Source organism: Exiguobacterium sp. SH3S3 (assembly GCF_004337115.1).
Taxonomy (GTDB): domain Bacteria; phylum Bacillota; class Bacilli; order Exiguobacteriales; family Exiguobacteriaceae; genus Exiguobacterium; species Exiguobacterium aurantiacum_A.
In genome coordinates, this window is sequence record NZ_SJUU01000005.1 from 56,039 (window position 1) to 113,709 (window position 57,671).

Genomic DNA, 57,671 nt, shown 5'->3' on the forward strand with positions numbered 1-57,671 from the left:
GACGGTTGGATCGTCTCGACGTACTCTTCGATCGGGATGAGCGTTCCCGCTTCAAGCGCTTGTTCAAAATCGGATTCTCGCAACGGTCGGCTGAAAATGAAACCTTGAATGACGTGACAACCGAACTCACGGAGCCGAAGCAGGTCATCCATCATCTCGACACCCTCGACGACGACGTTCATCCCGAACTCTTCGGCGATGAGGAGCAGACTCCGGATGATGCCTTGGGCTTTTCGGCTTTGATTGACGTTATGGGCGAAGATGCGGTCGATCTTGATCGTCTGGGCACTGTACGCCTGCAAGTAAGCAAGCGACGAATAACCTTTCCCGAAGTCGTCAAACGCGATTGGGATACCGAGGTTGTTCAACCGCTCGAACGCCTGTGTGATCTGCTGGGCGTCGTCTAACAGTGACGTCTCCGAGATCTCGACTTCGAGATACGACGCCGGGACGTGGAAGCGGTCTAACATCTCTTCAAACACGCGTTCAAACCGTTCTTGATACAAGTATTTGGCCGAGACATTGATCGAGATCGGGACTCGATGTTTGAGCGACGTGATATAGCGGCACACCTCCTCGATCAACCAGTTCGTCAAGTCGAGATGGAGGTTGCTCTCCTCGGCGAGCGGAATAAATTCAGCCGGCGAGATCGAGCCCCACGTCGGGTGCGTCCAACGCATGAGCGCCTCGGCTCCGACGATTTGACCGGTCCAGGCGTTCACTTTCGGTTGATACATCAAATAAAACTCGTTGTTTTTCAGCGCACCTCGCATATCGCGCAACAGCTCGTAGCGTTTAAGTGACTCGATGTCCATTTGGGACGAATACAGTTCGAGTTTCGTCCCGAACTTTTTATCGGCCCGGTTCATGGCGACACACGCGTGCTTGATCAGTTCGCTCGCCTGTGCCCCGTCTTCAGGATAGCGGCTCACGCCGATCGAGATGCGCGCGAACAAGTCATACGCGTCAATACGGAACCGGTGCTTCGACAGCGTCCCAAACTCTTTCCCGAGCGCGAGCACTTCCGGGTCTTCCATCCGGCGTGGCAACACGATCAAGACGTTATCCGCATCGAGATGACCGAGCAAGGCGTCTTGTGGCAACAGACGAATCAATTGGTTCACCGTCGCGACACGCCACTCGTCACCGAGCTCGTAGCCGAACGTATTGTTGATTTCAGTGATGCGGTTGAACGAAAGCGAGAACAACGTGAACGGGTCGCGTTTGCGCGTGAGTTGATAGACCGATCCTGTGATCGACTCACGGTTTGGCATGTTCGTGATCGGGTCGAGCGAGGCGAGGCGCCAGATCTCTTGTTGCTGCTCTTTCAGTTGGGTGATGTCTTTGACGAGCGTCCGAAAACCGATGACGATTCCACCTTCAGAGAAAATCGGTTCCCGGTTCTCTTCGACCCACTTGACGTTCCCTTTGGCGAAGATTCTGTAGGAGAACGTCACCGGTTTTCCGCTGAGCGTCATTTCGCGTGCCTGTTTGATTTTCGGAAGGTCATCCGGCACGACGATACGCTGCCAATAGTCCGGGTGCGTATTGAATTGGTCTTCCGTATAGCCGAAGATGAGCGAGAAGCCCGGTGTCAAAAATTTGAACTGTTTCGTCTCGAAGTAACGTTCAAAAATGACCGAGTCGACGATTTCGCACAGTTGTTTCACTTTTAACCGTTCTTTCGTGAGCGCCGATTCGGCATCGACCAAGTTCGTGAGGTCAAACATCGCCCACGTCACCGATTTCCGATCTTTCGATATCCCGACGTGGACAATCAAGTCCAAATATTTTTGTTGCTTCGGATTGAACGCTTTGACTTGAGTCTCATAATCGTGCTGTTCGGGGTCATTGATAAGCGACTCGACGGCCGCCGCAAACGCTTCACGTTCATTCTCATGAATCATATTACGGAAATGCTCGCGCTCCATTCCCCCTAACTGACGTTTAGACAGCCCGAGCAGTTCACCCGTCTGCGGTGAATGATAAAATTCGCCAGACTCGAGGTCAAGTTCGATCAGGATGAGACCCGGGATGCGCTCGAACAGCGTCCGTCCCACTTTCATCCGATTGTATCGTTCGCGCAGTTCCGTCTGGGTCGTCAAGTCTTTGACGACGCCGTACAGGCCGGTGATGACCCGGCCGGTATAGAGCGGCGTATTCGTGACCGACAGATGAATGCGTCGCTTGTCCGCATTCAGCGCTTTCAGTTCATAATGGACCGTCTCCCCATGGAGCGCCCGCTGATGAAAGGCGTGAACACGTTCGCTTTCTAGTTTTGGAAGCCAGGAGGCAGGATCGACGAAACGTTCCTCTTCCCTGTTGAAGAGAAGCGACAACTTTTCGTTCGAGTCGATGAAGTTCAAATCTCGATCAAGGACGTACACCGCGTCCGGATATTGATCGAGCAATAACGGATCGATATTGATTTGCCCCTCATGCTCGGCCTGCTCAACATTTGATTCCAATACATGCTTCCAATTACGAAAGAAGCCCATGTGTACCACTCCTTCGTGTGACAAATGTCACGTTTCGATACGTGTTAACTTGATTATACAAGATTGATTAGTTGAAAACGCTTCTGCATTTTGCAAATAAGGGAAATGTACCGATTCACACACATATATTCAAAAAAATGTCATGCCTTAATGTGCTGTTAACCTACTCCTCTCCCACACGATGACGACGTAAAAAAGACCACGGATGTTGGCTCCGTGGTCTCGCGCATTATGGTTGTTTTACGACGACCGTCGCATACGATGGCACGTCGACATAGCCCGAGACGCGTTTGATCGTCTTCGTTCCTGCCTGACTGCCGTCGACAATCACGTTCCACTGTCCTGTCGGAAGTTTCACTTTGACCGTTTCTGCGTTGGCGTTATGTGTGATGAACAAGTCTTTCTTCTGGCCAGGCGCTTTGTCATCGATCAAATACGTGATGACGTTTGGCGCAGAACGATAGAACTTGACGTTCTTCTTGACGTCAGTCGCTTTCGTCATGCGAAGCCCTGGGTTTTGTTTACGCATCTCGATCAAGCCTTTCATGTACTGGACGTCCGCCTTACGGTCAGCGGCGCGTTTCCAATCCATTTGGTTGATGCGGTCTGGTGATTTGTACGAGTTGTGGTCGCCTTCTTTCGTCCGCATGAACTCTTGCCCGGCGTGGAGGAATGTCGTCCCCTGGCTCGTCAAGAGGATGCTTGACGCGAGACGATGCATCTTCGTCCGGTCCGCTTCCGCCGTCTCTTTATTCGTGAGTTCGAGCTTGTCCCAAAGCGTGTGGTTGTCGTGCGCTTCGACGTACGTGATTGCTTGCGTCGGCTCTTTCGTGAAGCCTTTGATTTCGGCATTGTAGTCGATCTCACCGACGATTCCCGTCTTGATGCGGTTCTCAAGACCGTCTTTGCCGTTGATGAAGCCGTTGTCCGTGTCGATAAAGACGCTGCCTTTCAAGCCGTCACGGATGTTGTCGTTAAAGTGAGCGACGCGGGGCATCTTGTAGGCGTTCTTTTGGTTCGCTTTCAGTGCCGGGTCGAGTGGTGTGTTGAGGTCCCAACCTTCGCCGAAGACGAGGATCGATTTATCGACTTTGTCGAGCGCTTGACGGACTTGGTTCATCGTCTCGACGTCGTGGATGCCCATGAGGTCGAAGCGGAACCCGTCCCAATGATATTCTTGCGCCCAGTAGACGACTGAATCGACGATGAGTTTTTGCATCATCTTGCGCTCAGACGCGGTGTCGTTGCCGACGCCCGTCCCGTTCGCGAAGTCGCCGCCTGCCGTGTAACGGTAGTAGTAGCCTGGTACGATCTTATGAAGGTTCGAAGCTTGCGCATCGAACATGTGGTTGTAGACGACGTCCATGACGGCACGCAAGTTGTGGTCGTGGAGACCTTGGATCATTTCTTTCATTTGCATGATTCGAACTTTTGCGTCATAAGGGTTCGTCGAGTATGAGCCTTCCGGCGCGTTATAGTTTTTCGGGTCATAGCCCCAGTTGTATGTCGCGTTCGGTTTCGTCTCGTCGACCGAGGCCGTGTTGTAGTCATACACCGGGATGAACTGGACGTGCGTCACGCCGAGGTCTTTGACGTGGTCAAGGCCTGTCTTCGTCGCCGTCTTCTTCCCGTTTTCAATCAAACGAGTACCCGGTTGAACGACACCGAGGTATTTGCCTTTATAGCGAATTCCTGAATCGTACGTGTTCGATGTGACGTCAAAGATCGAGAAGTCACGGACGTGTGTCTCGTAGATGATCGCGTCCGTTGCGTTTTGAAGCTTCGGTTTCATCGAGTTCCACCGTTTCGGTTTCGTCTCGTTCAAGTCGACGATGACCCCTTGGTCCCCGTTGACGCCGACCGCCGTCGCATACGGATCGACCGCACGGACGCTGCCTGACGCATGCTTGACGTTGTACGTGTAGCCGATGCCGTCGAGGTCGCCACGGACTTCAGCAGTCCACGTGCCGCGCTCGCCGCGTTTCATCGCAATCGTTTTCTTGATATCCTTGTCGTTCGCCGGACGGTCTTTCGGCATGTTCCACAGTTCGAGTGAAACGTCTTGAGCCGTCGGTGCCCACAAGACGAAATTTGTTTTCGACTTTTGATACGTGATGCCGAGCTTGCCGTTATACGCATACTTCGCATCGAATTCTGGTGACCGAAGTACGTCGCCCGCTTGCAGCACTTTGTCACCGAACGTCGGGTGCGACGCCGTGATGACTTGCGCCAAGTCGAGATCAGCGCTGAAGTTTAACGTGACCGATTTGTCGCCAGTCTTCTCGACCGACTCGACTGCCGCGCCATCGACCTTCAATTCACTAAGGAACTGCTCATCGATCGCGCGGTTGAGCGTTAGTTCCGCCTGACGGAACGTGTTTGCCTCGAACGAGACGATTTTTGGTGAGCGGTCGATTTCTGGCTCTGAATAGTAAATCGTCGAATCACCTTCGACGAGCCAAATCTCTTTCGCCGTGCTGAGCGCGAAGCGGTCTTCGCCGTCCTTGTCGGACCATTCGCCTTTTTTCGTAATCAGACCGATGAGTTGTTTCGCGTCCGGATTCGCAAACTTCACGTTCGCGACACCGCCGTAGGCGTCCGTCTCATCAAAGTTGATGCTTTGACCGTCGCCACCGTCCGGCCACGTCCAAACACCCCAGTCGGTGTATGTATTGTCATAGCGGAAGTAGTGGACTTTCATGTCGACTTCCGTCTTCGCCGTCTCCCCATCCGGGTTCGACGTGTAGATTTTCGAGTCGCCCGACTTGATCCACACTTCGGCGACACCGTCCTTGATCATGTCTTTCGTGATCAGGCGGTCGTTTTCCGACCCTTTATCCTTGTCCCAATTGTCCGTTCGGACGATGAGACCGATCTGTTCAGGTGAGTCGACCGGGAATTCGTAGGCCGCCACCTTTCCGTAATCGTCCTCGCCGTTAAAGGCGAAGCCTTTGTTCGGGAAGTAATCTGGGCCATTCGCCCAAAGCCATAAGTTCCAATCCATTTGATTGTCTGGCGCCTCTTGATAGTGGACGACGACTAACGTCGACTCTTTATCAAGGGCAGACGCTGACATCGGAAACATCGACAGAATCAGTGCAAACGTTAGCACAACTGCCCATACTGGTTTCCATTGTTTGTTGACCATGTGGGTCCCTCCTTGTAGCATGAATTTAGGAAAACGCTTACACAAAAATTGTAAACGTTCGCTTCCTTAATTTCAATTCTTTTCTAAATAAACTACTAACGTTTCCCATATCAAGCCACTTGTTGGTTCGAACTCATTTTCCCATCACAAAATGATTGCTTTTTTATCCTCCTCTGCCGAATATAGATATTAGAGGAGGTATTTTTAAAATGTCGATGACCAATTTAATCAATAATTTGATTGCCAACGCCAGCTTACTGCTGATCGGCCTTTATATGATCTCGCGCCTCACGAAGCTCGGGTTCACGAGCAAGCTCCCGTTAAGACGGCAAATCACGATTTCACTACTCCTCGCCGGCCTGACGATCGTGATTACGTTGCATGGTGTGCTCTGGAACGCCCAAGCCGACTTTCAGTACGGGTTTGTCCCCATCATCATTGCCGGTCTTTACTTTGGCCTCCAAGGCGTCCGGATCACGTACGTCTCGAGCATACTGCTGCTCCCGTTCATCATATCGGATACGTTGCTGTTAATCGTTTTTCTCGACTATACGGTCGCGGCCACAACCGCAGTCGTCTATATGAAACTCCGGGAGCGGATCAAACCGACACGGGACATCCGCATCGTCAACGCCATCACCCTCGGATTTATCATTTTATTCTCGCTCTTAAATTTTAGTAACTATGCCGCTCCAAGGATGTACGTCTATACGTTGGTCGCTTTCATCATAATTGGATATTCAACCGGGTTCGTCCTTCATATCGTCTATGGGGGCATCCGCAAAATGCAGCGCTCGGAACGGCAGATCACAAAATATCGAGAAGCCGCCTACACCGACGCCTTGACGGGTCTTGGCAACCGTCGTCGCTTCGAGGAAGAGATGAAGCGCGTCGACGAGGAAGTGTTCTCGAGTCCTTACGACATCACGCTGCTCTTACTCGATATCGATCATTTTAAATCGGTGAACGATACGTATGGCCATGATGCCGGCGACGCCATCTTGATCGAGCTTGGCAAACGGCTCACAGAGACGGCCCGTACCGATGACATGGTGTGTCGCCACGGTGGCGAAGAGTTCTCGGTGCTGTTGTCGGACTGCAACTTGTCGCAAGGGTTCGTCATCGCCAACCGCTACTTGCGTCAAATCGCGGAAAGTCCATTTTTGCTGCCGGACGGCAAACAGCTCAACATCACCGTCTCGATCGGCGTCACAAGTACGTCCGAACCAAAGATCGTCACGTCCGAACAACTCATCAAAAAGTCCGACCTCGGTCTGTACGTCGCCAAACGTAGCGGTCGCAACCGGGTCAGTAAATGGAATCAGCAACATGCAAATTAGACCCGACTCATGTGAGTCGGGTCTAATTGATTAGTTACCGTATTTTTTAAACAACTGATAATTCTTGTTGCCACCTGACAAGTTGTAGACGTCGGTGAAACCGAGGTTACGGAGCACGTTTTGCGCCGCGTTCCCCGTGACGCCGCCGTTGCAGTAGACGACCGTCGGCTTGTCTTTATCGAGGTCTTTTGACGCCTCGCGAAGCTTGCCGAGCGGGATGTTGACCGCACAGTCGACGCACGCCTTCTCAAACTGCGCCGCTTTCCGTGTATCGATGACCTGGATGTCCTCGTCCGCGTCGATCCGCTGCTGTAGCTCAGCCGGCGTGATGAGACGGGCCGACTTGTTCATGCTGTTCGCCAGTGCCATCCCCGTGTACATGACCGGGTCTTTCGTCGTCGAAAACGGCGGTGCGTACGCGAGGTCGAGGTGGAACAAATCATCAACTTTCGCTTTGAACGTGATCGCCGTGACGAACACGTCGATACGCTTGTCGACGCCTTCGAAGCCGACGATTTGGACGCCGAGCAGTTGACGTGTCGCCCGGTCGCCGACCGCTTTGATCGTCATGTCTTTCCCGCCCATGTAGGCCGGCTTGTCCGGTTTCGTGTTGTGGAGCACTTCGACGTCGTAGCCGAGGTCACGCGCTTCACGCTCCGAGAGACCCGTCTGCGCGACTGCGAGGCCGAACACTTTGAAGATGCCCGTCCCGAGGATGCCGCGGTGTTCGAGTTCCCCGCCCGTGAGGAGATCACCAAGTGAACGTCCCATCTTGTTCGCCGTCGAGCCGAGTGGGCGCCAAATCGGTTTACCCGTGACGAGCGAGACGCTTTCAGCGACGTCGCCGGCAGCATAGACGCTGTCCACGTTCGTCTCCATCCGTTCGTTGATGGCGATCGCACCCGTCTCACCGATCGTGACACCGATCGACTTGGCGAGTTCCGTGTTCGGACGGACACCGACCGATAGGATGACGAGGTCGGTCTCGATCGTCTTCCCGCTTTCCGTGACGACGCGTTCGACGTGACCGTCGCCGACGAGCTCTGTCACGGTCTCACCGAGCAACAGCTCGATGCCGTTCTTCTCGAGGTGGTCCTCGACGCGGCACGCCATGTCTTTGTCGAGCGGCGGCATCACTTGCGGGATGCGCTCGATGATCGTGACGTCGATGCCACGCAGTTTGAGCTGCTCGGCCATCTCAAGACCGATGAAGCCGGCCCCGATGACCGTCGCATGTTTCGGGTTCATCGCGTCGACGAAGTTGCGTGTCGCTTCCGCGTTCTGGATGTTGCGGATCGGGAAGACGTTATCTGACTTCACGCCCGGGATCGGCGGGACGATGCTCGAGGCGCCGGTCGCGAGGACGAGGACGTCATAGCTGTCCGTGAACGTCTCACCCGTCTCCAGGTTTTCGACCGTGACCGTCTTCGCGTCTTTGTCGATTGCCGTCACGTTATGACGCGTCATGACGTCGATGTTGTAGCGCTTTTTGAAGAAAGCGGCGTCGCGTGGCGTCAAGTCATCGCGTGACTCGACTTCGCCTCCGACGTAATACGGGATCCCACAACCTGAGTAGGAGATATCGTAATCGCGGTCGTAAATCGTAATTTGTGCGTCTTCGTTGTTACGACGTGCTTTCGCCGCGACTGATGTGCCGGCAGCGACTGAACCGATGATGACTAACTTCATAGAAAATCCACTCCTCAATATAGTAGTAAGCTGATATACAGGCCGAGCAACGTGATGGCAAGCGTTGGGATCGTCAAGACGATCCCGATTTTAAAGTATTGCCCCCAACCGATCTTAAGTCCTTTCGTCCGGAGCACGTGAAGCCACAGCAGCGTCGCGAGCGACCCGATCGGTGTGATCTTCGGTCCGAGGTCGGAACCGATGACGTTCGCATAGATGAGCGCTTCGCGAATCTGACCCGACGTATTCGTCAAATCGATGGCGAGCGCGTCGATCATGACGGTCGGCATGTTGTTCATGACCGACGATAAGATCGCGGCCAAGAAGCCCATCCCGAACGTAGCCGTGAACACATCGACAGAGAACCAATCGATGAAGTTGGCGAGCACTTGCGTCAGCCCCGCGTTTTGTAGACCGTAGACGACGATGTACATCCCGAGCGAGAAGAAGACGATCGCCCACGGCGCGCCTTTGACGACTTGCTCCGTCTTCACAGCAGGCGAACGGTTCGCCATGATCAGGAAGAACAGGGCGATGACACCGGCGACGAGCGAGACCGGGATGCCGATGATGTCGCTCGTGAAGTAGCCGATGACGAGCAACGCGAGGACGACCCACGACAAGCGGAACATCTTATGGTCTTTAATGACCGTGCTCGGCTCGACGAGTTTTGACAAGTCGTACTGCTTCGGGATGTCTTTCTTAAAGTACAAGTACAAGACGAGCAGACTGCCGGCGACGGCAAACACGTTGACGAACACCATCCGCGCTGCATACTCAGCAAAACCGATGCCGAAGAAGTCGGCCGAGACGATGTTGACGAGGTTCGAGACGACGAACGGCAAACTTGCCGTATCGGCGATGAAGCCCGAGGCGATGACGTACGCCAAGACGACGGCGTCCGGTAATTTAAGCGCCCGTACCATCGCGAGTACGATCGGCGTCAAGATGAGCGCCGCCCCGTCGTTCGCGAATAATGCGGCGACAAGCGCACCGAGTAGCGTGATGTAGACGAACAGTTTGACACCGCCGCCTCCGGCGATCCGAGCCATATGTAAAGCGGCCCACTCAAAGAATCCGATCTCATCCAAAATGAGCGAGATGAGAATGATGGCGATAAACGTAAACGTCGCGTTCCAAATGATGTCCCACACCGTTCCGACGTCATCAAAATTGACGACCCCGGTGATGAGGGCAATGGCCGCCATCCCCATCGCCGAGTAACCGATGCCGAGGCCTTTCGGTTGCTTGATGATGAGGAAGAGCGTCACTAAGAAAATGATACTAGCAATCCATTGCACAATGAGTTCCTCCAATAATCTCTATTTTTGTTAGCACGTTTGTTGAAGACCGCGTAAGAACAGGCTTGCGCTGTCTTCTGTCATTTCGACGTCGAGCGTGACGTTCTCGGCCATCGCTTCTGCGTCTTTCGAGACAGCGAACGTGAGGCCGTCATAGTCTTTCACGTCGTCCGTCGCTTCCGGGGCGGCGATGTGGAGACCGAGCGTCGGTCCGCAGCACCCTGCTTCCGTACAAATCCGGACTGATTTCACTTCTTCATCCTCGAGTGCTGTTTTCATAAAATCGATTGCTTCATTCGTGATGTTCATTTGACTTCCTCCTTCAATAGTTGAGATAACGCCGGATAGCCGACCGGCAAGTGTTGTTGCCAAGACAATAGCGTCGGGCGCGGATACGCGTTCACCCGTTCGAGCCAAATCGCCTCACTCGCGACTTTCGCCGTGAGCAGCTTACTTTCGACGTCGAGCGGTGTGAACGATTGGTTGACGACCCAGGCGAACGGACGGATGCCGGCCCGTTCCAAGTCGGTGACGAGCCGCTCGGCTTCATACACCGGTGTCGCTTCAGGGAGCGTCGTAATGACGACGTGTGTCTGTTTCGGGTCACGAAGCTTCGGCAACAGTTCGCGGACCGCTTCCGGGACGACACCGGTCGAACGTTCGAGCTCTCGGTGATAGCTCTCGGTCGCGTCGAGCAAGAGCAGTGTATGTCCGGTCGGTGCCGTGTCGATGACGACGAACCGGTCTTTCGCTTTGGCGACTTGACCGGCGAAAGCACGGAACACCGCGATTTCTTCCGTACACGGCGAACGCAAGTCTTCTTCAAGCATCGCGTGCTGTTCGTCGGTCATGTCCCCCGCTTCATGGAACACGTCGGCCCGATAGTTCTCGATCTCGACTTTCGGGTCGATCGCGTCGACGGTGAACGTGGCGGGCACGTCCTCACCGATTGTGAAGGCGACGTGTGCCGCCGGGTCGGTCGTCGTCAAATGGACGGCGTGGCCGCGTTCGCTCAAAGCGACGGCGAGGAGTGAGGCGAGCGTCGTCTTGCCGACCCCACCTTTGCCCATCGTCATGATGACGCTCGGACCGTCCGCTTCGATTTCATCGACGAGCGTATCGATCGAACCGTAACGGCTCGCATCATACGTCATATCCGGCACGGCGACCGCCTCCCCGTTCACCCAACGGCGTAGCGCCGGGACGCCGACCAAGTTCTCGTAGGCGTATGGGAGCGTGAACGTCTCGAGCGTGTCGACGCCTTGTGGCAAGTTGGCGAGCGCGTCTTGTTGGCGCTCGATGAACCGTCTCGTATAACGGTCCGTGCCTTCCGCCGGATCGACGACACCGTTGATGACGAGCTGCATCCGCTCGATCCCGATGGCGTGGAGCTCCATCGCGGCACGACTCGCCTCGACGAGCGTCGACGTCTCAGGACGGGCGACGAGCAACAGTGTCGTCTCATCCCCGTTCGAGAGTGTCTCGACCGCCCGTTTATATTGGTGTTGCTTGTCTGATAGACCAGCGAGCGGACCGAGGCACGAGACGCCGGTCGTGTTCGTCTCTAAAAATTCGTCCCACGCGCTCGGGAGCGTGAGCAACCGGAGCGTATGGCCGGTCGGTGCCGTGTCGAAGATGACATGGTCGTATGTGTCACGGGCCGTCTCTGACGTCAACAGCTCGGTGAACTGATCGAACGCCGCGATCTCGACCGTACAGGCACCGGACAGTTGCTCTTCCATCGACTGGATGGCGACGTCCGGGAGCACGCCGCGATACGGGCCGACCATACGTTCCATATACGCTTTTGCCGCTTCTTCCGGGTCGAAGTTCGCAATCAATAGCTCCGTCTCAGGGACTGCTCGCGGTGTCTCGTCAAGTTCCATCTCGAACACGTCCTGCAAATTACTTGCCGGGTCGGTCGAGACGAGCAAGACGCGCTTGCCACGGTCAGCGAGCGTCAAGGCGAGGCTCGAGGCGGTCGACGTCTTCCCGACGCCGCCTTTCCCGGTCAAAAACATGTAACGGGTCGGCTCAATCGTATTAAAATCAAAGCGATTCATCATGACGCGCCTCCTTATTTTTTAAGCGTGATGCGGACTTTCGGTTTCTCGCCATCTTGTTTCGCGAACGCCGCGACCGGGAGACCAGTCAGTTCGGCGATCTCTTCGTTCGTCATGTAGGCGCCGCGTTTGACGATCTCACCATCGATAACGGTGAGCGGGAGCGTGTCGAGCCCTTTCGTGATCTCGGCTTGCACGTTTGCGTTTTCAACGAAACGGTTCGGCTCCGAGGCGAGGTTATAACGCTCGACGTCGAAACCGCGTTGTTTCAACACGTAATGGATCGTCGCAATCCGCGTCAGTTCCGGGTCGATCGACGGCCCGCATAGTCCGGTCGGACAGCACATGGCCGGTTCGAATACTTCAAGTTTCATCGTTTATTCCTCCTTAAATGGCACACTCGGCGTCACAGTCACAGCTTGCATCGATCATCTCGACTTGTCCGAGCAGATCGACGACGATCGAATAGAACGGGCTCGCTTCGTTCAACCGATAATGGATCCATTGCTTGTCCCGGCGCTCGAGCAGCAGTCCCGCTTGACGCATCATCTTCAAATGGCGGCTGATCGCCGGCTGCGAGATGTCAAAGCAGTCGACGAAGCTGCAGGCACACTGTTCCCCGTCCTGCATTCGCTTTAACATCGTCAACCGCGTCGGGTCGGCGAGCACTTTGAGCACTTTACTCAGTTCTTCTGCGGTATGCATCGTCATTCTCCTTTACCCCATGTATAACAAAACCGTTATATAACCTTTACGTTATGAAATTACCACAGTTTTTTGCAAGTTGCAATTGTCTTTTCTGAAAAAGTTCGCTATGATAAAACACGTTGTGCAAATATGTATCGTTTCAACTTATTCCTTCATATAATGACGCATTTGATCTTCGTGAGACTCGGAGGTCAAAATTAAAACTACTATAAAAGAGAGGTGTGTTCTTTTTGGAAAAATTGAATACTGTCAAACAAGAATGGCTCGGTAACGTCCGGGCTGACGTCCTTGCGGGGATCGTCGTCGCGCTCGCTCTCATCCCTGAGGCGATCGCATTCTCACTCATCGCTGGACTGAACCCGATGGTCGGTCTATACGCTTCATTCATTATCGCAATGGTCATCTCGATTGCGGGCGGACGACCAGCAATGATTTCAGCTGCAACCGGAGCCATGGTGCTCCTCGTTGTCGATTTAGTTCGAGATTACGGTCTCCAATATTTATTAGCGGCCGGTATTTTAGCAGGTATTATTCAAATCGTGCTCGGGTTCTTTGGTATAGCGCGTCTTATGAAGTTCATCCCGCGTGCGGTCATGGTCGGCTTCGTTAACGCCCTCGCTATTTTGATCTTCCAAGCCCAGCTTCCACAATTTGAGGGCGAGAGCTGGATCATGTGGGCGATTGTCGCCGCATCACTCGTCATCATCTTCTTGTTCCCACGTATCACGGGCGCGATCCCGGCACCGCTCGTCGCCATCGTCGCGATGACACTCGCTGCTGTCTTTATGGGGCTCGATACGAAAAACATCGGCGACATGGGGACGATCTCAGCAACGTTGCCGGAATTCTTATTCCCTGACGTTCCGTTCACGCTCGAGACGTTCATGATCATCTTGCCGTATGCCGCCTCGCTAGCTTTCGTCGGCTTGATCGAGTCGTTGCTCACGGCTCAAATCGTCGATGACATGACAGGAACGGATTCGAACAAGAATCGTGAGTCAAAAGGTCAAGGGATCGCCAACATCATCGCCGGTTTCTTCGGCGCGATGCCAGGTTGTGCGATGATCGGCCAATCGGTCATCAACGTCTCGTCAGGAGCACGTGGTCGTCTATCGACGTTCGTCGCTGGACTCGCGTTGTTCATCATGATCATGACGATGAGCGACATCTTGATGCTCATTCCGGTCGGCGCCCTCGTCGGTGTGATGTTCTTCGTCGCCTATGCGACGTTTGACTGGGGCTCGCTCAAGACGCTCCGGACGGCTCAAAAATCGGATACGGTCGTCATGCTCGTCACCGTGTTCGTCACTGTGCTCACGCACGACTTGTCAATCGGTGTGTTCGCCGGGATTTTAACAGCTGCGATTTTGTTCGCCGCGAAAATCTCGAAAGTCGAACTCGACCGCAACGTCGAAGCCGACCACGCCCACTACGTCGTGAACGGTCAATTGTTCTTCGCCTCAACGTCTGAGTTCGTCAACCAATTCGATGTCGAAGAAGATATCGAAGCAGACATCAAACATGTGACGATCAACTTCTCGAACACACACCTTTGGGACGATTCGGCCATCGGCGCCATCGACAAAGTCGTCTTCAAATACCGTGTGCACGGTATCGAGCCAGAACTGTTGAACTTGAACAAAGATTCAGAGAAGCTGCTCAATACGCTCGCGCTTCACTTGAAACAACAAGATGCGGGCATCGGACATTAATTCGGGAGGGATTCACATGACAAAAATCTTCTTAGCCGTTGACGGATCGGACCATTCGATGCGCGCGACCGCGAAAGCGATCGAGCTCGCGAAAGTCTCGAGCGCCAAAATCGATGTCGTTCACGTCGTCAGCTCGAAAGAGTCAAAAGAAAGTGCCCTGCAATCAACAGGCAAGATCGACCTGGAGGCGAAACGGATGCAGCGGATGCAACGTTTCTTCACAGCGATCGAAGCAGCCGGACTCGAGTACGAATATATCGAGCTCCGCGGTGAACCGGACGTCGAGCTCGTCAAGTATGCGAACCATGAACCGTTCGAATACGTCGTCGTCGGCTCGCGCGGCTTGAACACGTTCCAAGAGTTCGTGCTCGGCAGCGTCAGCCATAAGCTCGCCAAACGCGCGCTCGCGCCGGTCGTCATCGTCCGATAATCAGACAGGAAGTGAACCTCAGCGTTCACTTCCTTTTTTTCTGTATCTCGAATCGACACAATTACGAATGCGCTTTCATAAAAAATCGCATATACTTGTAATAGCAAGCGTATAAGAGGAGGCGTTGAAAGAATGGGTAAAATCTTTTTAGCGGCAGATGGCTCGGATCACTCGAAACGGGCTTTAACAAAGGCAATCCAACTCGCAAAAGCGTCAGACGCATCGATTGATATCGTTCACGTCGTCAGTTCGAAAGAATCGAAAGAGGCCGCGCTCCACTCGACCGGCAAGATCGATCTCGAAGCGAAACGAAAACGCATGATGCAACCGCTGTTCGATACGATCGAAGCGGAAGGCATCGCCTATGAATACGTCGAACTCCGCGGTGAACCGGACGTCGAGCTCGTCAAATACGCCAATCGCGATCCGTTTGAATATATCGTCGTCGGCTCGCGCGGCCTCAATACGTTCCAAGAGTTCGTCCTCGGCAGCGTCAGCCATAAACTCGCCAAACGGGCGCAAGCACCGGTCATCATCGTCAAATAAGCCCTCCCCTTTCTCGACTCGAGAAAGGGATTTTTTGTGTCTTATACAGGAACAACGTCCTATGTGTGGAATCAACTAGTGTATGCACAGCTAACTAAGGAGGGAAATTTTATGGAAATTATGAACGACCCGGGTACGTTACTATTAATTTTACTGCCTTTATTATTACTTCAGCTGATTCTTCTCGTCGTCGCCATGATCGATTTATTCAAGCGGTCTGAAACGAACGGACCGAAATGGGTGTGGCTCCTCGTCATCGTCTTTATCAACATCCTCGGTCCGATCGTCTATTTCCTCTGGGGACGGACAAAACAGTGAACGCGAGCCATCTCACAAAACGATTCGGCACGTTCACCGCGCTCGATGACGTCAGCTTCTCGCTGCGCCCGGGCTGCACGTCGCTCCTCGGCGAGAACGGGGCCGGCAAGACGACGCTCCTCAACATGATCGCCCGTGTGACGACGCCGACGTCCGGACAGATCGAGGGCCATGACACGATCCGGGTCGGTTATTTACCGCAACGGCCGGCGCTTTACCCTTCCCTCACACCGGTCGAGACGATTAAATATGCGGCCGACTTGACGGGCACGACCGGCGTCGACGCCTTGAACCTCTTAAAACGCGTCGGCTTAGAACCGGTCGACCGCCCGGCGGCGCACTTGTCAGGCGGGATGCGGCAACGGCTCGGCATCGCCCAAGCGCTCGTCCATGACCCGGAACTATTGTTGCTCGATGAACCGGTGTCGGCGCTCGACCCGCGCGGCCGCCGGGAAGTGCTCGATCTCTTGAGTGACTTGAAGCGGGAGCGGATGATTCTCTATTCGACGCACGTGCTCCCTGACGCCGAGGAGGCGAGCGACTGGGTGCTCCTGCTTCGGCAAGGACGCCTGCTCATGGAAGGCACCGTCACCGATTTGCTCGGGGCCAAATCATCCATCCAACTTCGCCTGTTCGATGACACGACGACAGAAGACGATTGGAACGCGCTCGCGGGTGTCGTCCGTGTCTCGCGGACGGGGACGACATGGACGTTCGAGACGACCGATAAAACGATGTCCGAGCGGGCGATTCTGCAACGCGTCCTCGCCCAAGGACTGATGATCCAATCGTTCCACGTCGGTCATCCGTCGCTCGAATCACTGTTTTTGGAGGTGAACGCTTAATGCGGACAGCCATCTTTAAACAAGAATGGAAAGAATCGTGGCGCAATAAACGGCTCGTCTGGGTCCCGGTCGCCCTGATGCTGCTCGCGGCGATGCAGCCGCTCACGCTCTACTTCTTACCAGACATTTTAGCGTCAGGCGGTAACTTGCCGGACGGGACCGTCATCGAGATCCCGACGCCGACACCGGCCGAAGTACTCTTATCGGTCAGTGAGCAGCTGCGGCAGATCGGCCTGCTCATCGTCTTGCTGTCGGCGATGCATACGTTCAGCCAAGAACGTACACTCGGTACGCTCGCTTGGCTCAAGTCGCTCAACATTCCGGCTTCTCGCATCGTCATGAGTAAATGGGCACACTACACGTTACTTTCCGCCGTCTCCATCTTGCTCGCCCAAGGCACAGCCGCCTATTATACGGTCATCTTGTTCGACTCGTTCGATGTGACGGACTTTGTCATTTCCACGGGTCTATTGATCGTCCATTTCGTCGTGCAGCTGTCGCTCTTCTTCTTATTCGCCGCGCTGCTCGAGAGCGGGCTCGTCGCCCTCGTCATCACACTCGGTGTCCACTTCGTCTTATCGCTCCTGCTCAGTTGGGTCGATTGGGACTGGTTGCCTTGGAACCTTGGCGGATTGTCGGGTCAAGCGTTAATCGAAGACGTCAGTGTCACGTGGCCGCTCGTCACTAGCATTGTCTTGATCGGACTGGCGTTGGTTATCGCATCCAAGCGTTTATTATTTTTGAGTCGAACGTCCTGATTATTCAATTTTGATAGATAGGTCTTTCATCGATGCGTGTGTCTTTGATTTCCGACGGTGCCTCGCTCGAATCGATCATGGACAAAACCGACGCGATCTTGCCGATCCGCAAAGATTATCTTCTGTATAAATGAAACGAAGGCAGGCTCTTTTGAGTCTGCCCTTATTTGTAATCCAATGGTAATACCCACTATTGCCCTATTCAATATATTATATGGTTATATTATCGGAAAAGGAGACTTCCCTCTTGAAAAAACCAACTACCATCCTCGTATCAAGCGCACTCGCCGTGGCGCTCACGTTCACCCCGTCGACGGCTTCACTCCCGCTCGAACAGGCCACCGTCCAAGCGGCGTATACAGAAACAGCAATCAACACGAAAGGTTCGGTCACGGGCATCAGCCAGCTCCCGGTCCGCAAAACCCCGTCGCTTTCAGCAGCACGACTCGGCTCGATCAAGCGTTACGGCACGATGACCATCCGGACGTCGTTCACCGTCGGCGGATCAAAGTGGTATAAGATTAAATGGGGGGCTGGGGTCGCCTACGTCCCGGCCGCTTACGTCAAACTATCGACGGCGGAAGTCGCGTTCAAGAAAACGGCTTACGTCGCCCCGTCGAGCGTCTATTTGAAATCACGGCCGCTCACGACGTCTTCGAACGTCGCTTTCCTCCGCCAAGGTGTAAAGCTCGAGACGAGCTCGTACCGTTATACCGGCTCGACACGTTGGTACAAGGCGACGAGTGGGACGAAGACCGGTTACATCATGGCGAAACACGTCACGTTCACCGCTCCTGCGAGCGGCGTCTTGAGCGAGACGAACAAAGAGCGCCAAGCGGCTGGCCTGACAACACTCGCCGCCTCGAGCGAAGCGAACCGCGTCGCCCAAGTCCGGGCCGATGAGATGGCACGGACCGGTCAATTCTCGCACCAACTCCGTGAGAACGGCAGCCCGGGTGACACGCTCGACGCCTACAACGTCAGCTATCGTGGCTGGGGCGAGAATATTTATATGGGGTCGAGCGACCCTGGCCAAGCGGTCGACGCTTGGATGAACTCGAGCGGGCACCGCGCCAACATCTTGAACGGCCGCTTCACGCATCTCGGGGTCGGCACAGCGAAAAACGCCCAAGGCTCGACGATTCATGTCCAAGTGTTTTTGACGAAATGAAAAATGGAGGATCGCCCCATGGCGGTCCTCCATTTTGATTAGCGGCGCTCGTCTTTCAGGCTTTCGAGATCTTGCTGGGCTTGGCCCGTCTTCTCTTTTGCCGTACCTTTGACTTGATCCTTTTGACCTTCACGTTTGAGCGACTGATTGTCCGACGATTTGCCGACTGCTTCTTTCGCTTTTCCGGCCGCTTTATCGATGAACCCGTCGACTTTTTTGTTTAGTCCGTCTTTCATATGGATCTCCTCCTCGTGGTATCGTGTCTAAACAATGTACCACTCTGAAGAAAACTCAAACATAGTGCTCTTTGACGAGCACACGAAACCGCGGCCGGACGGTCAGCTCGATCGTCGTCACGGTCCGGGTCCGGTCCTCGGTCATGACGATTAAAAGCTCCCCATGGTCGCGCCGGTCTTCGAGCACTTCAACTTTGCTGACGGTGCGGAGCAGTTGATAGTAGAGCAGTTCGCCCGTCTCGCCTTTGACGTTCACCTCAAACTCGTGGTAGCTCGGGGAGACTTTAAAATAGAACGACTCTTTCCCGTTCGTGAAGCGGAACACTGACTCGTCATAATAAAACGGGAGCGTCGCATCCATCCGCTTCGGCTCGACCGTGCAAAATAACGCCCACGCCATCTCGTCAGGAAATTTTTCACCCGCTTCTCCTTTGTTGAACTGCCACCCTTTCATACTCAATCCCTACTTCCCTCTTTTTGTAATTGTCTGAATAATCGGACTATAACAAATTGATTCGCCAACACGTTCAAAATCCCTGCAAACGGGAACAAATCTCTGTATGCTCTTTTTCTGTCCGCCCATCTGAAAGGGGTTGCGTCCACGTGTCCATCATCGCACTCGACCATGTCACGAAGCGTTTCGGGGAGACGATCGCCTTGAACGACTTCTCGCTCCACGTCGAAGCAGGCGAACTGTTCGGTCTGCTCGGTCCGAACGGGGCCGGCAAGACGACCGCCATCTCCGTCATGCTCAACCTATATCCTGCCGACAGTGGTACGATCCGTATCTTTGACCGCGTCATGCCGAAAGACGAACAGGCGATCAAGCAACGCGTCGGCATCGTCCCGCAGCACGTTTCCGTCTATGACCAGCTGACCGTGTTCGAGAACATCCAATTTTTCGCCGAACTTTATGGCTTCAAGCCGGCCGAGGCGAAACAAAAGACCGAGGCCGCCCTCGACTTCGTCGAGCTGACCGCTCACCAAAAGAAACGTCCGCCGGAACTGTCCGGAGGGCTGCTGCGTCGTTTAAATATCGCCTGCGGCATCGTCCATGAACCGGAGCTCATCTTTATGGACGAACCGACCGTCGCCATCGACCCGCAGTCGCGGAACACGATCCTCGAGAACATCCGTGAGTTGAACCGGCGTGGGGCGACGATCATCTATACGTCCCATTACATGGAGGAAGTCGAGATGCTGTGCGACCGCGTCGCCATCGTCGACGAAGGGAAGATCATCGCCGAAGGGACGCAAGACGAGTTGAAAGACCAAGTCATGACGCTCGAGACGGCCCGCATCAAAGTTGATGCCTTGACGCCAGGGCTCATCGAACGGCTCGGCGCACTCAGTCAAGTAAAGAAAGTCGAATATCATGAGCCGTACATCGAGGTGTCGCTCGAGAAAGACACGCCGCTCGCCCCGCTCCTCGACGTGCTCCACGACGCGAAGGTCCGGTTCACGTCGATCACTGTCGACCGCCCGTCCTTGAATACCGTCTTCCTGGCCTTGACCGGCAAGACGCTAAGGGAGTGACGGTCATGAAGACGTGGACGTTCATCAAATACGATGTCAAACAACAACTGCGCGACCGCTCGACCTTGTTTTGGATGTTGCTTTTCCCGATCATCCTCATTTTCGGGCTCGGCACGATGCTGTCTGCCATTTTCAGTAACGACTTCTCACTCCCGGTCACAGACGTCGCTTATGTCGAGCAGTCGACCGACGACTATCGCGTCCCGCTCGAGACGTTCCTCGCCGACGATGACATCAAGGCGTTCGTCAACCTCGTCCCGTACGACAGCGTCGCCGCTGCCGAACGTGGCGTCAACGACGGCGATGCCGACGTCATCTTGCACCTCGACGGGTCAAACGTGCGTCTCTTGTATGAAGAACCGACGACGATCGAGTTCGATGTGCTCGAGGCGGTCATCCGGCAATATACCGACGTCGCCAATCAACAGATCATGCTCGCCGAGTCAGGCGTCGCCGTCCCGTTCGAGCCGGAGACGTTCATCGACAGCGAGAGCGTCGACTTGTCGGGCCGCACCCCGACCTCGCTCGAATACTTCACGGTCACGATTTCGATCATGACCGCCTTGTTCGGCGCCTTCTATATCACGGGCATGCTCAGTGAGGAACAGCCGATGAAAGGCAGCTATCTCCGGATCCAGGCCGCTCCGGTCAAGACAATCGACTACCGGCTCGCCCGCACGGTCAGCCGTTACGTGCTCATCTTCCTACAGCTCGTGCTCGTCTTTTGGTTCAGTCACTTCGTCTACCGAAGCTTCTCGCTCGACTACGTCCACTTCGGACTGTTGTTTCTCGCCTGGGTCGCACTCGCCCTTTACGGCACCACGTTCGGATTTATAATCGCCAGTCTGCCCCGCGTCACGCGCGGCACGAAAGACGCGATCGTCAACGGTAGCGTCGCTATAATCATGATCCTCTCCGGGGGCTACGTGCCTGGATTCGACCAAGTGACGCTGAGCGTCGCACCGTGGGCGAAATACGTGTTCATGCCGATCTTTATGCGCGATGGCATCCTCCAAGTGCTGCTCCGGGGCGGGGACGTCACCTTGTTTTGGCAAGGTCTCGGTTGGCTCGCCCTGCACGTCGCCGTCTTCACCGTGATCAGCCTGCTGTTATGGAAAGGAGTGAGCCGCCGTGGTCTTGTTTAGGCACGTCGCCAAACGGATGCTCCGAAGAAAAGGGTTATGGGTGTTCACGTTCGTTTCCGTCTTCGGATTCGCCCTCGTCCTGTCGTTCCTCAATTCGACGTCTGCTTTGAACGTCTCGATCGGTATTCTCGACCGTGACGGCGGCTCGTTGTCGGGCCGGGTCATCGAAGAGGCGGGCCGGTTCGGTTCGGTGACACCGCTTGAGACGGACGAGGCCGACGAGGCGCTACTCGAAGGACAAGATATCGTCTTAACGATCCCGGACGGTTTTACGGAAGACTTGTTCGCCGGCGACATCCCGCGGCTCTCGTTCAGCGCGACCGAAGGGAGTGACGCCGCCTTGATCGAACAGGCGCTCAACTCCCATCTTTCCCGCGAGCGGCAACTGCTCGTCGCGAGTGAGTTTGACGAAGGGCGATTCCTCGAGTTGGCGGAAGCGGAGACAATGAACGGTTACACGCTCTCGAGCGAGCCGTTCCAAGAGAGCGTCGGCACGACCGCGCGGACACAGGCGTTCCTCGGGCTGTTGTCGTTCGTCATGATGTCGGCGTTCCTCCAATTCATTCCGCTTTTTGTCGCCGACGACCGGGATGAATTGATCTACTCGCGCTTGTTCGCGGCACCGGTCACGCCGCGCCGCTACGTCGGGTCGCTGTTTTTATCATTTTGTGCCGTCGGACTCATCTACGTGCTCATGCTGATCGCCTTTAGCGCCGTCCTCTATCGGCAGGACATCATCGCTCATCTCCCCGTGCTCACGCTATTGTTCACCGTCTACTTGTTCGTCTGTCTCGCGATCGGTTCACTCATCGCGGTCCTCGCGACGAATCGGGACAAGGCGAACATTTGGCAGACGTCGGTCACGATGGCCGCCGCCATCACCGGGGGCGCTTTTATCAGCCTGACGTGGCTCCCGGAATCGCTCCAGCTCGTCGGACGCTTCTTGCCGACCTATTGGTTCAACAGCGGGGTCGCCGACATGTATGACGATCGGTTCCCGACGCTGTCTGTCCTCGTCATGGTCGGTATGGCGCTCGCCGTGTTCGCGGCGACCGTCTTCGCGTTGAAAAAACGGCCGCTCACATGACACAAAAAAGGCGAGACACTCATCAGAGTGTCTCGCCTTCTAGCGTTGTAACGTCGGAACAATCTTTTGGAAGAACACCTCGACGAGTACAGGGTCGAACTGGCGACCTGCCTCTTGTTCGATGACGGCGAGCGCCTCGTCAAGCGTCTTCGCTCGGCGATACGGTCGGCCCGTCACCATGACGTCGAACGTGTCTGCGAGCGCGATGATCCGGGAGGCGAGCGGAATATCAAACCCGCTTATGCCGTTCGGATAACCGTTCCCGTCCCAACGCTCATGGTGCGACAGCACGATCTCTGACAGCGTCCCGTACTCAGGGACAGTGCTCAAAATATTGTAGCTCACCTCGGGATGACGTTTGATCTCGCGCCACTCGGCTTCGGTCAAAGCACCCGATTTGTCGAGAATCTCATTACTGATCGCGACCTTGCCGATATCATGCAGGATGGCGGCCGTCTTCAACTCGTTCACGTCACTGCTCGTCAAGTCCATCGCCTCGCCAAGCTGACCTGATAGCTCGGCGACGCGCAGCGAGTGCGCCTCTTCACGCGGGATTTTCTCATACAGCGTCCGCATGATCAATTGAATCGACGAGTGGCGGCGACTCTGCTTCTCGGAAACTTTATGATGGTACATCTGATCTTCAGCCAAATTGAACGCGTCCATGATCGACAGTGCACCGTCAGTTTTGACCGCTTCTCCGAACGATGCCGAGATCGGCAACCCTTCAATCGATCTTTCAAGGAATAAACGGCTCAATCGATTGGACAACTGCTGCGCATCAGACAACGGCGTATTCGGCAAGATGATCACGAATTCGTCACCGCCGATCCGGGCGACCGTGTCGACACCGCTGATTTCACGCTTCAAAATATTCGCCGCTTCGATCAAGAGCCGGTCTCCGACCAAGTGGCCGAACGCGTCGTTCGTCAGTTTTAGGCCGTTGATGTCGACGACGATGAGGGCGAGCGGGTAATAGCCCGGCTCGTCGAACGTGACGAGTGCCTCGTCGAAGTAGCGGCGGTTCTTCACCCCGGTCAACTGGTCGTGATAGCTCAAATACTCGATTTCCATCTCGTACGTCTTCTTCTCGGTCACGTCCCCGATGTAGCCGTGCCAGAGCACGTGCCCCTCGGCGAGCTTCTCAGGGCGAGACGAGCCGAGGATCCACGTCGTCCGCCCGTCCGGTCGATGAAAGCGGAATTCGGCATCCCATATCGTTAAATTGCGATAGGACTCTTCAATGTTCGCCATCACTTGCGGATAATCGTCTGTGTGCATCTTTTTGAACACGAGATCCGCGTCTCGTTTCACTTCATCGACCGGGATCCCGGTCAACACTTCAAAGCCATGGCTAATAAATGGGAAATGGAACGACCCGTCCGGCCGGAGCTCGAACTGATAGATGGCGCCCGGGACTTGGTCGGACAACTTCGTCAGCAGACGGTCGCGCTCGGCGAGTTCTTCTTCGAGCTGGACGCGTTCGGTCACGTCCTTGGCGACGGCGTAGATGTAGTTGCCTTGGACTTTGCAATGCCATTCGATCGAGCGGTAATCCCCATCGATCGTCCGGTAACGGTTGACGAACCGAAACAGTTCACGCGCCGTATCGAGCTCACTAAAGGACGCTTTCGTCTTCGCCTGATCGTCAGGATGGATGAGCCCGATGAAGTCCATGTTCTCGAGTGACTCGATCGAGAAGCCAAGCACACGCTCCCACGCTTTGTTCAAATGCAGTACGTCTCGCGTCGCGAGTGACATGATGCACTCGAGATCGACGGTGGCGAACCCTTCAAACATCGAATCTTTCGCCTCGCCGACTTGACGGTCGACTTTCGTCATCTGTTCGAGGATATGAACGATGTACAGCTCGACGAGACCGAGACGGTCGGCCCGCTTCTTCCCTTGCATGACGATCGTCAAGTCACCGTAAAAGACGCCGTCTTTTTCAATCTTGAACAAGATGACTTGCCCGAGGTCGAAGATGCGTAAAATGTTTTTGACGAGCCGCTTCGGCAATACCCCGTCCATGAGTGGTTCGATTTCGTCCAAGATGATCGGACTCGGTAACTCCAACAGCTCGATGCGTTTCCGGCTCATCGGCCATTTCTTGCCGACCGGGTGGAAGCCGAGGACATCCAAGCTGCGTTCGAGCAGCTCGTCAATCCCAGAGATCGCGACCGTCGAGTACGTTTGTCCATCGTCATTCATCAAGTTGAGCGTCACCGCTTTCGCACCGGTGAAGTCCCGGATCTGGTCGAGGAAATGTTGGTTCATCAACAGTTCCCGGCCCGTGGCGACGAAGCGATGCGACACGTTGACGAGTTGTTTCAAGGCGTTGTTCTCTTGGACGTGCGGGGTGATGTCATGGAACAAGGTCGAGACGTAACCTGGTCGTTCGCTGAAGACGGACAGTTCATACCACGCTTTGTTCCGGCGCGAGAAATGTTCGAACTTAATCGTCTCGCCGTTGTTCACCGCCCGCGCGACTTGAACGATCCATTCGCGCTCGCTGTATTCGAAGTCTTTCAACTGCTCGGTGATGCGTCCGCCGAGAAACTGTTTGCGCTTCGCCTTCATCATTTTTTCGAACGCTTCGTTCACTTCGACAAACTCATAATCGACCGGCTCCCCGGCACCGTCGAAGATGACTTTGAATTCGACGTAGCCTTGGGGCATATGGCGCAACAAGGATCTGTATGGGGTGCTGTCTCGTTCTGTCACGTCATTTCCTCCTACGCTGTTTTCTACATTTTAGTTTACCTCATTTTCGATAAATTCCCTATATTTTCCGAATCGATTCCTACCGATGTGCAAAGGTTAAGTTTTTGTAAATGCCGCCTCACGGGTTGCACGGTTCGCTCCCCGTTGTTAATATGATTACGAAAACCGATATCGAAAACCGATTTCAAGGAGATGAAGCAAGTGGAAGACCGCGTCCTTCGTAAGCTGTTTCTTGGTTTTATTCATATCCATATCTTGCACCATGCGTCCGAACACCCGGTTTATGGGGCGTGGATGGTCGAAGAGCTGCGCGAGCACGGTTACTCGATCAGTGCCGGGACGCTCTATCCGATCCTGCACGGCATGGAACAAGACGGCCTGCTCACTCGGACGAACGAGTTGGTCGACGGTCATATCCGCAAGAACTATACGACGACCGAAAAAGGGCTCGTCGTCTTGGCCGAAGCCCGGCAAAAAGCGCACGAACTATTCAAAGAGATCAAGGAGTGAAACCAATGGCCAATCAACGTGTGACGTTCAAGACGTTACTGGAGATTTTATTCGTATCGACCCGGCTCGGCTTGACGTCGTTCGGCGGACCGGTCGCCCACCTCGGCTACTTCCATGAGGAATACGTAAGGCGCCGGAAATGGATGGACGAGCGAACGTATGCCGACCTCGTCGCCCTCTGTCAGTTCTTACCTGGCCCTGCGAGCAGTCAAGTCGGGATCGGCATCGGCATCGTCCGTGGCGGTATCCTCGGCGGCATAACCTCGTTCATCGGGTTCACGGCACCGTCCGTCATCGCCCTCATCTTGTTCGCCCTTTTGGTCTCAGGACTCGACGTCTCCGACGCGGGCTGGCTGTATGGCTTAAAAATCGTCGCCGTCGCCATCGTCGCCCACGCCATTCTCGGGATGGCCGGCAAGCTGACGCCGGACGCAAAGACGCGGACGATCGCCTTCTTCGCGCTCGCCGGTGTGCTCCTCTGGCAGACGACGTATAGCCAAGTGCTCGTCATCGGCTTGGCCGCGCTCGCCGGATTCTTGTTGTTCAAACCGCAACATCTCGACGTCAAGTCGGCCTCGTTCCCGCTCTCGAAACGGCTCGGGGCGACGCTGCTCGGTCTATTCGGAGCCTTACTCGTCATCTTGCCGCTCTTGCGTGAGACGATTGAAAGCCAGTCGCTCGCCTTGTTCGACAGCTTTTACCGGTCTGGTGCCCTCGTCTTCGGCGGTGGTCACGTCGTCTTGCCGCTCCTCGAGCGCGAGCTCGTCCCGGCCGGATTCTTGAGCGAAGAGGCGTTCCTCGCCGGCTACGGGGCGGCCCAAGCCGTACCGGGTCCGCTGTTCACGTTCGCGTCGTACCTCGGGACCGTCATCAACGGTGTCCCGGGCGGACTGCTCGCGACGTTCGCCATCTTCTTGCCGGCGTTCCTGCTCATCCTCGGGGCGTTACCGTTTTGGGACGCACTCCGGCGCAACCCGAAAGTGGCCGGTGCGTTGATTGGTGTCAATGCGGCCGTCGTCGGGATTTTGATCGCCGCATTCTATCAGCCGATCTTCACGAGCACGGTGAATGGCGCCGTCGACTTCGTCTTCGCCGCCCTCTTGTTCGTCATGATCGCCTATTGGAAACTGCCGCCTTGGGCACTCGTCATCGCTGGCGTCGTCGGTGGGACGATTATCGGAATGTTGTAACGTGACTAGGGACTTCGTGTCCCTTTTTTGTTCCCTGTTATCCTCCACTTCGTAAGCTAAAATGTTAATCATTTGAAACTTTTTCAAGTCTAGCGCTCGCTATACTGGAGTATGGATCCCTTTACAAAAGAGGGAAACGTTCCGCTTGGACTTGAGAAAGGAAGTGGGGTCATGCAGCCCTTACACCATAAAGCAACGTATATGCCAGGTCTCGACGGCCTGCGCACGTTCGCCGTTTTTGCAGTCATACTCTTTCATTTGAACGCACCATACATACCCGGCGGCTTTCTCGGCGTCGACTTATTCTTCGTCCTGTCCGGTTATTTGATCACCGGCATCTTGCTTCGGGAGCAAGCTAAACACGGACAGATCAATTTGAAACGATTCTATATCGCCCGGTTCCGGCGCCTGTTGCCGGCGCTCGTCTTCATGCTATCGGTCATCATGGCGTACGTCACGTTGTTCGAGCGCGGACTGCTTGATACGGTGCGCCAAGATACGCTCGCCGCGCTCGCCTACGTGAACAACTGGTGGTATATCTTCCACGACGTCTCGTACTTCGAGAGTTTCGGCAAGCCGTCACCGCTCCAAAACCTGTGGTCGCTCTCGATCGAGGAGCAGTTCTATTTGGTCTGGCCGCTGCTGTTGATCTTTGGGCTGACCATGAAGAAACGCTTCCTCCAGCTCACCGGCATCGTCTTACTCGCCTCCACCGTTTGGATGGCAATCAGCTTCACACCCGGGACCGATCCGAGCCGTGTCTATTACGGCACCGACACGCGCCTGTTCGCGCTCCTCATCGGGGCGTTGCTCGCGTTCGGTTGGCGTCCGGATGCGTTCAAGCGCGAGATGCCAGCGCTCGGTCTTCGTATTTTGAACGGCGGTGGTGCCGGAGCGCTCATAACGCTCGTCACGGTCATGATGACAGCGAACGCCTATGATGCGTTCCTGTATTATGGAGGTTTCTTGCTCGTCGCCGTGGCGTCAGGTGTGTTGATCGCCGCGACGGCCCATCCGTCGACGCTCTGGTCCCGTCTGTTTGGAAGCGCTTGGCTTCGGTTGATCGGGACACGGACGTACGGCATCTACTTATGGCACTATCCGGTCATCATCTTGACGACCCCGCTTGAGCGGATCGGTTCGTTCAATCCCCTTCTCGCACTCGGTCAAGTTATGATCACGCTGCTCATCGCTGAAGCGTCTTACCGCTACGTCGAGACACCGATTCGCCGCAACGGGTTCCGCCATGTCATCCGCAACCTGATCCCGACTCGCAACATCAAACCGGCTCGACTGTTCGCGATCACAACCGCGACGGTCTTGTCGTTCGTCCTCGTCGGGAATTTGACGATCCTCGCGTTCACGGATAACTCGGACCGGCAACACGAGCTCCCGGTCGTCAAAGCACCTAAGCCGAAGCCAAAAGAAACGACGACCGAACGGCCGGTCGAATCGTGTCCGCCCGCCCTTGCCATCGGCGACTCGGTCTTGCTCGGCTTGAACGAGTATCTCGGTACCGCGTTCCCGAACATGACAATCGACGCCGAAGTCGGCCGCCAAGTCCGTGACGCGCAAGACGTCGCCGCGGGCTATCGTGAATTTGATGCCCCCGGCCACGTCGTCTTCCTCCATCTCGGGACGAACGGAGCTTTCAAGATGGAACAGCTCGACACGTTGATCGGTATGTTTGAATCAGCCGATCACGTGTACGTCATCAATACGCATGTCCCACGCCCGTGGGAACGTGAAGTGAACGAGTTGCTCAAGCGCGCGAGCGAGCGGCACGATTTCGTCACGCTCATTGACTGGCATGAAGCGTCCGCCGATAAAGCCGACTACTTTGAGAGTGACGGTGTCCATTTGAACATCGATGGCGCCGAGGCGTTCGGAAAGTTGTTGTCCGAAGAGATCGGCTGTCACGACGAACAAGGACTTAGCAACCGCTAAGTCCTTGTTTTCATGGGCGCCACTTCCAGCGCATATAGTTGATCAATAGCTTGATATAGGCGAGCTGTTCGCGGATGACATACTTCGCTTTCGCCGCAGCCGGCGTCGGGGCATAGAGCGCGTCCGTCTCAAGCCCGAAGTAGAGCCGCCCGACGAGCCGGGTCCGGCGCACATGGAAGTCGTTCGTCACGACCGTCAATCCCGTCTCGCCTGCCCACACGTCGCGGCTGAATAAAAAGTTCTCGTACGTCGATGTCGAGTCGGCTTCGACGTGAATGCGTCCCGGGTCGACGCCACGGTCGATCAATTCCCGGGCAATGACGCGCCCCTCGGCCATCCCTTCGTCCGGACCTTGCCCGCCGGAGGCGATTAGGATGACGTGCGGATGCTGTCGCGCATATGTAGCCGCCACGTCGATTCGGTTTCGGAGCGCCCGTGACGGTGCCGTCCCGTTCACTTTCGCCCCTAAGATGAGGACGTACCGGTACGTACCGTCCGCTTGATGTCGTCGCATAGGGGTCACCTGCCTCTCTTTTCTTATTGTATCATCCTACTGAGCACGAGACAGATGCTTCGTTTCAAACATAATAGGTCGAGCTACCTTACTAAAATATGTAAAAAACCATTACCGTTATTTGAAAATTGAAGTTTTTAAAAATCCAATTCATCGTCTATACTGAAAATAATAAGGTTTATTAAGGAAGGATATGGGATATTATCATGGGGCATAAACGATTTGGATCGACTCGCTTTTTGTATAAACGAGACACTCAGCTGTTTGCTGAGATTGAAGTGGTCGGGATTGATGATTCACTTTACAAATTCGTGATTTACCCTACAAAATTGTGGGAAAATCATGATTGTTTACAGCACACGGGTCAGTTCGATTCGCTCACGCTCCCTCCTTCCTGTCACCAGGTGAACCAAACGTACGATGAACAGTTGACTTGTTTGCGGGCAGCAATTCGCTACTTATCTTCGCTCGGACCGTCTCGCCTTACGCCGCACAGTGCGTAAGTTACAAAAAGGTGTACCGTTTCGATCAATGAACTGAACCCCAAATGATGGACACTTGAAAAAAGTGCCCCATTTGAACTGAACCAAAAAAGTTAGATACTAAACGAGCTGTCAGGTGACCTCGAGAATCTGGGTCTGGTATTCCACCGGGCTCAGATTTTTTAGTCGTTTCTTGATGCGGTGATGATTATAGTAATCGATATAGCCCTCGAGCTCCTGTATTGAAGTAAGCTATGTCCTCGAATTTCCTGAGATAGAGGAGAGGAGCTCATCATTGGCCGGGATCAATAGTTCTTAGAGCGCATCGGTCGCGAGTCCAAAATAGAGTCTGCTGACGAGCACGGCGTGAAAGTCGTTCGTGGCAATGGTCAGACAAGGCTCCCCGTCCCAAATCGGACGGCTAAGTTGAAAGTTTTCAACCGTCGACGTCGAATCGGCCTCGATATGAATGCGTCTCTCTTCAACACCGAGGGCCATCAATTCCCGGGCAATGATATCCGCCTCTGCCATTCCTTCATCGGGCCCTTGTCCGCAGGTTGCGATCATCTCAGCGTGAGGATACCTGAGCGCATATGCGGCCACCGCTTCAATCCGGTTCACTAAAACACGGGATGGACCACTTTAGCGCCGAGGACAAGGACGTAACGATATGTGCCGTCTGCAGTTCGTTTCATCGTTGACTCCTTTATGCTTAAACACAAACACGGGACCCAACTATGCTTTCCCTAGTCAGGTCCCATGTTCATCCTATGATCATTTTATTTCTAGTTTATTGCTTGATGTCAACTACTCGTCCCTCAACAGTCGGTGTAACTGTTTTGAGTTTAACAAGATAGTCCCGCATAATTTCCCAGTCAATAATCCCCAAGTCGTTCACACGACCTTCTTCGTATGCTTTTTTGAACTCAAGGTAGTTGTCTCCACCCTTAGCCGCAAAGAAGTTTGTCGCAATCTTATAGTTCTCACTCGGTACGACATCCACATATTGTCCGTTGCGAAGCACTTGCGCCTTCACAATTCGGTTATTTGCCGCTTTAGAACTATCGAACTCGATTTTCATACCTGACATATGCAAGAAACCGCCACTCTCGATCGGGTAGACGCTGACACTACGCTCAAGGGCCGATAACAGCTCGCTTCCTTGCAACGTCATGACCGCTAACGTGTTTCCGAACGGAAGCGTTGTCAATACTTCACCTGTCGTCACTGGACCTGCATTGATTGACGCACGGATACCACCAGCGTTTTGAATCGCTGCAACAACTTCGCCGTCTACTTGTTTTGCACGATCCAACATACCGTCCGTAATCAAGTTTCCTAACGCCGTCTCATTTTTACGAACGCTCGGTTTCGTGACATCCCCAGCGTCGCGCGGGTTGTCAAACGCTGCAGTCGTCGTTGCACCGATCTCAGCGTTACGGATACTTTCAATCTCGCTTGCAAATGGGGCAAGTAAACTAACCGCTGTCGGATCAGCGGCATAGCCTTTTATATCAATCAATTTGCCTTGGTGCGCAATGACTTTACCCGTCTGGTCAAACTCGACATCCAATGTGCCAAGGAATTCACCATATTGATAAGCTTGTACGATGACTGTCGGTTCGTCTCCATCAACCACGACCACAGGTGCATCTAAACGAGAGTGGGAATGACCACCGATAATGACGTCGATTCCCTCTACGCGTTTAGCTAGTTCCAAGTCGTTGTCGATAGCCGGATTGTCATCGAACCCTAAGTGTGAGACCGCAACGATTTGATCAACACCACGCTGCTTGAATGCTTTGACTGCCTTCTCGGCTTCGTCAATATAGTCTTGGAATTTGATCGGCCCTGGACTAGCGATGTTCGCCGTGTCTTCCGTCGTCAGTCCAAAGAATCCGACCTTCTTACCGTCAACGACTTTGATGACACCTTCGTACAATTTGCCATCGTATGGCTTACGCTCAATTTTGTTTGAGTAGAGCCCGTTCAAATATTGATCAGCGCTGTAGTCGACGTTCGAGCTGACAAACGGGAATTCTGCATTTTCGACGAAAGCTGCAAATTCTTGATGACCCGCCTCGGTACCGAGGTCAAACTCGTGGTTCCCCGGAACCATCAAGTCATAGTCCATGTAGTTCATTAGCGCCAAATCTGCTTGTCCCTTAAACTCATTGAAGTAAAGCGATCCCGAGAAGACGTCTCCCGCGTCGATTAACAAGCGATCTACATTCTCTTGTCTAAGTTGATTGATTGCCGTAGCTCGTTTCGGTGAGCTATCAAGTGAGGCGTGCGTGTCATTCGTGTGCATGACAGCTAATTTGAAACCTTCCACTTTATAGGGAACATCAACCGTCACACGCTCTCCCTTATGGGTGTACGTCGCTTTCACCGTATATTCACCAATCGTCGAAGTCGACAAATTTGACAACTTCACAGGCTGTTTTCTCACTTGATCACCGATTCTCACATTGAAAATACGATCTCTCCCTGTAATCTTTTCTCCTTGCTTGAAGACAAGAGGTGTGTCCGGCAACAAAATCTCAATCGACTCCGTTTTCTTCGCTTCGTATGTAGCCTTAGAACTTTGTTTTGCTTCAACTGAAACTGCCGGTACAACCGTTGATACGGCCAATGCCGCAGCAATCATTCCCGTGAATAAACGTTCCGACTTAGATGAAAACATTTAATTTTCCCCTTTCGATTTTCCCCTAATGCAACGACATGACGACTTGTGGTCGAGAGCGTTACCTAAAAAATCTCTCTTCTTTAAAATATAGGACAATAGACGTAGAAACAATCTTTTTTTGTAAATTTTTTTTTGAATTTAATGATAAATCTGCATCATTCTTTATAGGGTGCAAAAAAACACCAGACATAGCTCTCAAAACCAGTCTGGTGTTCATATAATTCAGGTATCCATCTCAGCGATAAAAATATTCGATAATTCGTGAAGTCGCAAAACCGGGGGCGTCATCGTACCACTCCGAGGCCCAACTTAAATTGCCATGGATATTATGTTCAATACAATCGACCAATACATCCACGGACTTTACAATCGGGGCATCAACGAGCGTCGCGTAATCGTTTACCACTCCAGGCACAATCGAATATGCTTCAAAATCCGGGACAAATAACGCTATTTTCGTGCGGAATAAACAGGCTTCAAACGGGATAGAAGAATAATCGGTGATGACCCATTCCGCCCTAATCAAATATGGCATAATCGACTCGTCCGACTCAATGAAGCGCACCCCTTCACAATTAGCAGTCAACTTCACCGCTGGATGAAGTTTTACCATGAACTGAAATCCTCTTTTCGTCAGTTCCTCATGCATGGTCTGAATATACGAGATGATCTCGAAATCGGTATTCTCACGGTACGTCGGTGCATAGATGACGAGACGGTCTTTTTTCATAGGTTGCAAGTGGTACCAATAATCAGTCCTTGGCATACCTAATGGGACAAAACAATCAAGCGGTAAGGCATGTGCTTTCGAAAATTGCTTCGCACACTTCATTCCAGGCACTACAAAGTGGCCGTACTGTTGATACACGTTTCGAAAGCGTTTGTTCGCCCGCGCTCCTCGCTCTTTATTTTGCGTCGCCTGTAGTCCGAAAGACTTCAGCGCCCCTGCAGCGTGCCATACTTGAAATCGTTGCGTGCCAGTTCGAATCGGGAATGCCGCCAACTCGACGATATAGTTATCCATCATCCCATGTGAAGAGGTCGCCATGAGGTAGGGAAGATGAACCAATCGATTCCATATGTTCAATGGTCGATAGATGATGTTTCGATGGCTTGGTGCTTCTTTCAGCATCGCCTTTCGCTGATCAAAAAAGATATATACGCGTTGCCCCTCGTTGGCTAACTCATGTGCAATTGGCCAAACGTTATCGCCATATGTCACGATGCAGGTCGTTTGCGATTTGATTGGCGAGATAGAATAAATCGAGTAAAACATCCGGAGAACAAGCAAGTAGAAGATAATGACATAGTCTTTCATTTTTTTACTCCCTAAGGTCTGCTGCTAAAATCTCCACTACACTTGCCGCAGCATTCCCATTATCGTATTCACAGAATCGTTGATTGAACTTTTCTAACTTGTTTTGATACTTCGCTTTAACAGACTCTATCGCTTCCAACGTTTGATACAACTCTTCTTCAGTTCGCATCAAAGGACCTGGTGCTTCTTCGGTGAAGTTCATGTAGAAACCACGAATGTCGTCACGATATTCCTCTAAGTCATACACGTAGAACAGCATCGGCCGCTTCAGATGCGCAAAATCAAACATGACGGATGAATAGTCTGTGATGAGTACATCGCTAATTGTATAAAGTTCTGCAATATCGGGATAACTGGACACATCCAACACATGGGGAGAAACGTTGCTCAAATCTAGATTCTCCGATACAAGGTAATGGAATCGTACGAGCAGCACATAGTCATCACCGAACTTGGAAACAAATTTTTCGAAATCTAGCGGAAGAGATAAACGATATTGTCCTCTTCCCTCATTTTGTTGGTCACGCCAAGTCGGAGCGTACAAGATGACTTTTTTTTCTTTTGGAAGATTGAGTTCATTTTTCACTCGAACAATCACTTTTTGCAATTTTTTCTGATTATAAAATAAATCATTTCTTGGATAGCCTACCTCTAACATCGTTTTATCAAAGGCAAATGCACTTCTAAATATTTCAGATGAATACCGGTTTGGAGAAATCAAATAGTCCCATTTACTTGATTCACGCTTAAATGAGGCCTTGTACTGGTCAGTGTTCGTACCTGGCATATGAACGGCATTCATATCGAGTGCTAGTTTTTTTAACGGGGTACCGTGCCACGTTTGTAGATAAATCGTCCTCTTATCCTTTGGCAACCAATTGGGTAAACGACTATTGCTAATCCATATTTTCGATACACTCATGAAGTAGACCCACTTAAGCGAAAGTCGTACGACGTATTCCACATTAGAAGGGATTTCCTCTGTGCATCGACGGTCCACACTCCAGATTAAGCGTTCTCTTGACTCTTTCCGGCTTTTCCACTCCTCGTATATAGCTTTTGGACTGTCACTATATTGTTTGCCAAGAAAACTCTCAAACATAACAATGTCTTGTTTTGGCAGAATACGTTGACTAATTATCATCATAAATCGATAGCCATACTCGACACATCGAAAAATAAGACGTCTTATTTTCAATTTCATTACCGTTTCCACCTCTACATTAATCTTATAATACCAAAAGCTCATGGTTCTTTGATTATACCGCTCTTCTTTGATATCAGAAATATTCAGAACCTCATCTCTACCATTAAACGTTTTACGCCATTGGTTATGAAAACTCAGCAATTGTGAAGGCCCATCATGGATGAGACGATTCAATCTTGCAACCATATAAAAATAAAACAAACACCTTTCTTAGATGTTTGTTTTATCCATACCTGTGTTATTTCACGATCCCTAATTTCCTCAGATTCCTTTTCAATAGAACCGCCGCTTTCAAAATCCATCTATGCATAAATATAAATCGAAGCACTTTAATCTTCCCGATTGGAATCAAAGATTGCAACTTAGATTTTGGAACATTGTTAATAAAGTGATGTTCTTGATCTAATTTGCGAACGGCTTTAACAATTCGTTCGCAATTGTGATCATCTACGTATTTTAAAATCAAATGGCGATTTTTTTCAGCCTCCTCACTCTCCTGATAATCATTCTTTTGATACTCGATTATTTGTTCAATTAAAGAATCCGTATCACCCACGATGCTTCCTAGGAAAGTTTCTTTCATCGGTCTTAAAATGCCTTTTCTGAAGAAACGTTTAAAATCAAAATGGAAAAAGATAACTGGCTTCTTCATAAATGAGTAGTCAAACGATACACTTGAATAATCTGTAATAAGCAAGTGGGTTGACATTAGCAATTCTTGTACAGATTTCGAACCGAGTTCAACAACTTTAATCCTTGACGTCTCGTCTGCCATAAAATAATTCAAAAAAGGTTGCATGCGGTAGTGAGGATAAAACCACAGTTCCGAATCTGTCTCCTCAAGAAATTTGCTTAGACGTTCATTTCGTAACAGTTCAAGATACTCTTTAAAATACCTTGACTCTTCAAACGCTCTCGAGTCATGAAGCCATTCTCTCCATGTAGGCATTAATAATATTACTTTTTTATCCTTGATTAAAGCCTTTTTGTGATTACGGTACAAATAATCAAATCTGGACAAACCGGTTACAGCTATCTCGTTTTCTTTGTATCGGAAATGATCAATAAACATTTTCTTTTCATCATCGGATGAAGTGATTACTAAATCGAACGGATGATTATAATAAAATTTATGATATTCCGCAGACTTCCGGCCCATCACACCATGTTGAAGAAAGATTTTTTTAATTTGATCAACCCGCTTCATCTGCGACAGCTTATAAGGTAAGAAATACTCTAAATCATGGGACCCAAAAACATGTGTCACATGCCTTGCGATATAAATATGATCAGATGAATTTAGAGTCACTACGTTACCAAGAGCTTTCACCTTCTCATAATCTTTACTTTCTCCATCAATTGCGTAAAAAAATTGTTTGTCCGGATATGTCTCTCGACAGTATTTAAAGAAGTGATAACCAGTATCTTGTGCTGTATCAGGTCGTTCCCCAATCAACCAAATGTCCTGGTTTAAGTCCAAGGATAAGCTAGGTTCTATCGACTTAGGATGGTGTAAAATTTCAAACTTCAAATTCCCTCCCGGTGTGATAGAAAACAATGACTCTGCCTTTATTTCTGCAGGAACAAATAGGCTCTCAGTTTTCTCAATCAAATAGTGATCTTTTTTATAAATGAATTGTGAAAAACCCAACTTTCTTTCACTATAAAATTTTTCACTACGATACCCTACATAAAAATCATAGATTCCCGGTTTTTCGAAAAAACCATTAATTGTAAAAAGAATATCGAACCCACCGAAATCATATTTTTTGTTATCAAATCGATAAATATACGAAAATGCATCGTCGCGAATATACGGTAATGGAATTTCTATATCAGCTTCGGATAATCGATTACGAATAATCAAAAAGCGCTTTACATCCATAGCCTCTGGATCAATAGAAATACCTCTAAATAAGGACGCTCCTTTAAGATGAACTTGATGATTTTTCTTATCATGCACAAAGTGAATGGTCCGTACAATTCTTGCTTTTCGAATTCTAAAAACTAATCCTTGCCGTTTTCTTTCAGATATACCTAATTCATAAGGAACACCATCGAAAGGAATCACACGTTGCGAGTCAGAATATTTCATTTTCGGGGGCCGCACTGTCAACTGTACAGGTATGTTATTTACTGTTATGCCGTGCATGATAAATGTCCCTTTAGATCTCCCCTCGTCAACTAGCACCTTAATCAATTCATGACAATCTAAACTAACCTTGTACCGGTTTAAACTGATTTCTTCACAGGAGTAATAAATAATTTTGGAATCTGCCGGAAAAACGACTTGGATTCCCTTTAACTTTTCTGTGTCATTTTCGGTTTCAAACATAAAACCTAGTCGATGACCTTCTTGAAATAACGATGTTTTTTCAAGAATCATTTTGTCCCGTTTAAGATTTAACGTGAAATACTTACTATTTAGAAAGCGTCCTAAAAATAAGAACTGCCCTCTTCCTAGCACTTTTTCCTCTAAGTGCGATACGTCGACATGACGTTGTAATCGAGAGCGATAAATCACATTTCCGTCAATTTCCTCTAACCAAAAATGTAAATTAGCGTACGAGTGCAATATATTTTGCAAAGTAGATAAATCTAGTTTTGACGACCAAACTTTATCCTCATTGTCCACTTCCGCAAAAGCTTCAAATAGTAACTGCTGTTCAGCAAAAACCTTTAAACACATGTTGCCGCCTGTTGAGACTCGGTCAGATAGTATTGGATTCAAACCACCCGCTAAACGTAACGTATCGGCCTCAATCGAGACTTCATCAACACTTGCATCAAACCCCCACCTGTTCGATAGATGTGATTTAACTTCTATACGTAATCGCTGTTGGTCGTCTATTGTCACAAGCAATAATGTGCTGCCGCATCGAACTCGTTTCGTTTTGAAAGCAATAAATTCGACAGATTCGACTTCAATTTCCTCGCCATTTCTTTTGAGCAGATATGATTGGTTAAAGTTGTCGATAGACAAATCAACAATGTCAAAGGACAAGACAGGACCAGACGAGTTTCCTTTTAAGTCCCCTAACGAAAACACATCTTCCTCAACCCTTTGATTGAACGTGAATTTAAGCTTTTGATTTTCATAAAATACATCTGTGCATAATAGCTTATTCATATCGCGCCACCCTCAATTCTTTCAAATTGACTACCAAGTCATTCTCTATTTATTTTTATATCCCAAAAACGGCTCTTCAAATCAAATTTACAGCTATTTTTTCATTGTCATCTTAAATGAAAGCAAATACAATATCACAGGATTTACATTTAGGTAAAATTAAGGTTTCTGCGGATAATCTGTATATAGACGTAATTATAAAAAAAGTTAACCGACATTTTAAGATAATGTCGGTTAACTTAAATTTACTAAACTTAAATTATTTAAATACTGTATCTATGACCTTTTCGGCAGCCTCACCATTGTCCAGGTGACAAAAAGTTTGATTAAATAGTTCGATCCGATTTTCATAGGTCTTTTCGAGCGTATCAATATTTTTAATGTAGTCGACAATCTCATTCGTATTTGTATACAAAGGCCCCGGAACAATCTCTTCGAAATTAAAATAGAAGCCACGTAGTGTCGACGCGTATTTTTCTAAATCATATGCAAAGAAAATAATTGGTCTATTTAAATGAGCATAGTCAAAGAAGACAGAAGAATAATCTGTGATCAACAAATCACTTATCAAATAAAGATCAGAGATATCATGGTAATTCGAAAAGTCATATACAAACCCTTCATATTGTTTCGTATCAATATTTTCGCTAATAAGATAGTGCATTCTTAACAAAACAATATATTCTTCTCCTAGTGCTTTTTGCATACGACTTAATTCCAATTTTAAATCAAACCGATAATTTCCCTTTTTGATAAATTCATCGTCTCGCCATGTAGGAGCATATAAGATAATTTTTTTGTTTTTAGGGAGATTTAGTTCCTCTTTTAACAACTTGATTTGGTGATCGTCGTTAGCGTTATATAACACATCATTCCTCGGGTAGCCAACTTCTAACAACTGGTTCGAGAATCCGAATGCACTTCTGAAGATTGCAGAAGAATAGTGGTTTGGCGAGATGAGGTAGTCCCACTGTTGAGCTTGTTTATAGAAATTACGCTTATACCTTGCTGTGTTCGTTCCCGCCATATGAACTTCATCCATATCTAGTCCAAGTTTTTTTAAAGGGGTACCGTGCCAAGTTTGCAAATATGTTGTGTGTTCAGGCTTAAATAGAGACAATGGTTGCCTTGTATTAAAGACCCAGTATTCTGCGCGCGCCATATAATAAAAATAACGCATTGAATTTTTCAACACCCAATTCGGACATTGTTCAGCAATTTCACTCGATGGAGGGCTACTAAAAATCCAAACCGCATCCATATCAGGTCGTTTTTTAATCAAACGTTGATAAATCGCCTTTGGATTATCCGAATAACTTCTTCCTAAAAAGCTCTCAAACAGAACCAAGTTTTTCTTCACTGGCAATTTACAAAGCAATGGGTACAGAGAGGCTTTTCGAGGTTTCCTCTTAATCGCTTTAGCAATTATTTTCAATATTGATTTTAGTTGAATGCCCGTTTTATAAATTTGGAATAATGAATGATTATTAGCAGACCATACCTTCGCATAATTTTTTCTCAGAGAGATTCGTTTTAAATCTTTTGCAATCATTTCGAAAGCTTCTTTTCTCTTATGCGAATCCTCAATCATTTCTAAATACTTTCGTCCTCGATTCACAATAAACGACTCAAACCAAATTGATATTTGTATTCGACTATCCTCGTCAACTGCCTTGAAATATAAATAATTAAACAAGTGAGATGCTTCAAGCAAAGTCGACTCATCCCGTTTGGCATATAGGTTCGGTTGGTCTCTCCCACTCAAGTAATCGTTATTTCCATATACGACATAGTTTACTTTCGTATACAACGATGTTTGTTCGAAAACATGGAAAGCAACCGCCACCTCACCGAACCATTCAACTTCTAGGCTCGGTAAACTCTTTAGTAACTCAGTGTGAATACACCAACCTTTAATTGAGTTGTGCATTCTTGCGGAAAAAGATTTATTTGTGGATAAAAAATAATCAGCATGATCAATTGGCTGTATCCATGATTTCTTATTATAAATTTGTCGTCGTTGTCCCACAATCACCGGTTGTTGACTAATTCTTTCAGCTCTGTACCAAGTGAAAATTGCTCTTGGCGCCAAAATATCATCCGCATCCAAATAAGTTACGTAATCTGTATCCACTTGCTGCGCGCAATGACGGATAGCTTTATAGACCGTCAACTCATCGGCCACAGTAATAATTTTCACAGAGGGAAATTCGTCAAGTGATATTATATCAAGATGTTTATCATGGGCGATTAACACAATTTTGACATCAAGGTGCCCTGTCTGCTCTTGATCTAAAACCGAACGAATAGCTCGTTGATATTTTAAGTGGTGCGATAAAAGTGGAATAACCACACTAATACTGTTCATCTACATTCTTACCCCTTTTATTATTTCAGACATTTAGTTTTTCCGGATAATTTTTCTTAAAATGATGTGCACTACAACTTAGTCCTGTTTTTCTAACTAAAAATAAGTTTAAATCGCTCACTTTCATTAAAACATTCGAATTAAACTAATTCGTTAAATGAGTGACGGAACTTCATATGAAGTCTCGCGCCTAAAATGAATACGATCGCAGTGAAGCTCCAAAAGTAAGTCATATACATCAAATCCTCAAAAAACCATATTCCATATAAAATTGAATCTCGATAGCCATTAATAATATATGCCAAAGGATTTAACAGTAATAACCCTTGTAGAGAAGACGGAAACGAATCGACTGTCCAGAGGATTGGTGTTAAATAAAAAAGCATACGCATAATTGATTGAACTAATGGATATACGTCTTTGACTAACGTAATTAGTGTTGATGTCAGTAAGGATATACTGAACACAAATATAATCATCGAAAAGAAATAGTACGGTAATTGAATCAATGTTAACTGCAAAGGCACATTGCTAAATAAAAGGGTCGCTAAAATAACAATAACCAACATAGCCAAGTGTTGGTACACACGAGAAACCACTACGTACGCCGGAATAACACTTAAAGGAAATTTCATTTTCATCAACATACCTAATCTCGTGTTGATGGAATTGCTACCTCGCAACACGGCGTCATTAATAAAGAACCATGCACTCAACCCTACCATGAGCCAAAAAATAAACGGAACTCCATTAACATCTTGATTACTCCGTAATCCAACGCCAAACACAAACCAATATATGAAGATCTGTAACGCCGGGTTAATTAGTTCCCAAATCAGCCCTAACTTTTTTTCGGCATGACTAGACTTGACTTCATATCTAGCCAATCGAAGAATTAATTTCCGATTAGTAATTTGATCGGAAATGATTGTGAGAAGTGTTTTATACATGCTTAATACAATCCTTTCTAAACTGGCAACTGATGATTTGTTAAATGCATTTATGTGTGTAATATATTGAAGAAGATTTCTTTAAAGTTCAACCTCACCATAATAGACTACTTTATCAATTAAGTGAAGATTTCATTAGAATCTTATTTTAGATTTTTCAACGTTAATGATACAGTATAAATGATTATTATTTTTACATTTTATATTTCGTTTTAAAAGGAGGTAGCGACATGCATAAAATTTTATTGGTATTTGGAACAAGGCCCGAAGCAATCAAAATGGCGCCTTTAGCCCTTGAATTAAAAAAAAATAAAAAACTAAATCCAATAGTGGTCGTGACAGCCCAACATAGGGAAATGTTAGATCAAGTTTTAAATGTATTTGAGATTCACCCTGATTATGATCTTGATATAATGTCAAAAAATCAAACACTTGCTCAAATCAGTACAGCAGTATTAAATCAACTTGACGATATAATCAAAATCGAACAACCAGATATCTTACTCGTCCATGGCGATACAACTACAACATTCTCAGCAGCGCTTGCTGCCTTTTATAATAAGATTCCAATCGGTCATGTGGAAGCCGGATTAAGAACATATCAAAAATACTCACCCTATCCTGAAGAAATCAATCGTTGCTTAACCGGAGTATTAACTGACTTGCACTTCGCCCCCACTGAGTCTGCCGCACTAAATCTTTCTAAAGAAGGGTACAAACGAGAGAATATTTACGTTACGGGGAATACAGCCATTGATGCACTGAAACTAACTATTAGCGATCAATATCAACACCCACTGCTCTCTCGCATAAAACAAAACAATAGGCGGCTCATTTTACTTACTGCTCACCGCCGTGAAAATTTAGGGGAACCCTTGTACAATATATTCGAGGCAGTCCGCGAACTAATTGAGACTCACCCTGATGTCGAGGTCGTTTATCCAATCCACTTAAACCCAACCGTGCAAGAGGCAGCTCAACACACATTACATGGCGTAGAACGAGTTCATTTAATTGAACCTTTGTCAGTCATCGACTTTCATAATTTCATGGCGCATTCGTATCTCATTCTGACGGATTCAGGCGGGATTCAGGAAGAAGCTCCATCGCTTGGCGTCCCTGTTCTCGTCTTACGGGATACAACCGAGCGACCTGAAGGTGTTGAAGCTGGTACTTTAAAAGTAATCGGGACTCAAAAGAATACGATTTTTCAAGAAGTCGATCACTTATTAGAAGACAAAAATGCTCACAAAGCTATGTCCCTAGCATCTAATCCGTACGGTGATGGTTTTGCCGCGAAAAAAATAGTGGATATCCTCGCTCGTTATTTCGGTGGTTAATCGCACTCAATATTAATTACAGGAGTACAATAAGTGAAACGCAAACCGTTAGTTCGTTTTTGAGACTTTCTATTCATTTTACAAATGACATCGAATGAGGTATTCTTCTTCATATATAAAAGTAGCCTGCTAGCGTAGCTGATAGCACTCTCATTTAGACAAAGGGTTGAGAAAATGATTCGTATCCAATTAACAAATGTTACAAAACAATTTGAACTTTCATCTGGATTTTTAAGCCAAATCAAACAGAAAAAATCCACCACCGAAAAGAATAATGTGAAACTATTTACTGCCTTAAATAATATCAATTTAACGATCAATTCTGGGGAAGTAGTTGGTTTGGTCGGTGTAAATGGTTCGGGAAAATCGACCTTGTCCAATATGATTTCTGAAATTATCACTCCAACTTCAGGTTCTTGCGAAGTAAATGGAGACGTAGCAATTATTGCAGTGTCTCAAGGATTAAAAAAAGTATTAACTGGCCGTGAGAATATTATGTTGAAATGTTTGATGCTCGGTATGACAGAAAAACAAATTAAAGAAAAGATGCCTCACATTATTGAATTTGCCGACATCGGCGATTTCATTGACCAACCCATCAAAAAGTATTCAAGTGGCATGAAGTCACGCCTTGGTTTCGCAATCGCGGTAAACGTCGATGCTGATATTTTGATTGTAGACGAGGCCCTTTCTGTTGGCGATAAAACATTTTACCAAAAATGTATCGATCGAATGAATGAATTTAAGGATGAGGGTAAAACTATTATCTTTGTCAGCCACAGCTTGAACCAAATAAAATCATTTTGCTCTCGGGTTATTTGGCTCGAATACGGTAAAATCCGAGAAGACGGAGAGTCTGACGAAGTATTAAAGCACTATAAAAAATTTCTTGATGAATATAAAAATATGTCGGCGCCTCAGAAGAAAGAATTTCGTCAAAAACAATTATCAAATCAGAAGATGCCCGTAATCGAAAACGAACAACACAATCGAGAGTTGTCTGTGAAATCATTAGCGGCAAACATTTTAACGTTCTCAATATTGATCTCGCTAGTTTTATATAGCGGATTAGAAGTATCTCAGCTTAGCGGTAATGGGATTCAATCACTGATTGACGTAATTAAAAACGGACTATAACTATTTTTAGTGAAATTTAATGATAACTACTTGAATGATTACGTAATGATGAGATGGTTTCGGTGTTTTCCGAAGCTATCTTTTTCAGTTCCATCGCTTCTGTTTATATTTAGAATAAACAGACCTCGTTCAACCGAGTAACATTAAATTAAAGCACTCAACAAAGGCCCCAGTTCTTACCGAGAACCAAGGCCTTTTAATCAAGATTCAACTATTTACTTAATGGGTGTGACTAATTTTCTTAGAAATACTTTTATGGACTGTGCGTTTGATTATATGAGCTTATTATTTTCTAAGGTTTTCTTTAATCTTTGTTGTAGAGATTCCATCTGTGCGTGGAAGATATACAACTTCACAGTAGTCTTTCAAGAAATCAAACTTCCCTTCCCAATCATCCCCCATTACAAATACATCAATATCGTGGTTCTTTACATCGTCGATTTTTTGATCCCAATCATTTTCAGGAATGACTTCGTCAACATATCGAATTGCTTCAAGAATCACTTTACGATTTTCATAAGAATGAAACGCCTGTTTGTGTTTTAGTGCATTAAACTCATCCGTAGATAAGGCGACAACTAAATAATCACCGAGATCCTTAGCTCTTTTCAAGATATTTATATGACCCCAGTGCAACAAATCAAACGTTCCGTAGGTTAATACTTTTTTCATTTCTACACCTCAATAAATTTAAATTGTTAATCTTAACAAAAGATTAACTAAATATTAATTATATAGTATCGGAAACTAAAAAAAAATACCCCACACATTTTTTTCGGAATTGTTTACAACCAGCCCCATAGATGACTCTTCATTGTCATTCCCCAAAAGTTCGGAAAATTCACTTCTGATTCAAATTTACAAGATTTAAACATATTATTTTTTGATGATAATATTTTTTCGAGCCGCAACCATTTTTAACGTGTACAACCCTTGCTGCATAAAATCATTGGTAGCAACGAATTCATTTAGCTCACTCTGATTAAAGTAAACAGGAACTAATTTTTTAATCTCTAGCGCCCCGTCTTTTGAATATGAATGTTTAACTGTCTCTTCAAATGATTCTTCAAGTTCTACAGACGCAGTAATACCAATCTCAAAATAATTTTTTTCCAAAAAAACATCATAAATTCGTTTCTTGTTTCCAGGATGTTGAATTCCTATCTCTTCTTCGATCGCCCGATCAATCACGTTATCTACATATATGTTGTTTTTCTCCCCTACCCGATCATGAAGGGTAATGCCTTCCATAGCAGTCGAATTAAATTTTCCAGCGTTCTCACTATGTGCACTTCTGTGAGAACGCTGTGATAAGATGACATTCTGCCCGTCATCCATTACCAAAATGATATTCACGCCAATGGAAGTTAGAAACGCTCTAAGTTGACTTAACTCATGCGAGTCAAAGAAACGATCTTTTGTAAAATAGATTTCCTTCTCTAGTAATTCTTTATATACCGCCTTCATGACACGATGTGTATAGTAATCTGTGTGATACAACAAAATATGTATTGCATTTTTTTCCTTGTGACCTATGCCAAACTCTTCTCGAATTTGATCCACACCTAACTTATCGCTATTAAAATGGCAGCCGTTTTTCCGCTGAATAAAATCGTCCGCAACCATCTCCCGATATTTCTCAATCAAAGGAACAACATAGTCTCTTAGTTCACTTGGAAATAGTTGAGCCAAGTCCACATCATCAGTTTCTTTCTTAGAAAAATATTGCTTCGGGTGAAAGTTGAAATTTTCATATTGTTGATTAATTAAATGAATTTTATGACTAGGGAACTCTAAGTAAAATGAGTTCTCTGTAATCTCTAAGCGTAATTCAGAATTTTTATAATCCGGGTCAGCCGATTGAATAGTGTCGATATTTAACTTTGTTGATGTACCAATAGATTTAATCGCTTTCTTTCGATTCCGAGAAGTTAAATTTTTTTTTGCACTATCGTAAATAAGCGGTAATACTGCACCAACTAACAACAATACCATTTCCCACCATACCCCTAAAGAATTTTTTAGTGTCTCTAGCAAACAAAAACCTCCTGTTTCTTATTAGAAATTGTGATGACATCTTTTTTCATAATTATACAATGATTATATAGAAAAATTCCCCTTATAAAAACATTTAATTCAGGCCCAGGAATTACATTCTCTTCGAATTAGGTGTTTCACGACAACATTTCATCCTATTAAAAATGAAGCTATTAATCTGCGAAGGTCTCGAGTGCGCTACTCCAGTTCAGACACTTGTAAGGGTTATGATTTCCTGTCTCGTGTATACGTCCCTTCGGATGTTCCCTTATAGTAAGTGCCAGATAAGACGAAAACAGAAGAGCGTCATCCTGTGTGGGACAACGCTCCTCTGCTCATAATCATTTGATTTTTTATATGGCTTCCATTAAAAAAAAGGTTTTGTCTTATACTTTTATACCTATCGGAAGAGCATAGCTTAATCACACTACATCATTTAACAAAAAGTCATTTGGATATCCTCGACTTCTGAATTGAATAGTATTGTCCTTAACTAGCTTTACGAGATAACGCTTCAGACTCGTATTTTTTCGATTTTGGTGCGTTTCTGATCTTTCCAATTACATAACTAGATCCCGGTACGTAGGATACGATTTTAACAATTGCCATAGAAATGACAATAGAAGCTAAAAAAACAATAGCAATAAAGGTAAGCGAAGACAATGAGGTTCTCTCAAAAATTATTGGAGTTATAATTCGTTGGACTTGCCAATGTAATAAGAAAATGCCAAACGAATATTTACTAATTAAGTCGACTAATTTCATGTGCGGTAATGATGAACCTATACTTAATAGTGTAAGCGTCACGAAAAGTGTAAACGGCATGATATCCAGTCTCCGAGATGAAACATCTGTATAACCCGCTTGATAAGATGCATAGATCAGCATTATTGAAAATAACAAACCAACTAAAATCAAACCTCTGTGGACGATTAAATGCGGTCGTAACTTTTCATAATGCTTACCAATTAAAAATGCAATCACAAAATATCCTAACCATGTGGGGAAACTAATCATCTGTATACTCGAAGAGCCTTCAAAAAGATATATTTCTTCATTTAACAGCCAAAGAGAAGAAATCATGAGTACTGTACCCATAAAAATGAGTTTTTCAATTTTTATTTGATATCGAACAACTAAAAAATGTAAGACATAAAACTGAAAAATCACTAACAAAAAATATCCTATAAAATGGCCTTGAAGATTGTTCATTAGCTTATCAAATATATAGTCTGGGTTAGATCGCATATAACTTACAATCAAGGCATCAATTAAAGCAAACGCAACAAAAGGACCTAAAATCCATTTGATACGTTTTTTGAAAAAGCCATCGGGAATCGATGTCGAATATTTATTGGCCAAAATAATTTCCGATAGGATGATAAATGTTGGCGTAGCATAACATAACAAAATTCTTATGAAATGCAAGTCAAACAGTTCGCTATACCCGAAAATCCTACCTACGCTAGTAGAACTATGCAATAAAACAATACTCAAACATGCAATTACCCTTACAAAATTCCATTCTTTAACTACCAAAACATATTCTCCCTTTTTCATCATTTCAAATTCACTGTGCAATAATAACATTAAGTTAAATATTTATATATTACAGTTTATTTTTTTTATAGCGTCAATCCCACTTGGAAAAAATAGCCTTACACAAAGAGTTTACGTGCAACTAATCACACGATTCCATAACACTAAAACTTCTTTGTTAGACTCATCCAGGTTGCTCCAGCTATGCCCTTATCCGTATTATCCTTCATTAATCATCGTTGCTTGACCACCCTGCCACAGCCACGTATCGTCCTCTTTCACATAGAGATGCAATGCCCAAAAGCGCCCTTCATACGCGTTCGTCCCAAGAATGAAACGCTCTTCTAACAAGACATGGACGACAGCCAAATCAACTTTCACCGTTTCATTAAACGTAACGGTTTCTTGAGCGATCCATTGAATCGCTTCAGGATCGACAAACTGATCCAAAAACGTTTCTTTATCAAATTGACGGCCACTCGAATCGACATAGCGGAACGAATCATGCATCATAACCTCTAACTCTTTCATATTTCCGTCGATCTGGTGAGTGGAACGACTATCAGAAATTTGTTTCATAGTTAATGTTTCCATAGGCGCACCTTCCTTTCCTCGGGTATCATATCATACCTTTCACATACACCTAGGCTCTCCGACATTATATGCACAAAAACGATTTGCCTCATCATTAAAAATCTAATCAATTAATCGTTTCAACTAGCTATACTAAAAAAGAATTGAATTTTCCCTAACATACTACACAACAGAGGTGTACACAGTGAAACGAATGATTAGTCTATTGTTCATGGTTCTATTGATTACTATATCCCCTGCGCATGCAGAACAAACAAACGTCCTTCTTTTATCCGGAACGACCATTTATACAGAAATGCAAGAAACATCTGAATTGAAAAGAGTGGAACACAACCAAATCGTCCACCTCGATACATCGACTGAAACCCACTCTAAAATCAAGACAGACGACATCGAAGGCTACGTTCGAAACAATGACATCCGTCATGCTTCCGCCATGCATGTGACCAATGAAACAACAACACAAAATGACAAGGGTGAGAGCGTTACCCCATTGGCGTTTGGAGCCATTGTTCATGTGTTCAATGTAGACGATCTTCCACTACTTCTCACCACTGAAGGCACGTGGATCGAGCGTTCAACTTTATCCACTTCCCCGATACAACCTAAAACTTATTACGCCAAAGGAAAAGTGGAAATTCACGCTTCTCTAAATGGAGAACCGTTGGGCGAAACGATGATCGGTCAATCGCTAGTTGGCTATGGCATCACTAATGGGTTTTTGCGGATCGAACGAGGCGATCGGTTCGGTTTCGTTCAAATCAGTGATGTCAGTGAAAAGCCTGTCAAAACAGGGCAAGGCTATGCGCTAACGACTTCATTATACTACCGAGATTTAGGTGTAACGAAGTTAGGCACCGTTCCGAGAGGACAATTGCTTCAAGTCTACGGGATAGAGGGCACGTATGTCCGAGTCCTTTTGAACAAAAAATTTGTTTACGTCAATCGCACCTCAATTGCGAACCAGATGCCTTCTTATGCTAAGTCAGGCTCTCGCTATACACAACAAGATACTCCAATTTACCGTGACGTAGATAAAAAGGAAATCATGGGGTCACTGAAACGTGCTCAACAGATCAATGTATATGGGACAGAAGGTAAGTTTACTCGAGTTCTCATCAATAAGCAGTTTTTCTTTGTCGAGACAAAGTTCCTCGGATTGAAACTTCCTCCCTATTTATCAACAGGAAAACGATACATGTTAAAGAATACGCCTCTTTATTCAAAGGCCACAAGCCAATCAAAAACGTCATTGTCATTTAAGCGCGGACAGTATGTTCAGATATACGGGGCATCGGGTACTTTTACACGCGTTCTCGTAAGCGGAAACTATTACTTCGTTCCCACAAACATGACCGGCACGAAAAACCCTCCGCTTTACGATTCAACGGGGAAACAGTACATACGATACAATAATGTAAGTATCTATTCGACACCATCAACGTCAAAGCGCGTCACTCGCATGAAACGTGGACAAGTCGTTGAAACGTTCGGTACATCTGGATATTATTCGCGCATTCTCGTAGATGGCTCGTATCGCTATATCGCTACGAACTATTTAACCTTGAATAAACCGACCGCTAGACCAAAGTCAGGTACTGTCTTTTATGTTCAATTTAATGAGACACCGTATTTTCATACCGATGTCACCTATACGAAACCCGCAGGCACGTTGAAGCGAGGGACAAAATTGATTGGCCTCCGTTCAATTGATGACGATTTTTGGTATGCGAAGCTTCCTTCTGGAAAGAAAGTCTATGTATTGAATCCTTACATTGCTCAGACCAAACCAAAATCCATCAATGTGCAACGCATTAATCCCGCTTTACATTACGCCACAACCAAACGCACCGCCTTCTATGCGAATCCGAACGACAAAAAACCGATCGGATACATCGATTCGAATGTTCGAGTATACCCTCGCGGGAGAAGCGGGGACTCTTACTTGATTCAATACAATTGGCGTCCGGTATATGTAAAGACAACAACCATCCGGGTCAAACAAGACCCTCTCACGATCAAGCGAAACAATACACAAAAAGAACGGTTTATCGCAGCAGCTTTCAAGCATTTAGGGACACCTTACACATGGGGGTCCCAATCACCTCGAAACGGCGGCTTTGATTGTTCAGGACTCATCCACTATTCTTCGAATCAGGCTGGGAAGATTGGTGGTCGTGAAAATGTATCGGGTTACTGGTACGGGAATCATTTCAAGCAAAAGAGAACTAGTTTCACGAGCGGTAAACGAGGCGATATGATCTTCTTCGCAGGTACGTATCGGAACGGACCATCGCATATCGGAATCATGCTCAGTAATGAATTCTTTATCCACGCCGGCGGTGAAACGCTTCAAATCAATTCCATCCATGACCCACAATGGCGTCCGTATTTCCTAGGCTACAAGTCTCTTTAAGTTTTCATCTTGACAAGATTCCTTCATCCCGTTAAAGTAACGATAACATTATACGAACTCGCGATGAGAAAGAAGAGTAGCGCGAAGGGACGTCTCCAGAAAGCCGGTGGTCGATGCGAACCGGTGACGTGTCTCGCGTGAATGGGCTTTTGAGCGTTCAGACCGATACGTAGGCTCTGACGGGTCCTCCCGTTACCGAGGACAGCGAATGATCGTTCGCGATGAGTGGGGGGAACTCCCCCAACGAAGGTGGCACCACGGGTCTCCCGTCCTTCATGTCTATTTAGACATGTCGGGCGGGGGACTTTTTTATTTGGAGGAGGAGATTACATGGAACAACTGATCATCAACGGCGACGAACTGACCCCGGTGGCCATCTTCCACCGGTTGCAAGGAGAACGAAAAGTACTGCTCGAGAGCCGGGCTGAAGGCAAACACGGACGTTACTCGATCATCGCGGCGAACCCGGTCGAGACGATCCGTGTCGACGGCAACACCGTGACCGATGCAACGGGCACGATTCAAGCGGACGACCCGCTCGCCGTCTTATCCACATTGATCGAACGGGACACGGAAGACGCCCCCTACCCGTTCATCGGCGGCGCCGTCGGGTATATCGGCTACGACCTGCTGCGAACGTATGAGCCGATCCCGAACACGCCGACCGAGACGCGCGACTTGCCGGACGCGTTGTTCCAACGCTATGAGACGGTCGTATTATACGACCATCTCGAGGAGCGTGTCATCTTGATCGACACCGGCGACAGCGACGGAGCGGTCCGGCTCGAACAGTTGAAAATCGAGCTCGAGACGGCGAAGACGCATGAACTCGCGCCGGTCGTCCGAACGAGCGAACGGATCTTGACCGACAAGGACGCATTTATCGAGCGCGTCTTGAAAGCGAAAGAAGCAATCCTTGCCGGCGAGGTATTCCAGCTCGTGTTGTCGCAACGGATCGACGCGACATTCACCGGTGACCCGTTCCACTTCTACCGGACGCTGCGAAAACTTAATCCGAGCCCGTACTTATTCTACATCGACCTCGGCGAAGCGATCGTCCTCGGGGCGTCGCCTGAGAGTCTCGTCCGCGTCGAAGGGAACCGCGTCTCGACGAACCCGATCGCCGGTACGCGCCCGCGCGGCAAGACCGTCGAAGAAGACATGCGCCACGCCGCCGACTTGATTGAAGACGAGAAAGAGCTGGCCGAACATCGGATGCTACTTGACCTCGGCCGGAACGATATCGGTCGCGTCGCCAAAGTCGGCACCGTCACGATCCCGAAACAGATGGAAGTCGAGCGTTTCAAAAACGTCATGCATCTCGTCTCCGAAGTCGAAGGCGAGCTCCGTGACGACTTGAACCCGATCGACGCACTTCGGGCCTGTCTCCCTGCCGGCACCGTCTCCGGGGCGCCGAAGATTCGGGCGATGCAGTTGATCGACGAGCTAGAGACGGTGAAACGTGAAGTGTACGCCGGGGCCGTCGGTTATCTCGACGTCCGGGGCGGCTTCGATTTCGCCCTCGCCATTCGGACGATGGTCGTCCAAAACGATACGGCGTACGTCCAAGCCGGGGCCGGCATTGTCTTTGACTCGGATCCGGTATCGGAATATGAAGAGACGCTGCATAAAGCCAAATCCCTGTTGGAGGTGTTCGCATGATTTTACTGATCGATAACTACGACTCGTTCACGTATAACGTCTATCAAGACGTCGCCCGGTTCAGCGAGGTCTTGGTCGTCCGTAACGACGAGCTGACGGTCGATGAAATTCTCGCCCTTAACCCGTCCGGTATCATCATTTCACCTGGTCCAGGTGGTCCAGGTGACGCCGGTGTCTCCCTCGACGTCGTCCGGCAACTGTCGGGACAGATCCCAATTCTCGGTGTCTGTCTCGGTCATCAAGTCATCGCCGAAGCGTTCGGCGGCACGGTCGGCCGGGCCCGCGAGGTCATGCACGGCAAGACATCAGTGATCGAGACGACACCTGGTCTTCTATTCGACGGGAATCCGTGCGAGGTCATGCGGTATCATTCGCTCGTCGTCCAAGCGACGGAACTCACCGTGACGGCCAAGACTGCGGACGGTGTCATCATGGCGCTCGAGCATCCCGAACATCCGACGTACGGCGTCCAGTTCCACCCCGAGTCGATCGGGACACCGGACGGACGAGACCTGTTCGAACGGTTCGTCGCGATTTGTCACACAAAAAGACCGGGGAACGTGTCCTCGGTCTGAATGTCGAACTTCCGTACAATGATGAAGAAGTCTGATGCTACACATACGATGGATCATATGAACCAAGCGCGTCTTCGTTGAAATCGGAGATGCGCTTTTTCATGTCACTCACGTTCATAATTTGAAATATAACTCATCTATCCCTAAACATAGTCATACATTAAGAGAATGAGTATGTTTAATATTTTAAACTCATCATAAATAGGTTATATTATAGCTAAACATAGTCAAAAATTGATGAAATGAATATGTTTAATCAATTTTGATAATGAATGAGGGTGATTCTTATGCGAAATTACGATTATCAGTATTTAAGAAATCTCTCCTTGCCGATGGAGACCGTACGATTGATCGGCCACATCAATGAATACAAAGGCAAACAAGACCTGTATAAACAACAGGCGCCTCAAATTCTGAACACCTTGCGTGACGTGGCTGTCATCCAATCGACCAAGGCTTCCAATGCAATCGAGGGAATCGTCGTGACCGAGAGCCGCCTACACACCATCATGTCGAAGACCTCTGACCCGGCCGACCGCTCGGAAGCTGAAATTGCCGGATACCGGGATGTATTGAACTTGATTCATGCCTCAGACCAGGACATCCCAATCAACCCGAACATCTTGCTTCAGCTCCATAAAGAGCTCTACAAGTTTGTTCCGATTGAGGGCGGGAGATGGAAGAATGTCGATAACGAGATTAGTGAGACCTTCCCTGATGGCACGCGCCGGACGCGTTTCGTACCAGTCCCAGCCTTTGAGACCCCAGCGGCTGTCCAGACCTTATGTGACAGTGTAAAAGAACGTCGGCAAAATGAAGACGTCGATTCGCTCATCTTGACCAGTATGTTCATCCTCGACTTTTTATCCATCCATCCGTTCAATGACGGGAACGGACGAATCGCCCGTCTTTTAACCTTGTTGATGCTCTATCAATTCGGATTCGAGGTCGGTCGCTATATTAGTCTCGAGAAGATTGTCGAGGAACGAAAAGAAGATTACTATGAATCTCTGCGATTGTCCTCAATCGATTGGCATGAGAACCAACAAGACCCTTTTCCATGGATTCATTATCTGTTGAGCGTGATCCTTGCGGCATATAAGGAATTAGAAGATCGTGTAGGACTCGTCACGTCAGGAAGTCAAAGTAAGAGTAGCCGGATTAGACGATTCGTAGAAGGGAGAATCGTACCGTTTACCAAGTCGGATGTTCGGAATGCCTGTCCCGACATTAGTGAGGCGACCATCAACCGTGTCCTTCGGGAATTGCGGGATGAAGGGGAAATCGCTCCGTCTGGACTCGGCCGGAGTGCGAAATGGATTAAGCAATAATTCTTCCGAGACGTGTTTTTTAGTAAAGACCGTCAAAGTGAAAAGAATGTATGTATTGTTGGCTCTTTGTGATGCGACTCTCGAATGCCGAGGAACGCGGACTGATGAAAATCGAAGTGATTGAAGACCCAAGATTCATCGGTGATTTACACTATTATGTACACGTGGAAAATGAATATCAGATGGAGCTCTTTCTCGAGGATGTCCCGCCCAACTCAAAGAAATTGATTCGAAACGAAGGACGATTCTATGATTATTTATTAGAAGAATGGACTGATGTGAAAGGCTCAATTGAAGTATTCAATAATTTGAATTTAGGCATTCACCGTGAAGACAAGTGGTCAAAAGATTGAACATAAAGGAGAATCAAAATGAATCTATTTGAATACATTAGCCTGTCTGCGACCGCATGGTTCATGGGCTTCTTCCCTATGTTCGAAATCTATTTAGCCATCCCGAGTACGATGTTACTCGGTCTCGACGGCGTCTCTGCCGTCCTTTGGGCCGGGCTTGGTAACTTCTTGCCGGTTCCTCTGCTCGCTTATTTTTACGATTGGCTTCATCGATTCAAACGTCTTAGTGGCTGGTTAGACCGCCTAGAGAAACACCGTTTTAGTCATTTAATGCGCGAACATGGCAGTTGGTCCATCATCCTCGTCACGCCTCTATTAGGATCATGGGTAGTTGGCGTGATTGGTCATTCGATTGGGATGAGACGCTCTACACTTCTCACCTATTCAGCCATCAGCATATTTGGGTATGGCGTGTTAATCGCTTGGCTCACTTCTAAAGGAATCGAGTTCACAATCTGAGGCATGCCTGACGTCCATAGCAAATAAAAGGTAGCTGATTCATTCAATATAGAATGAGTCAGCTACCTTTTATTGAGCTAGATTGCTCGATCGTCGTCTCGATAGGATAGCGGCAATTTTCTCACGTCCACTCTTTTCTCCTCTGACTTAAGAAGAAAGAGAATTTTCGCCTTTTCCTGTGAAAAACTCATCCAACTGGAAGTCATGCTTGTCGAGTACGATCTGTTCCGGCATGATGCCGCTTCGGCGCAACACGTCGATCGTCTGATGCAAGAAGTCGTCGCTCCCAACGATGTAATACAAACCATCCTGATCGGTCGCGAGCATCTCGACCGCCGCGTAATAATCTGAACGATTGGCGACGAATTCGGCCGTGAAGCCGTTTGATGACGTAAATACGTCGTTGAATAGATAGTTCGCTGACGTGTCGACGTTCAGCGAGTGGAGATGCGACACACCTTCCCCGTTCTCCAAGTATTCGAGTACGATCGGACGGAACGTCGCGAGCCCGACGCCAGCCGACAGCAGGTAGACGTTCTTCCCGTCACGCTGGAGCGGGACGTTCGAATGCGTCTTGAAGATGGCGACTTGTTCGCCAATCTTCATACCACGCAAGATTGACTTGAACTCGGAGCACTCTCGTTTGACCCGGGTCGTGATGCCGATCACGCCTTCACGCGGCAGCGTCGAGATCGACATGTGGCGAATCAAGCTCCGGTTCGGTCTGTCTTCTTTGTTGAACCCTTCTAAAGCGAAGTGGGTATGCGCCCCCTCGTCCCACGTGAAGCCGTCGGGCAGCTCGAGTTGGAACGTGTATGTATCCGGCGCTTCGTTCACGATTTTCAGGATTGGCGTCCAGTAAATTTGCATCGTCGTCACTCCTTCCTTCTATTAATAGACCGCAATCGGTCCGTATGGTCCTTGAATGATTTCAAGCTTCGTCTCGAAGATATCGGATAGCGTCTCGGCGACCATGATCTCATCAACCGTACCGAAGGCGGCGATCTTGCCGTCTTTCATCGCACAAATCCGGTCCGAGTACTTGGCCGCGAAGTTGATGTCGTGGAGCACGGTGACGATCGTCCGGCCGAACTCGTCGGCGACGTGGCGCAAGTACTCCATCATCTGGACCGAGCGGGCGATGTCCAAGTTGTTGAGTGGCTCGTCGAGCAACACGTATTCCGTCTCCTGACAGAGCACCATCGCGACGTAAGCGCGTTGGCGCTGACCGCCCGACAGTTCATCGAGGTAACGGTGCTCCAAACTCGTCAAGTCGAGGAAGTCGATATATTTCGAGATGATGCGCTCGTCCTCTTGCGTCAACCGCCCTTTTGAGTACGGGAAACGGCCGAACCCGGCGAGTTGTCGTACGGTGAGACGCGTCACGAAATGGTTCTCTTGCCGTAAGATCGTGATGATTTTCGCCAAGTCTTTCGATTTCGTGCTCGACACGTCCATCCCTGCGACTTGGATCTGTCCTTCGTCCAAGTTGAGCAGACGGCCAATCATCATGAGCGTCGTCGACTTGCCGGCCCCGTTCGGACCAATCAACGACGTGAATCCAGCTTTCGGGATTTGAAGGTCGAGCGGCCCGATCTGGACGTCGTCCGTATACGATTTTTTTACTTGCTCGATTTGTATCATAGGGACCCCATCCTTAATATCACCGCTAAGAAAATCACACCGCCGAACAATTCGATGATGACGGACACGACACTCGGTGCATTGAAAATGTGATAAATAAAAAAATATGCGCTCGTCAGTACGAAGAAGCCAAGCGCGAACGCCATCGGGAAGACGTATTTATGGTCATACGTCGCCGCGACCTGATAACTGAGCGTCGCGACCAAGAAGCCGAAGAACGTCAGCGGTCCGATCAAGGCCGTCGACACTGACATTAAGAGCGAGATGAGTATAAGCGTATAGATGACGCTTTGGCGATGGTTCACCCCGAACGACGTCGCCATGTCTTTCCCGAGCGCGACGATGTTCAACTGGTTCGAGAACAAGTAAAGCAAGACACCGACGACCACAACGATCGGGATGACGATTGGGAAGTAGGCGGCGTCCGCATTCGTCACCGAACCGAACAGACGCGCCTGCAACAGATCAAACTCGGACGGTGCGAGCATGCGGCGCATGAACGTCGACACCGAGTTCAACCCGGTCCCGATGATGATCCCGATGAGGAGCATCAGTTGGAGGTTGGCGTATTTTCCCGATAACAGCCAGCCGTACAACAGAAGACTCATCAGCACCATGACGGCAACTTGGCTCAAAAACGCACCCGTCCCGCTGAAACCGACCAAAGCCCCAGCCCCGAAGAAGAAGATCATACTCGTTTGAATCGTTGAATAGAGCGCGTCAAACCCGAGTAAGGACGGAGTGATGATGCGGTTGTTCGTCACCGAGTGAAACGCGACGGTCGCGAGACTTTGACAAAGTGCCGCAATCGCCATCGTGATGACGGCGACGACACGGCGCTCGACGACCGGCATGAATGACGGTGAGTCGAACGGGACCGGATTGTTGTAGACGAGAAGACCGAACGCGCATAACAGACCCCCAATAATGAAAGCGATGAGGAACACCCAATAGCGGCGTTCTTCTTTTTTTGAGCGAAACGCAGACGCGCTCCGCTCTTTCCCGCTTAGCGGACGAACGTCTT

At 48.8% G+C, this 57,671-nt stretch carries 49 protein-coding genes and 1 other annotated feature (2 of these 50 running past the window's edge); of the genes, 22 read left to right on the forward strand and 27 right to left on the reverse strand.

The genetic code is table 11. The features are described from left to right. Both EVJ28_RS06320 and pulA read right to left on the reverse strand, forming a co-directional pair. On the reverse strand, positions 1-2,468 hold the 5' portion of the coding sequence (locus tag EVJ28_RS06320; RefSeq protein ID WP_161566954.1) for an EAL domain-containing protein. 349 nt of this gene lie to the left of the window's left edge; only the first 2,468 of its 2,817 coding nucleotides appear in the window; its start codon is at positions 2,466-2,468; its stop codon lies beyond the left edge, outside the window. A gap of 259 nt (positions 2,469-2,727) precedes the next feature. After that, positions 2,728-5,646, reverse strand: a complete 2,919-nt coding sequence (gene pulA, locus EVJ28_RS06325) for a type I pullulanase (RefSeq protein ID WP_236634066.1) — start codon at positions 5,644-5,646, stop codon at positions 2,728-2,730. 209 nt (positions 5,647-5,855) lie between these two features. Here pulA and EVJ28_RS06330 point away from each other — a divergent pair, with 209 nt between their 5' ends. After that, a complete protein-coding gene (locus EVJ28_RS06330) occupies positions 5,856-6,986 on the forward strand; it encodes a GGDEF domain-containing protein (RefSeq protein WP_131469225.1) in 1,131 nt (376 codons plus the stop codon). A 30-nt stretch (positions 6,987-7,016) separates the two neighbouring features. Here the strand turns inward: EVJ28_RS06330 and EVJ28_RS06335 are convergent, their stop codons facing one another. From EVJ28_RS06335 to EVJ28_RS06360, 6 genes are read right to left on the reverse strand one after another with little or no spacing between them, the layout of a single operon-like run. After that, positions 7,017-8,675, reverse strand: a complete 1,659-nt coding sequence (locus tag EVJ28_RS06335; protein WP_131488335.1) for an FAD-dependent oxidoreductase — start codon at positions 8,673-8,675, stop codon at positions 7,017-7,019. 14 nt (positions 8,676-8,689) lie between these two features. Then, a complete protein-coding gene (locus EVJ28_RS06340) occupies positions 8,690-9,976 on the reverse strand; it encodes an arsenic transporter (RefSeq protein WP_131456519.1) in 1,287 nt (428 codons plus the stop codon). 30 nt (positions 9,977-10,006) lie between these two features. Beyond that, complete coding sequence (locus EVJ28_RS06345) at positions 10,007-10,285, reverse strand: Fe-S cluster assembly protein HesB (protein ID WP_131456518.1); 279 nt, start codon at positions 10,283-10,285, stop codon at positions 10,007-10,009. Further along, the gene (gene arsA, locus EVJ28_RS06350; protein ID WP_236634067.1) at positions 10,282-12,039 is read right to left on the reverse strand and encodes an arsenical pump-driving ATPase; all 1,758 of its coding nucleotides are present in this window, start codon (positions 12,037-12,039) and stop codon (positions 10,282-10,284) included. The genes EVJ28_RS06345 and arsA overlap by 4 nt, the downstream gene beginning before the upstream one ends. Before the next feature lie 14 nt (positions 12,040-12,053). Then, positions 12,054-12,413, reverse strand: a complete 360-nt coding sequence (gene arsD, locus EVJ28_RS06355) for an arsenite efflux transporter metallochaperone ArsD (protein ID WP_131456514.1) — start codon at positions 12,411-12,413, stop codon at positions 12,054-12,056. A 13-nt stretch (positions 12,414-12,426) separates the two neighbouring features. After that, entirely contained in the window at positions 12,427-12,744 is a 318-nt protein-coding gene (locus EVJ28_RS06360) for an ArsR/SmtB family transcription factor (protein ID WP_131488339.1), read from the reverse strand. A 233-nt stretch (positions 12,745-12,977) separates the two neighbouring features. Between EVJ28_RS06360 and EVJ28_RS06365 the strand changes: the two genes are divergently transcribed. From EVJ28_RS06365 to EVJ28_RS06395, 7 genes are all read left to right on the forward strand, one after another. After that, positions 12,978-14,459, forward strand: coding sequence for a SulP family inorganic anion transporter (locus EVJ28_RS06365; protein ID WP_131456512.1), 1,482 nt, complete (start codon positions 12,978-12,980; stop codon positions 14,457-14,459). Between the two features lie 16 nt (positions 14,460-14,475). After that, positions 14,476-14,889: a universal stress protein gene (locus EVJ28_RS06370; RefSeq protein WP_131456510.1), complete on the forward strand. Its 414-nt coding sequence runs from the start codon at positions 14,476-14,478 to the stop codon at positions 14,887-14,889. A 132-nt stretch (positions 14,890-15,021) separates the two neighbouring features. Then, entirely contained in the window at positions 15,022-15,435 is a 414-nt protein-coding gene (locus EVJ28_RS06375; RefSeq protein WP_070328552.1) for a universal stress protein, read from the forward strand. A gap of 111 nt (positions 15,436-15,546) precedes the next feature. After that, the gene (locus EVJ28_RS06380; protein ID WP_131469229.1) at positions 15,547-15,753 is read left to right on the forward strand and encodes a PLD nuclease N-terminal domain-containing protein; all 207 of its coding nucleotides are present in this window, start codon (positions 15,547-15,549) and stop codon (positions 15,751-15,753) included. Further along, positions 15,750-16,598 (forward strand): ABC transporter ATP-binding protein, encoded by an 849-nt coding sequence (locus tag EVJ28_RS06385; RefSeq protein ID WP_131488341.1) that lies wholly within the window; start codon positions 15,750-15,752, stop codon positions 16,596-16,598. The genes EVJ28_RS06380 and EVJ28_RS06385 overlap by 4 nt, the downstream gene beginning before the upstream one ends. Next, on the forward strand, positions 16,598-17,356 hold the full coding sequence (locus EVJ28_RS06390) for an ABC transporter permease (RefSeq protein WP_131470075.1): 759 nt from the start codon (positions 16,598-16,600) through the stop codon (positions 17,354-17,356). The genes EVJ28_RS06385 and EVJ28_RS06390 overlap by 1 nt, the downstream gene beginning before the upstream one ends. Positions 17,357-17,603: 247 nt before the next feature. After that, positions 17,604-18,527 (forward strand): CAP domain-containing protein, encoded by a 924-nt coding sequence (locus EVJ28_RS06395; protein ID WP_131488343.1) that lies wholly within the window; start codon positions 17,604-17,606, stop codon positions 18,525-18,527. Positions 18,528-18,565: 38 nt separating this feature from the next. Here EVJ28_RS06395 and EVJ28_RS06400 read toward each other — a convergent pair whose 3' ends face one another. Both EVJ28_RS06400 and EVJ28_RS06405 read right to left on the reverse strand, forming a co-directional pair. Continuing rightward, positions 18,566-18,763, reverse strand: coding sequence for a CsbD family protein (locus EVJ28_RS06400; RefSeq protein WP_070328547.1), 198 nt, complete (start codon positions 18,761-18,763; stop codon positions 18,566-18,568). A 55-nt stretch (positions 18,764-18,818) separates the two neighbouring features. After that, positions 18,819-19,217 carry a hypothetical protein gene (locus EVJ28_RS06405; RefSeq protein WP_070328546.1) on the reverse strand — a complete coding sequence of 133 codons (399 nt, stop codon included), beginning with the start codon at positions 19,215-19,217 and terminating at the stop codon, positions 18,819-18,821. A 149-nt stretch (positions 19,218-19,366) separates the two neighbouring features. Between EVJ28_RS06405 and EVJ28_RS06410 the strand changes: the two genes are divergently transcribed. The 3 genes from EVJ28_RS06410 to EVJ28_RS06420 are packed head-to-tail and all read left to right on the forward strand — an operon-like array spanning position 19,367 to position 22,531. After that, positions 19,367-20,299, forward strand: a complete 933-nt coding sequence (locus EVJ28_RS06410) for an ABC transporter ATP-binding protein (RefSeq protein WP_070328545.1) — start codon at positions 19,367-19,369, stop codon at positions 20,297-20,299. A 5-nt stretch (positions 20,300-20,304) separates the two neighbouring features. Beyond that, the gene (locus tag EVJ28_RS06415) at positions 20,305-21,444 is read left to right on the forward strand and encodes an ABC transporter permease (RefSeq protein ID WP_236634068.1); all 1,140 of its coding nucleotides are present in this window, start codon (positions 20,305-20,307) and stop codon (positions 21,442-21,444) included. Beyond that, positions 21,431-22,531, forward strand: coding sequence for an ABC transporter permease (locus tag EVJ28_RS06420; protein ID WP_131469241.1), 1,101 nt, complete (start codon positions 21,431-21,433; stop codon positions 22,529-22,531). Before EVJ28_RS06415 ends, EVJ28_RS06420 begins: the two co-directional genes overlap by 14 nt. Before the next feature lie 39 nt (positions 22,532-22,570). Here EVJ28_RS06420 and EVJ28_RS06425 read toward each other — a convergent pair whose 3' ends face one another. Beyond that, on the reverse strand, positions 22,571-25,255 hold the full coding sequence (locus EVJ28_RS06425) for an HD domain-containing phosphohydrolase (protein WP_236634069.1): 2,685 nt from the start codon (positions 25,253-25,255) through the stop codon (positions 22,571-22,573). A 201-nt stretch (positions 25,256-25,456) separates the two neighbouring features. Here EVJ28_RS06425 and EVJ28_RS06430 point away from each other — a divergent pair, with 201 nt between their 5' ends. The 3 genes from EVJ28_RS06430 to EVJ28_RS06440 all read left to right on the forward strand — a co-directional run bounded on the left by EVJ28_RS06430 (position 25,457) and on the right by EVJ28_RS06440 (position 28,902). Continuing rightward, positions 25,457-25,765 (forward strand): PadR family transcriptional regulator, encoded by a 309-nt coding sequence (locus EVJ28_RS06430; RefSeq protein ID WP_131456498.1) that lies wholly within the window; start codon positions 25,457-25,459, stop codon positions 25,763-25,765. 5 nt (positions 25,766-25,770) lie between these two features. After that, on the forward strand, positions 25,771-26,955 hold the full coding sequence (gene chrA, locus EVJ28_RS06435; RefSeq protein ID WP_131456496.1) for a chromate efflux transporter: 1,185 nt from the start codon (positions 25,771-25,773) through the stop codon (positions 26,953-26,955). Positions 26,956-27,126: 171 nt separating this feature from the next. Beyond that, positions 27,127-28,902 (forward strand): acyltransferase family protein, encoded by a 1,776-nt coding sequence (locus EVJ28_RS06440; RefSeq protein ID WP_131488345.1) that lies wholly within the window; start codon positions 27,127-27,129, stop codon positions 28,900-28,902. A 10-nt stretch (positions 28,903-28,912) separates the two neighbouring features. On the opposite strand, the gene EVJ28_RS06445 is transcribed toward EVJ28_RS06440, so the two are convergent. From EVJ28_RS06445 to EVJ28_RS06485, 9 genes are all read right to left on the reverse strand, one after another. Then, positions 28,913-29,416: a YdcF family protein gene (locus EVJ28_RS06445; protein ID WP_131456492.1), complete on the reverse strand. Its 504-nt coding sequence runs from the start codon at positions 29,414-29,416 to the stop codon at positions 28,913-28,915. Positions 29,417-30,030: 614 nt separating this feature from the next. Beyond that, positions 30,031-30,141, reverse strand: coding sequence for an IS3 family transposase (locus EVJ28_RS06450; RefSeq protein WP_131488476.1), 111 nt, complete (start codon positions 30,139-30,141; stop codon positions 30,031-30,033). Positions 30,142-30,213: 72 nt separating this feature from the next. Continuing rightward, complete coding sequence (locus EVJ28_RS06455; protein ID WP_236634070.1) at positions 30,214-30,519, reverse strand: YdcF family protein; 306 nt, start codon at positions 30,517-30,519, stop codon at positions 30,214-30,216. A 169-nt stretch (positions 30,520-30,688) separates the two neighbouring features. Then, positions 30,689-32,584, reverse strand: coding sequence for a bifunctional metallophosphatase/5'-nucleotidase (locus tag EVJ28_RS06460; RefSeq protein ID WP_131488347.1), 1,896 nt, complete (start codon positions 32,582-32,584; stop codon positions 30,689-30,691). 238 nt (positions 32,585-32,822) lie between these two features. Next, positions 32,823-33,905 carry a CDP-glycerol glycerophosphotransferase family protein gene (locus tag EVJ28_RS06465; RefSeq protein ID WP_131488349.1) on the reverse strand — a complete coding sequence of 361 codons (1,083 nt, stop codon included), beginning with the start codon at positions 33,903-33,905 and terminating at the stop codon, positions 32,823-32,825. A gap of 4 nt (positions 33,906-33,909) precedes the next feature. Next, a complete protein-coding gene (locus EVJ28_RS06470; RefSeq protein WP_236634071.1) occupies positions 33,910-35,298 on the reverse strand; it encodes a CDP-glycerol glycerophosphotransferase family protein in 1,389 nt (462 codons plus the stop codon). A gap of 52 nt (positions 35,299-35,350) precedes the next feature. Beyond that, entirely contained in the window at positions 35,351-38,242 is a 2,892-nt protein-coding gene (locus tag EVJ28_RS06475; RefSeq protein WP_131488351.1) for a CDP-glycerol glycerophosphotransferase family protein, read from the reverse strand. A 259-nt stretch (positions 38,243-38,501) separates the two neighbouring features. Beyond that, positions 38,502-40,610: a bifunctional glycosyltransferase/CDP-glycerol:glycerophosphate glycerophosphotransferase gene (locus tag EVJ28_RS06480; protein ID WP_131488353.1), complete on the reverse strand. Its 2,109-nt coding sequence runs from the start codon at positions 40,608-40,610 to the stop codon at positions 38,502-38,504. Positions 40,611-40,750: 140 nt separating this feature from the next. Next, positions 40,751-41,560: an ABC transporter permease gene (locus EVJ28_RS06485; RefSeq protein ID WP_131488355.1), complete on the reverse strand. Its 810-nt coding sequence runs from the start codon at positions 41,558-41,560 to the stop codon at positions 40,751-40,753. Positions 41,561-41,790: 230 nt separating this feature from the next. On the opposite strand from EVJ28_RS06485, the gene wecB reads away from it, so the two are divergent. Together wecB and EVJ28_RS06495 are read left to right on the forward strand one after the other, a co-directional pair. Further along, complete coding sequence (wecB, locus tag EVJ28_RS06490) at positions 41,791-42,900, forward strand: non-hydrolyzing UDP-N-acetylglucosamine 2-epimerase (protein ID WP_131488357.1); 1,110 nt, start codon at positions 41,791-41,793, stop codon at positions 42,898-42,900. A gap of 174 nt (positions 42,901-43,074) precedes the next feature. Next, a complete protein-coding gene (locus EVJ28_RS06495) occupies positions 43,075-44,037 on the forward strand; it encodes an ABC transporter ATP-binding protein (RefSeq protein ID WP_131488359.1) in 963 nt (320 codons plus the stop codon). Between the two features lie 285 nt (positions 44,038-44,322). Here the strand turns inward: EVJ28_RS06495 and tagD are convergent, their stop codons facing one another. The 4 genes from tagD to EVJ28_RS06515 all read right to left on the reverse strand — a co-directional run bounded on the left by tagD (position 44,323) and on the right by EVJ28_RS06515 (position 48,207). Continuing rightward, positions 44,323-44,709 carry a glycerol-3-phosphate cytidylyltransferase gene (gene tagD, locus EVJ28_RS06500; RefSeq protein ID WP_131488361.1) on the reverse strand — a complete coding sequence of 129 codons (387 nt, stop codon included), beginning with the start codon at positions 44,707-44,709 and terminating at the stop codon, positions 44,323-44,325. 204 nt (positions 44,710-44,913) lie between these two features. After that, on the reverse strand, positions 44,914-46,074 hold the full coding sequence (locus EVJ28_RS06505; protein WP_131488363.1) for a hypothetical protein: 1,161 nt from the start codon (positions 46,072-46,074) through the stop codon (positions 44,914-44,916). Between the two features lie 489 nt (positions 46,075-46,563). After that, positions 46,564-47,664: an acyltransferase family protein gene (locus EVJ28_RS06510; protein ID WP_131488365.1), complete on the reverse strand. Its 1,101-nt coding sequence runs from the start codon at positions 47,662-47,664 to the stop codon at positions 46,564-46,566. Positions 47,665-47,832: 168 nt separating this feature from the next. After that, the gene (locus EVJ28_RS06515) at positions 47,833-48,207 is read right to left on the reverse strand and encodes a nuclear transport factor 2 family protein (RefSeq protein WP_236634072.1); all 375 of its coding nucleotides are present in this window, start codon (positions 48,205-48,207) and stop codon (positions 47,833-47,835) included. Between the two features lie 193 nt (positions 48,208-48,400). Between EVJ28_RS06515 and EVJ28_RS06520 the strand changes: the two genes are divergently transcribed. The 6 genes from EVJ28_RS06520 to EVJ28_RS06545 all read left to right on the forward strand — a co-directional run bounded on the left by EVJ28_RS06520 (position 48,401) and on the right by EVJ28_RS06545 (position 55,003). After that, positions 48,401-50,623, forward strand: coding sequence for a C40 family peptidase (locus tag EVJ28_RS06520; protein WP_236634077.1), 2,223 nt, complete (start codon positions 48,401-48,403; stop codon positions 50,621-50,623). A 54-nt stretch (positions 50,624-50,677) separates the two neighbouring features. Then, positions 50,678-50,900, forward strand: a binding site (T-box leader). 53 nt (positions 50,901-50,953) lie between these two features. Continuing rightward, entirely contained in the window at positions 50,954-52,285 is a 1,332-nt protein-coding gene (trpE, locus tag EVJ28_RS06525; protein WP_131488369.1) for an anthranilate synthase component I, read from the forward strand. Beyond that, on the forward strand, positions 52,282-52,860 hold the full coding sequence (locus EVJ28_RS06530) for an anthranilate synthase component II (protein WP_131488371.1): 579 nt from the start codon (positions 52,282-52,284) through the stop codon (positions 52,858-52,860). The genes trpE and EVJ28_RS06530 overlap by 4 nt, the downstream gene beginning before the upstream one ends. A gap of 332 nt (positions 52,861-53,192) precedes the next feature. Beyond that, positions 53,193-54,191: a Fic family protein gene (locus tag EVJ28_RS06535; protein WP_236634073.1), complete on the forward strand. Its 999-nt coding sequence runs from the start codon at positions 53,193-53,195 to the stop codon at positions 54,189-54,191. Positions 54,192-54,295: 104 nt separating this feature from the next. Further along, positions 54,296-54,544, forward strand: a complete 249-nt coding sequence (locus tag EVJ28_RS06540) for a hypothetical protein (RefSeq protein WP_131488376.1) — start codon at positions 54,296-54,298, stop codon at positions 54,542-54,544. A gap of 18 nt (positions 54,545-54,562) precedes the next feature. Next, on the forward strand, positions 54,563-55,003 hold the full coding sequence (locus tag EVJ28_RS06545) for a small multi-drug export protein (protein ID WP_131468863.1): 441 nt from the start codon (positions 54,563-54,565) through the stop codon (positions 55,001-55,003). Between the two features lie 147 nt (positions 55,004-55,150). On the opposite strand, the gene EVJ28_RS06550 is transcribed toward EVJ28_RS06545, so the two are convergent. The 3 genes in view from EVJ28_RS06550 to EVJ28_RS06560 are tightly spaced (at most 21 nt apart) and all read right to left on the reverse strand, a layout consistent with a single transcriptional unit that may run on beyond the window. Then, the gene (locus tag EVJ28_RS06550) at positions 55,151-55,873 is read right to left on the reverse strand and encodes a ferredoxin reductase domain-containing protein (RefSeq protein WP_131488378.1); all 723 of its coding nucleotides are present in this window, start codon (positions 55,871-55,873) and stop codon (positions 55,151-55,153) included. Between the two features lie 21 nt (positions 55,874-55,894). Further along, positions 55,895-56,647: an iron ABC transporter ATP-binding protein gene (locus EVJ28_RS06555; protein WP_131456453.1), complete on the reverse strand. Its 753-nt coding sequence runs from the start codon at positions 56,645-56,647 to the stop codon at positions 55,895-55,897. Continuing rightward, on the reverse strand, positions 56,644-57,671 hold the 3' portion of the coding sequence (locus tag EVJ28_RS06560; protein WP_131488380.1) for an iron chelate uptake ABC transporter family permease subunit. 34 nt of this gene lie beyond the right edge of the window; only the last 1,028 of its 1,062 coding nucleotides appear in the window; the start codon falls outside the window, past its right edge; the stop codon is at positions 56,644-56,646. The genes EVJ28_RS06555 and EVJ28_RS06560 overlap by 4 nt, the downstream gene beginning before the upstream one ends.

Bases quoted from the DNA above. Each gene is read 5' to 3' on its own strand.
- pulA (WP_236634066.1), bottom strand. From the start codon at position 5,646: ATGGTCAACAAACAATGGAAACCAGTATGGGCAGTTGTGCTAACGTTT.
- EVJ28_RS06330 (WP_131469225.1), top strand. From the start codon at position 5,856: ATGTCGATGACCAATTTAATCAATAATTTGATTGCCAACGCCAGCTTA.
- EVJ28_RS06335 (WP_131488335.1), bottom strand. From the start codon at position 8,675: ATGAAGTTAGTCATCATCGGTTCAGTCGCTGCCGGCACATCAGTCGCG.
- EVJ28_RS06345 (WP_131456518.1), bottom strand. From the start codon at position 10,285: ATGAACATCACGAATGAAGCAATCGATTTTATGAAAACAGCACTCGAG.
- arsA (WP_236634067.1), bottom strand. From the start codon at position 12,039: ATGAATCGCTTTGATTTTAATACGATTGAGCCGACCCGTTACATGTTT.
- arsD (WP_131456514.1), bottom strand. From the start codon at position 12,413: ATGAAACTTGAAGTATTCGAACCGGCCATGTGCTGTCCGACCGGACTA.
- EVJ28_RS06360 (WP_131488339.1), bottom strand. From the start codon at position 12,744: ATGCATACCGCAGAAGAACTGAGTAAAGTGCTCAAAGTGCTCGCCGAC.
- EVJ28_RS06370 (WP_131456510.1), top strand. From the start codon at position 14,476: ATGACAAAAATCTTCTTAGCCGTTGACGGATCGGACCATTCGATGCGC.
- EVJ28_RS06375 (WP_070328552.1), top strand. From the start codon at position 15,022: ATGGGTAAAATCTTTTTAGCGGCAGATGGCTCGGATCACTCGAAACGG.
- EVJ28_RS06380 (WP_131469229.1), top strand. From the start codon at position 15,547: ATGGAAATTATGAACGACCCGGGTACGTTACTATTAATTTTACTGCCT.
- EVJ28_RS06390 (WP_131470075.1), top strand. From the start codon at position 16,598: ATGCGGACAGCCATCTTTAAACAAGAATGGAAAGAATCGTGGCGCAAT.
- EVJ28_RS06400 (WP_070328547.1), bottom strand. From the start codon at position 18,763: ATGAAAGACGGACTAAACAAAAAAGTCGACGGGTTCATCGATAAAGCG.
- EVJ28_RS06405 (WP_070328546.1), bottom strand. From the start codon at position 19,217: ATGAAAGGGTGGCAGTTCAACAAAGGAGAAGCGGGTGAAAAATTTCCT.
- EVJ28_RS06415 (WP_236634068.1), top strand. From the start codon at position 20,305: ATGAAGACGTGGACGTTCATCAAATACGATGTCAAACAACAACTGCGC.
- chrA (WP_131456496.1), top strand. From the start codon at position 25,771: ATGGCCAATCAACGTGTGACGTTCAAGACGTTACTGGAGATTTTATTC.
- EVJ28_RS06440 (WP_131488345.1), top strand. From the start codon at position 27,127: ATGCAGCCCTTACACCATAAAGCAACGTATATGCCAGGTCTCGACGGC.
- EVJ28_RS06445 (WP_131456492.1), bottom strand. From the start codon at position 29,416: ATGCGACGACATCAAGCGGACGGTACGTACCGGTACGTCCTCATCTTA.
- EVJ28_RS06460 (WP_131488347.1), bottom strand. From the start codon at position 32,584: ATGTTTTCATCTAAGTCGGAACGTTTATTCACGGGAATGATTGCTGCG.
- EVJ28_RS06465 (WP_131488349.1), bottom strand. From the start codon at position 33,905: ATGAAAGACTATGTCATTATCTTCTACTTGCTTGTTCTCCGGATGTTT.
- EVJ28_RS06470 (WP_236634071.1), bottom strand. From the start codon at position 35,298: ATGGTTGCAAGATTGAATCGTCTCATCCATGATGGGCCTTCACAATTG.
- EVJ28_RS06475 (WP_131488351.1), bottom strand. From the start codon at position 38,242: ATGAATAAGCTATTATGCACAGATGTATTTTATGAAAATCAAAAGCTT.
- EVJ28_RS06480 (WP_131488353.1), bottom strand. From the start codon at position 40,610: ATGAACAGTATTAGTGTGGTTATTCCACTTTTATCGCACCACTTAAAA.
- EVJ28_RS06485 (WP_131488355.1), bottom strand. From the start codon at position 41,560: ATGTATAAAACACTTCTCACAATCATTTCCGATCAAATTACTAATCGG.
- wecB (WP_131488357.1), top strand. From the start codon at position 41,791: ATGCATAAAATTTTATTGGTATTTGGAACAAGGCCCGAAGCAATCAAA.
- EVJ28_RS06495 (WP_131488359.1), top strand. From the start codon at position 43,075: ATGATTCGTATCCAATTAACAAATGTTACAAAACAATTTGAACTTTCA.
- tagD (WP_131488361.1), bottom strand. From the start codon at position 44,709: ATGAAAAAAGTATTAACCTACGGAACGTTTGATTTGTTGCACTGGGGT.
- EVJ28_RS06510 (WP_131488365.1), bottom strand. From the start codon at position 47,664: ATGTTATTATTGCACAGTGAATTTGAAATGATGAAAAAGGGAGAATAT.
- EVJ28_RS06515 (WP_236634072.1), bottom strand. From the start codon at position 48,207: ATGGAAACATTAACTATGAAACAAATTTCTGATAGTCGTTCCACTCAC.
- EVJ28_RS06520 (WP_236634077.1), top strand. From the start codon at position 48,401: ATGATTAGTCTATTGTTCATGGTTCTATTGATTACTATATCCCCTGCG.
- trpE (WP_131488369.1), top strand. From the start codon at position 50,954: ATGGAACAACTGATCATCAACGGCGACGAACTGACCCCGGTGGCCATC.
- EVJ28_RS06530 (WP_131488371.1), top strand. From the start codon at position 52,282: ATGATTTTACTGATCGATAACTACGACTCGTTCACGTATAACGTCTAT.
- EVJ28_RS06535 (WP_236634073.1), top strand. From the start codon at position 53,193: ATGGAGACCGTACGATTGATCGGCCACATCAATGAATACAAAGGCAAA.
- EVJ28_RS06540 (WP_131488376.1), top strand. From the start codon at position 54,296: ATGAAAATCGAAGTGATTGAAGACCCAAGATTCATCGGTGATTTACAC.
- EVJ28_RS06545 (WP_131468863.1), top strand. From the start codon at position 54,563: ATGAATCTATTTGAATACATTAGCCTGTCTGCGACCGCATGGTTCATG.
- EVJ28_RS06550 (WP_131488378.1), bottom strand. From the start codon at position 55,873: ATGCAAATTTACTGGACGCCAATCCTGAAAATCGTGAACGAAGCGCCG.
- EVJ28_RS06555 (WP_131456453.1), bottom strand. From the start codon at position 56,647: ATGATACAAATCGAGCAAGTAAAAAAATCGTATACGGACGACGTCCAG.